Source organism: Tenacibaculum retecalamus, from assembly GCF_027941755.1.
GTDB classification, from domain to species: domain Bacteria; phylum Bacteroidota; class Bacteroidia; order Flavobacteriales; family Flavobacteriaceae; genus Polaribacter; species Polaribacter haliotis_B.
In genome coordinates, this window is record NZ_CP115916.1 from 1,593,359 (window position 1) to 1,651,029 (window position 57,671).

The window sequence follows — 57,671 nt, forward strand, 5'->3', positions numbered from 1 at the left end:
AAATTAACTAGTTTTCATTTATGGGGACATTCATGGGGTGGATTATATGCGCAGATATATGCGCAAAAATATCCAGGTAATTTATTAAGTTTATTTTTATGTTCTACTGCTTCTGGAACAAACATTCACTGGAAACAGACCGAAAAAGAGGTTATGGATTTTAATAAATCTTCTACTAGTTTTTTACAATGGTTAAAAATGGGATGGTATAGTTTATCTGGTTACATGGGAAATAACAAATCGTATCAAAAACTATTTCAACAAGTTATAATAAATTATAATAAAAAATTTCAACCAATAAATACCTCCGTTTTTTCTTTCTCACTTAGTAATGTAAAAGCAAAACCAATTAATAAAACTAGGCTCGAAATTATTAAATATCCTTTATTATTAAAAAATTCAAAACCTAACTATAAAATTTCAATTGTCTATGGAGAGTTTGACATTTATAAAGTAAGCAAAAAATTTGTTATTGATCGATATCCTTCTGCAAGTGTAAAGAATATTAAAGATAGTGGTCATTTACCTTGGCTACATAATCCTTTTGAATTTAAAAAAGTAGTGAGTCATTTTTATAATTTAAAAAGAAACCATCAATTATAATTATATATTAGATGAGTAACTAAACTTTTACTACCTTATAAATAGGAATTGGTAATGCTACACCTTCAGCCAAAAAACGCTTATGAACAGCTTCTTTTAAAGCACATTTTGTTTTAAATTCTTTAAATGGCTCATTTAACCAAACGTAGACTCGCATATGTATATGATCTGTATCTACATCGATTACACGAACATCTACTTGTTGGGTATCAGCCATAACTTGTTCTGGTGTTCTAAAATCGATTACCGAAGGAAGTTTAATTGCTTCTTCTTGTATAATTTTTCGCGCTAAATCAATATCCGCCTTTAGGCCTAGTTTAAAATTATTAAAACTTAATACATGCGAATCTTCTATAGTATGATTTAAAACAGAATCAGTACTTATTACAGAGTTAGGTATAATTAATCGTTTGTTTTCAAAATTATTTATTACGGTATGTCGTAACGTAATATCTTCAACAATACCAACTCGAATATCGTCTAACCTAATATAATCTCCTATACGAAACGGTCGAAAAATAACAATAAAGGCTCCGGCTATTAAATTAGACAACGCTGCTTGCGCTGCAAAACCAATAATAGCTGCCAAAATACCAGCTCCAGAAAAGATTAACGCTGCTTGACTTCTAAAAGCCGGTACTGTCATAATAATATATACAATACCAAATAATCCTAGAAAAAATTTTACTGAGTTTCGTAAAAATAAAATACTTGTTTTACCATAACGATCCGTTTTTCTTCGTTTAATAATTTGAACAATAATGTACCTTATAATTCTAGAAAGTACCCATGCTGTAAATACAACTACTAGTACGTATATTAAAACACCTAAAATTGAATCTAAATTAAATTGATATTTCAATAATTCTTTCATCTAAAATAAACTTTCTTGACTATCATCTTCTTTAGCCTTTTTCTTTTGAAGCGCACGTTCTAATGCCTTTTTTGCTTTGTCGTCTTTAGTGTTTGTAAACTCTTTTGGCGACACTTCTTCCACATCTAAAGGTAAGCTATTTTCTATTATTTCTTCCTCTTCATTTACCTCTATATTCTCTACTTTCTCTTCTTCTGGCTCTTCATAAGGTAATGCTTCTAATAAGTTAACAGTACGTATTTTATCTGTTGTTAATTGATTACCTTGTGCTTTAATACCTTTTACAGAAATAAATGTCTCGAAATTCACTTCTATTTTATCTAAGCTTCTTTTTGAAAAAATAACCTCAGCCATTGGTCGAAAATCAGTCGCTATAACTTCTAATTTCGATTTTTCACTTTCAGAAATAAATACTTCTTCTTTATCAATTGTATCAATTAAAAAACGTTTTACATAGTAACGTTCTTTTTCTCCATCGAAATAAACGGCAGAAATAGGCTTGTTAGGTTTCCATTTTTCTAACACAATCATGTCATTTTCAAAATGCATTGATAAATCTGGTGATACTGCTTTAATCTTCCCTGATTGTGTTGCTATTAAAATTTTATCTTCTGCTCTAAATTCTCCTAATAACTCCCCTCTTTCATCAACATTTAAACGCTGTACAGCATCATCAAACCATATTTTACGAGGTTTTAAAGTTGATACACCTGCTGATTTAAAATCAATCTTTCTAATAGCAAATTTTGTTATTTGATTCCCACGAACTGCTCTTCCTTTTATCGCTAAGTCAGAGAAATCGATATCCCACTTTAACTTTTTAATACTACCAACAGCACGAAGATTAATCGTTACAACCTCAGCTTCTCCATTCGGATTTGCTGTAAAGTATAACATTTTTGAACCTTTATTTCCTGTGGTTAAATCGTACTCTTTATCGCGGGTTACACTTGTTACGTTAAAACGTTTCATATAACTCGATCCTTTTGCACCGTCTTTATACATCATATTATACACGGTACGCTTATCTTTCTTTTTAAAGATTGCAATGTGAATAATATCTTTACCTACAAAGGTTTTAGACGCTACTTTGGTAACAATCATTTTACCATCACCTTTAAAAATGATGATATCATCAATATCAGCACATTCTGTAACGTATTCATCTTTTTTAAGAGAAGTACCTACAAAACCTTCTTCTCTATTTACATACAATTTGGTGTTTCGCATTACTACTTTCGTAGCTACGATGTCATCAAAAATTCTGATTTCCGTTTTACGCTCGCGTCCTTTACCATACTTTGTTTTTAAGTTTTTAAAGTAATCAATAGCAAAATCAATTAAATTATCTAAGTGATGTTTTACCTCTGCTATTTTTTCTTCTAAACTATCTATATATTGTTTGGCTTTGTCAATATCGAATTTAGAAATTTTCTTAATTCTAATTTCTGTTAAACGAACAATATCTTCTTCGGTTATTGCTCTTTTTAAATGTTTTATATGCGGTTGTAAACCTTTATCAATTGCTTCTATTACACCTTGCCAAGTTTCTACTTCTTCAATATCTCGGTAGATTCTATTTTCAATAAAAATTCGCTCTAACGATGCGAAATGCCATTGTTCTTGCAATTCATTTAATTGAATTTCTAATTCGCGTTTAAGCAAATTAACCGTTAAATCTGTAGAATGCTTTAACATTTCTGAAACTCCAACAAATACCGGTTTATTATCTTCAATAGTACAAGATAGTGGTGAAATTGAATTTTCGCAATTGGTAAATGCGTATAAAGCATCTATGGTTTTATCTGGTGATATTCCCGCAGGTAAATGCACTAAAATTTCTACATTGGCAGCAGTATTATCTTCTATTTTTTTAATCTTTATTTTACCCTTATCATTTGCTTTTAAAATACTATCGATTAAAGTTGTAGTAGTCGTTGCAAACGGAATTTCAGTAATTACTAAAGTCTTTTTATCTAGTTGAGAAATTTTTGCTCGCACACGAACCTTTCCTCCTCTTATACCATCATTATAATTGGTGAAATCTGCAATTCCGCCTGTTAAAAAATCAGGCACAATTGTAAAACTTCTTCCTTTTAAATATTTAATAGAAGCATCTATCAATTCATTAAAATTGTGTGGTAATATTTTGGTAGACAAACCTACTGCAATCCCTTCTGCTCCTTGTGCTAATAATAAAGGAAACTTTACCGGTAAATCTATCGGTTCTTTTCTTCTCCCATCATACGACATTTTCCATTCTGTCGTCTTAGGATTAAAAACAACATCTAAAGCGAATTTAGATAAACGGGCTTCAATATATCTTGATGCTGCGGCTCTATCTCCTGTTAAGATATTACCCCAGTTACCTTGCATATCAATCAGTAATTCTTTCTGACCAATTTGCACCATAGCATCTGCAATTGACGCATCACCGTGTGGGTGATACTGCATGGTATGCCCAACAATGTTGGCTACTTTATTGTAACGACCATCATCTAAATCTTTCATAGAATGCATTATTCTACGCTGTACAGGTTTTAATCCGTCTTCTAACGACGGAACAGCTCTTTCTAAAATTACATACGAAGCATAATCTAAAAACCATTCCTTATACATTCCGGTAACTTTCGTTATCGTTTCTGCATTTTCTATTGGTTGATTCAGCTCTTCGTCGTGCTCGTAATTATTATTTTCTTCACTCATTGAATAATGGGTATTCTTTTAAGAGTTATTGTTTTTTTTATTTAGGATAAAAATGATAGCAAAAACTAATACAGCTATTAGCATATTTACATAATGCTTGCTATTAATTACCCAACTTAAATTATCAAAATCAACATTTAATAGATTTATAAAAAAGATGGTAAAAGCTATTATTAAGTATATTCTTGCTCTTCTTTCTTTATTCATTTTTACTTAAATCTTTTTTTTAAACTTCTTCTTCAACAACATCTAATTCAACTTTTAAATTCTCGATGATAAATTTTTGTCTGTCTGGAGTGTTCTTCCCCATATAAAATTCTAACATTTGCTCTATCGACATTTCTTTATCTAACATAACAGGGTCTAAACGAATATCATCACCAATAAAATGTACAAATTCGTTTGGTGAAATTTCCCCTAATCCTTTAAATCGAGTTATTTCTGGTTTTCCTCTTAACTTCTCAATCGCTTCTCGCTTCTCCTCTTCTGAATAGCAGTAATAAGTATCTTTCTTGTTACGAACTCTAAACAACGGAGTTTCTAAAATATATAAATGCCCTTCTTTAATTACTTCTGGGAAGAATTGTAAAAAGAACGTAATTAATAATAATCGAATGTGCATACCATCAACATCAGCATCGGTTGCAATTACAATATTGTTATAACGTAAATCTTGTAAACCGTCTTCTATATTTAAAGCTGCTTGCAATAAATTAAACTCCTCATTCTCGTATACAATCTTCTTACTTAATCCGTATGAATTTAAAGGTTTCCCTTTTAAACTAAAAACGGCTTGCGTGTTTACATTTCTCGATTTTGTAATAGATCCAGATGCTGAATCTCCCTCGGTAATAAACAACGTAGAATCTAAATAAGTTTCTTTTTTTGTATCGCCTAAATGCACTCTACAATCTCGTAGTTTCTTATTGTGTAAACTTGCTTTCTTTGCTCTGTCTTTTGCTAATTTTCGTATTCCTGATAATTCTTTACGTTCCTTTTCTGCTTGTATAATTTTACGTTGCAGCTTATCAGCCGTATCTACATTTTTATGTAAATAATTATCAAGCTTCGTTTTTAAAAAATCGTTGATATACGTTCTTACCGTTGGTAACTCTCCTCCCATATCTGTAGAACCTAATTTTGTTTTTGTTTGACTTTCAAAAACAGGTTCCATCACTTTAATTGCAATGGCTGATATAATTGATTTACGAATATCCGAAGCTTCAAAATTCTTACCATAAAACTCACGAATGGTTTTAACAATAGCTTCTCTAAATGCTGCTTGATGTGTACCACCCTGTGTAGTATGTTGTCCGTTTACAAACGAATGATATTCTTCTGAGTATTGTGTTTTACTGTGTGTGATAGCAACTTCAATATCATCTCCTTTTAAATGGATAATTGGATACAACATATCATCTTGACTGTTGTTATCTTCCAATAAATCTTTTAATCCGTTTTCAGACACATATTTTTCGCCGTTAAAAACAATCGTTAAACCTGTGTTTAAATACACATAGTTTTTAAGCATTTTAGCAACGTACTCGTTTCTGAATTTATAATTTTTAAAAATAGCTTCATCAGGTATAAAAGATACTTTTGTTCCTTTTCTGCGTGAAGTTTCTTCTAAAAACTCTTGATCGGTTAAATTTCCTTGTGAAAATTCTGCTGCTGCAGATTTACCATCTCTTGACGATTCTACTCTAAAAAACGAAGACAGTGCATTTACGGCTTTCGTACCTACACCATTTAATCCTACCGATTTTTTAAATGCTTTAGAATCGTACTTTCCTCCCGTATTCATTTTAGAAACTACATCTACTACTTTTCCTAAAGGAATACCACGACCGTAATCTCTTACAATAACTTTATTCCCTTGAATAGAAATTTCGATGGTTTTACCCGCTCCCATCACGTATTCATCAATAGAATTATCTAAAACCTCTTTTACCAAAATATAAATTCCGTCATCGGCAGACGAACCGTCACCTAGTTTACCAATGTACATTCCCGGTCGCATACGGATGTGTTCTTTCCAATCGAGCGAGCGTATATTATCTTCGGTATATTTTGTTTCTTGAGTCATAAAAATTGAGGAAATTGAAGTCTCTGCTAAAGTAGTATTTACTCTTTAAAAACAAAAAACTCTGTTGAATTAGTTTTCAACAGAGTTTGATATTTATGAACTTTTACTAAAATTACCTTCTACTATAATTTGGTGCTTCTTTTGTAATTGCTACATCATGCGGGTGACTTTCATTAATTCCACTTGCTGTAATACGTACAAATTTACCCGTCTTTTTTAGTGTTTCTATATCTTTAGATCCACAATATCCCATACCTGCACGTAAACCACCTACAAATTGATGAATACTTTCTTCTAATTCACCTTTATATGGTACACGACCAACAATACCTTCTGGTACTAGTTTTTTAATGTCATCTTCTACATCCTGAAAATAACGATCTTTAGAACCTTGTTTCATTGCTTCAACAGATCCCATTCCTCTATATGATTTAAACTTACGTCCTTCATAAATAATCGTTTCTCCTGGTGATTCTTTTGTTCCTGCTAATAACGATCCTAACATTACACAATCTGCACCTGCTGCAATTGCTTTAGGAATATCCCCTGTATAACGAATACCTCCATCTGCAATTACTGGCACTCCACTTCCTTTTATAGCTGCTGCAACTTCTAATACTGCAGAAAACTGAGGAAAACCTACCCCTGCAACTACACGAGTTGTACAAATTGATCCTGATCCAATACCTACTTTTACTGCATCAGCGCCAGCTTCAACTAAATATTTAGCTGCTTCAGGTGTTGCAATATTACCTACAATAACATCTAATTCTGGAAATTTTTCTTTTACGTTTTTTAAAACAGCCACCACACCTTTTGTATGTCCGTGAGCTGTATCAATAATAACCGCATCTACGCCTGCTTTTACTAAAGCCTCTGCTCTATCAACAGCATCTGCTGTAACGCCTAATGCAGCTGCAACTCGTAAACGCCCATAAGTATCTTTATTTGCTATTGGTTTTTGGGTAACCTTTGTAATGTCTCTAAAGGTAATTAACCCCGAAAGTTTATAATTATCATCTACAATTAATAATTTTTCGATTTTATTTTCTTGTAAAATACTTTCTGCGGATTTTAATGATGTTCCTACCGATGCAGTAACCAAATTTTCTTTGGTCATCACTTCAACAATAGCTCTATCATTTTTATGCTCAAAACGTAAATCACGATTGGTAACAATTCCTTTTAAAATTCCGTTATCATCAACTACAGGAATTCCACCAATACTATGTTCTTTCATTAACATTTTAGCATCTAAAACAACTGCCGTTAATGGTAACGTAACTGGATCGATAATCATTCCGCTTTCTGCACGTTTTACTTTACGAACTTCTTGAGCCTGTTGCTCGATAGTCATATTTTTATGTAAAACACCTATACCTCCTTCTCTTGCCATAGCGATTGCCATTGCCGATTCGGTAACTGTATCCATAGCTGCTGAAACTATAGGAACATTGATTGTTATATTTTTAGTGAATTTTGTTTGAATAGATACCTCTCTTGGAAGTACTTCTGAATAAGCTGGTACTAATAAAACGTCGTCATACGTTAAACCTTCGCCTACTATTTTTGATTGATGAGCTTGCATGTGCAATTAATTTAGTGTGTTGTTAATTAATTACGTGCAAATATACTACAAATAACGGCAACTCAATTTTAAATTAAGGTTAACAAAATAATTTTCCTTTAGTACCCATTTTATACTTTAATTTAAAGTATGTACTTATAAAAACTAAAGTAGTATGTTTTGTTTAGCATACATGCCTTACTTTTGTTTATTATATGGATTCACTTACTCAAATAATATTAGGAGCCGCTGTTGGCGAAGCTGTTTTAGGTAAAAAAATAGGAAACAAAGCCATGTTTTATGGCGCAATTGCAGGAACAATTCCTGATTTAGATGTGCTTGCTTCTCATTTTACGGATACAGTTACAGCTCTTAATATTCATCGTGGATTTACACATTCCATACTCTTTTCTATACTCTTCGCTCCTGTTTTTGGTTGGTTGGTTTCTCGTTATGAGAAATACAAGAATTTTAAAAATTGGTCTTGGTTATTTTTCTGGACTTTTATAACACATCCTATTTTAGATGCTCATACCACTTGGGGAACGCAGTTTTTTTGGCCTTTTGATATTCGGTTAACATTTAAAACAATTTTTGTTATCGATCCGCTTTACACAATCCCTTTTTTAGTTTTTCTATTATTGGCTATGAGGCAAAAACGAACCTCTAGGAAACGACAGCTTTATAATAAAATTGGCTTAATAGCTAGCTCTACTTACTTAATACTTACATTTTTTTTTAAATGGATGGCTTTCAATCAATTTGAAGCTGCTTTAAAAACACAAAACATATCATATTTACAATTAAATACCAGACCTTCTCCAATGAATACCGTTCTATGGAGCGCTAATATAGAAACAGAAAACACATATCTATTAGCCAATTATTCATTTTTTGACACACAACCTATTACTTTTAATTCTTATAAAAAAAATCATCATTTATTAGGAAACCTAGCTGATAATAAAAAAATAAAAGAAATGATTGCTATTTCAGAAGGTTGGTATACTATTACAAAAAAGAATGATATCCTTTATTATAATGATTTACGGTTTGGACTTTTAAGTTTGGCACCAAACTCTCAAAACTTTGTTTTTAAATATAAAATCACTGAAGATGATTTAGGTAATATTCAATTTACTGAAGAACCTAAAGATAAACGCGATGGAAAAAAATTACTTTCCCAATTATGGACACGTATAAAAGGAAATTAAGGATAGTAGTTTGAAACTCTCTTACTCTATAATTTAATTTTTATTATAAAAATTATTTTTTCTGGAGTATCACAAACAACTCCATACCTTTTCTATTGTGATAAGAATTATAGCAAGATTCCATTTTAGTAATATTTAAATAAGGTTTAAAATAAGTACTATACTCTTCTTTACTGCCTCCAAAAGGCGGATGATCTTCATTTAGTTTTGCATCAAATAACAAACCTACTAATTTTCCGTTTTCACTAAGCAAATCATTCATTTTTGAAGCATATTTTACACGTAAAATCGGATCAATTGCGCAAAAAAAAGTTTGTTCGATTATTAAATCAAAAGTAGAATCTATATCAAAAAAATTAGCATTAATTAATTGTACTGAAGGAAAATTTGGAACTCTTTTTTTAAGTTACTTAAAGGTTTATTAGAGATATCTACTACATAAACATTTTTAAATCCTGTCTTAAAAAGATATTCTGCTTCGTAAGAATTTCCTCCTCCAGGAATTAAAATTTTTAGCTCTTTATTTTCTAATTGATCAAAATAAGCTTTTAAAGGTGGAGAAACTATTCCTAAATCCCATCCAATTTTATTAGATGTATATTTCTTTCCCCAAAAATTTGCAGATAAATCCATTTATTAAATATTTAGTTTTAAAAATGAAAATTGTTTGTGTACACTTTATTCTAAAGTTAACTTCTTTTTAAAAATCAATTGATTAAAAATCATTAAAACAGTCATTCCGAATGAAAGAGTCATAAATAACCCCGAAATCATAATAATATATTTCATCCAGGTAATTCCTGTCCACATTAAATAAATTCCACCAAAGGTGCTAATTATTGACACAAAAGGTTCAATCATTAAAAACAACTTTAGCTTTTTATTAATGCTTGTTGTAGCTAAAATAATTGCCAACAAAAAGAAAATTACAGAGAGTGATAAAATATGATTATGCACCATTGTTTTGATTTCTCCTGCCGATTTTTTAAACTTCATTGTAGTGGCCTCTTCTACATCTTCGTTTCCTAAATAACGCTCTTCTATTCCTGTTGGGCTCGAATTTGTTGTATCTCTAACAAATGATATTCCGCCAAAAAAACCAATACTTAAGGTACAAACAAAAGCGAGTATTAATAATTTTATTTCTTTCGGAAATTGATGAATTACACCGTGAACTTGCATTTACAATACTTTATTTTTATGTAGGATTTCTAAATTTTGTAGAAAAGTATTCACTGCAATTGTCATTGAAGAAGCTGAAATTGTTGCTCCTGATATTGCCATAATATCTTTTTCGTATTTTAAAGTATCTTTTGATGTTTTGCCTATAAATTGCTTTAACCAACGCTTACTACCAATTTCGCCGCCATAATCTTCGCGGTATATTAATACCTTGGTTTTTATCACAATTAATTGTTTATCTAATAAAACTAAGTAATCAAATTCATCTGTTTTACTTGGTGCTTTATCGATAAAAACATACCCTAAAACGTTATCTTCAATTGTTATTTTAAATAAATTTTCTTCAGAAATTTTACTCTTTAATTTATTGTTTATCGCTTTTGGAACAATTACTTTACTTAACGAAAAGTCTTCAACATTAAATGTTTTTTTAATTTCCTTATCAACTTTTTTCTTCAGCTTTTTAGGAATACTAAAAGATAGCAATCCTAAGGAAGTAACAATAAATAAGAAAAGTAATAAAATACGAGTTTTCATATTGCAAAAATATTAGAATTAGTCTAAATAAAAAACAAAAACCGAACCAAATTATAAAAACTTGATTCGATTATTGCAAAAAATAACAAACTTCTAATACAAATTAGAACCAAACACCAAACCCTAAGTTTAATTGCTTGATTGTTTGACTACCGTCTATTGCATTGTTTTTAAATTGATAATCTGCTTTAAATGCAGCACCTGGTGCAACTTTATAAGTTAAACCAAACGTTAATTCATTACGATCGTATGCTAAATTTTTAGCCAATCCACCATCAGTTGAAGCATGTGTATTGTAATCTTCGTAACGTGCAAAAGCAAATAATTGTTGTTTTTTATCTTGTGGTAATAAATTATATGCAGTTTCTACATACCATCCTTGTAAAGCGCTTCCTAAATCTACAGTACTTCCTGAAACAGTACTATAATATTCGTTATATTCCTTACTATCAGAAATACTTGCGTGAATAAACTGACCACGAGCTGTAAAACGTTGGTATGCATAACGAGCATCAAAACCTACCATTGCAATACCTACATCAGAACCATCAATATTCTCTATAGACTGTTCCGATTGAGTTCTTCCAAAATATCCTGATAATCCTAAACGTAAACCTGGTACTCCGTAATAATCTACCTTTCCAGAGAAGTTTACATTATTCATCATAGATTCCGCTCCTTTTTGACGACCGTTTCTAAAACCATTTTTACCGCCTAAAAACTTACCATTATTATCAGATACAAAACCATTAAACATATATGCTTGGTAACGTAAAGATGCTTCATCCCATCTACCAGAAATACCTAAACCAATTTCTCTCCAAGTAGAAGGCACAATAGATTTATCCATACTAGGTCTTTCAACACCGTTAAAAGTAGTTGGTTCATGATATTCATTTACAATACCCATTGGTACTAACATTAAACCTGCTCTTAAGTTTAAATTATCTGTTAATGTATACTGTAAAAAAGCTTGTTCTATGTATACTTCTTTTACGTGTTCAAATTCAATTTCAGTAATAAATTGTGTGCGTTCGTTAAATTTATATCCTAATAACATAACCATTCTATGCACATCTAACATGGCATTTTGTCCTGTCGCTCTATTGTAATGAACCTCTGCATAACCACCAACAGTTAAACCTTTTTGGGTTAAATTAGAAGATAAGATACGTTGTGCTGCATTTTGCTGACTTTGTGGATTCGTAGGAATACTATCTTGCGGAGCCGATTGCGCTGTTACAAATAATGATGCAGTTAATAGTACTGCAAAAAACACTTTTTTCATCTTTATTTAGATTAATTTTAAATAATTAATTGTTTTACGGGTGCAAATGTAAAAGAGTTAATTAATTTAACAAAGTTTATTAAGATTTATTTTAAATAAACTTTAACACTTTATCTAAAATAAATCTTAATAACTTAAAAATCAAAAAGTTATTGTTTTACAGTTTTAAGATAGCTTATCACAGCTTTTCTAATATCAGCACTTAATTCGGTTGGTTTTGGTTTGTAAACCGAAATAACATCAGGGTTTTTATCTGATAGACCAGGTATATCTAATCCACGTAATAAATAATCAGAAAATGCTACTGTATAGGTTTTATCAACAATAATGGCTTCTTTTCCTATCAACCATTTACCCGCTACTTTATTTGCGTTATAACGTTGTAAATAAGCACCAGTACCTGCTGCCTTAAAACCATATTCTAAAACTTCCTTTAATAGACTTCCTTTAATATCTACTTTTAAAATAGCACCTCCATAAGGCAAAACTCTAAAGATATCAACTACATTTATAGCACCATCTAACGCATCGTCAATACGAACAGAACCTCCATTTACCAATGCACAATCTACTTTGTCATCATAAGCAAAACTCATCGCTTTTGTAATAATTTCTCCCATATTAGTTTGAATACTTCTAATTGGTGTTTCTCTAGCATCTAATGGCTCCTTTGCATTAAAGATCACTTCATATGGGTTCGCTACAATATCTTGAATTTTTGTTTTTAGTACTTTTTGCCATTTCGTAACAATAGCACCTACTTTTTCATCTGTAGGTATTTGAGCATTAATTTCTTTTAATTCTGATTTTAACTGAATTTTCTTTGTTGCTAAATCATATTCAAAGCGATGAATATAAACTGTTTTTGCGTTTGCATCTGCTTTTGCTATGATTACTTTCCCAACATTTTCATAGGTATTAGTATGCTCGTGACCTCCCATAATTAATGGAATATTAGGAAACATTTCTGCTACTTTTTTATCCTGTTCAAGTGTTAAATGCGTTAACCCGATAACAACATCTACTTTATCTTTTATATTATTATAAGCTCTTTGTATTTCTTTATAGATTTCTCCGTAATACACATACCCTTTCGGATTTGAAGGAATACATGCACTTATAAAACCTACTTTTAATTTAGTGCCATCTTCGTTTTCAAATTCTCTGATATAAGAATCTTTTAAATATTCTTTTTCTCCATTGATTGTTTTATGAAAGTATTCCTGTTTTCCGTCTTTATTGTGTAATACATTTGCAGAAATCCAATCGAATTTACTTTCATTTAATCTTTCTTGTAAATTTGTATAACTTAAATCGAATTCGTGATTACCAAAAGCAACCAAATCAAAATTCATGGCATTCATTACTTCTACCATTTGCTTACCTCTTACACGAGATCCATTAACTTTCATGGTACCTATTAATGATGGATTTAAAAAATCGCCTGCTAAAACAAGCATGCCATTTTTATTTTCTTTTAATACGTTTTGGTGCACAGTTTCTACTCTAGCCATCCCCCCAAACTCATCGTTTTGAATGGGTGCTATTTCATAAACATCGTTTAATTGAAGTATGTTAAAATATGTTTTTCCTGCTTCTTTTTTAAATTGATGTGAAGTAATAGCAGTTTTTTTATTGTTTTTTTTAGAATCACAACCAACAATAGTAATTGTTAGTATAATTATAAATAAAATTTTAATTTGTTTCATTGATTTTTTTTTAATGCAACAAATTTACATATTCTAATGAAGATATTTACGAGTATTTTGCCTGATCATTTTTCGATATGCTACCAACTCTGGAAATTGATAGAAGAAATTTATTTTTTTATGCGCAATCGTTCTTGGTTTTCTAATTTTAGAGCGTAAAACAAAGGCTGTCCAACTTTCAACAATATCTTCTTCTGGGCTAATAGCAGCATAATCTGTTAAAAATTCAGAGGAATTATTTTGATATAAATCATATAATTTCTCAACACAATTCGCTTCTGTATAACAGTAATTTTTTTGAATAACATCCCAATTATCTAATAAAGCACCTTTCCAAAAAAGGTTAACAAATTTATTAATATAACTGTTTTTATAAGCTTCTCCTTCTATGGTCAAATACAATTCGCCTTCCTGTTGTTTCTCTTTTCTTGTTGGCCTAATTTGCGTTTTATTCAACGTTAATAAATGGCCAAACTCATGAGTCATCGTATAAACAGATTCGTATAATCTTCTTTTATCTCTAGATTTTAAATTAACATCTTTAACATCAATTTCTAGTTGCCATTTATCATTTCTAGAATTTAACGACACTAACGCACCTACTTTTTCGTCAGGACCATCAGTCATTAAAATAATTCGCTTCACATATTTACTAGTTAATTCTTTAGGAAAAATCCTATAAAACTCTTTCCAGTAATCATTAGCCAAATCATTTATATTAGACCTGTTTTTTATTAAATTCCCCTTTTGAATTTGCCATACTCCTATCCTTTCATCAATCTGAGCCTGAGATTGACAAAAAATAGTTGTAAATAAAAAGAGTATAATAAATTTAAGCTGCATATCTATTTAAAATACTTCGAGTGCTTTATTGTAAGCGCTTTCGAAACTCATTGGTTTTATATTTGTTGTTACTTTATTGGCTGTAAAATACGATAACAATTTTTCTGTTGGCATATTACCCGTTAACTCATCTTTTGCCATTGGACAACCTCCATAACCTTTAATAGCAACATCAAAACGACGACAACCTGCCTTAAATGCACTGTCTACCTTTTCGTGCCATTTTGTTGGAGTGGTGTGTAAATGTGCTCCAAACTCTATTTGCGGATAACTCGGTATTAAATTCGAATACAAATAATCAATATCTTCTGGAGTTGATGTACCAACGGTATCTGATAAAGATAAGATTTTTACACCTAATTTTGATAATTTCTCTGTCCAATCTCCAACAATATCAACATTCCATGGATCACCATACGGATTCCCAAATCCCATTGATAAGTATGCAACAACTTCTTTATTAGTTCTGCTTGCAATAGCCAACACCTCTTTTAAAGTATCTATTGATTGCTCTATTGTTTTATGTGTATTTCGCATTTGAAAATTCTCGGATATCGAAAAAGGATATCCTAAATAATCAATTTCTTCAAACTGAGAAGCATCATTTGCGCCTCTAACATTTGCTACAATTGCTAATAATTTACTTTTCGTTGTTGATAAATCTAACTTTGATAAAACCTCGGCAGTATCTCTCATTTGAGGAATTGCTTTTGGTGATACAAAACTTCCAAAATCTATCGTATCAAATCCTACTTTTAACAGTGAATTGATATACTTTGCCTTTGCTTCTGTAGGAATAAAATGATTTTTAATTCCTTGCATGGCATCCCTTGGGCATTCAATAATTTTTATACTGTCAATCATTATGCCAAATATACGTATTTTGATTCGTTTTATGAACCTCACTTTTTCTTTCTATTAAAAAAAACATCAAAAACATAGTTCACTCAATTATAGAATATTACACTATTTTTAGCTGCATTTTAGAATAAAATTTTACTTTTATAAAATAATTTTGTCACAATTCGAAAACTGAATTGTCTCTAGTATAGAATGATTTATTTGGAGTCTAAAAAAACACATATCAACCAACTAATAGCGCGCTGTAAAAAAAATGATAGTGCTGCGCAAATGCAAGTATACAATAGCTATTGTAAAGCTATGTATAATACTGCATATCGTATTTTAAAAGATGAGTTTGAAGCTGAAGACATAATTCAAGAAGCATTTTTAACTGCTTTTACTAAACTGAATACCTTTAAAGGAGAAGTTGCTTTTGGAGCTTGGTTAAAAAAAATTGTGGTAAATAAAAGTCTTACACAATTAAAGAAAAACAATCGTTACGAAGAAGTAAAAATGGATGTTATTCCTAATCATGAAATAGAAGAAACTGTTATTGATTATAATTCTTTAGATGTAAAACAAGTAATAAAGAGTATAGAGAATTTAAAAGACAATTACCGAATTGCGTTAACTTTAAATTTAATAGAAGGCTACGATTATGAAGAAATTTCTCAAATATTAAACTATACGAACGAAAATGTACGTACAACAATATCTAGAGCCAAAAAAAAACTAAAGCAATTATTGCTTTGCAACACTAATAAAACACCTATATATGGATGATAAATTACATCAGTTTTTTGATGAAAATGATTTTGACATATTCGAGCCACATTCTGGACATTCAGATCGTTTTCAAAGAAAACTTCAGTCACATAAAAAACAACAAAAGCCAACCTTATTTTGGATGAGTATTGCAGCATCAATTATATTGGTTTTAGGTTTTTATATTGGTAGTTATCAACAAAATAAAAGTTATGAACTGGCGGATGTTTCTCCGAAAATGGCAGAAACGCAAAGTTTTTTTGTAACAACAATAAATCAAGAATTAAAAGAAGTTGAACAATATAGAACTATCGAAACAGAAACTATTATTGAAGGTTCTTTAGATGAAATTGAAGAGTTAGAAGATCACCATAAATCATTAATTAATGAATTGGCTAAAAACGAAAATAAGCGCTTAGTTATTCAAAAAATAATTGATAATTATCAACAACGACTAATAGTTTTAGAAAGACTTTTAGTACAATTAGAACAGCAAAAAACAACAAAACTAGCACACTTAAATGATGAAATTATATAAATTGATATTCCTTTTTATACTCTTACCAACCGTTTTGGTTGCAAACGATAAAAAAAAGCACGAAAAAAGTAAAACAATTAGTAAAAATTTTACTGTTAATAAAAACGCAACCTTATATATTAATAATAAATATGGTAATGTAAACGTAACTACTTGGAATGAAAACCGTATTGAAATTGATGTTAAAATAACCGTAAAAGGGAATGATTTAAAAAATGTTGATAAAAAATTAAATGCTATTAACATACTCTTTGAAGCTTCTAATAACTTGGTTGAAGCTCGTACTAAAATAGAAAGTATAAAATCTAACTGGTCGTTGTGGGGTTCGAACGACATTAACTACAAAATTAACTATTTTGTAAAAATGCCAATAACCAACAATGCCGATTTAAACAACAAATATGGTGCTATTGAAATAGATAAGCTTGAAGGAAAAGCAAATTTAAATTGCGATTATGGAAACATAAACGTTGATGAGTTATTGAATGATTCAAATACTATAAATTTAGATTATTGTGGTGGATCAGAAATCAACTTTATGAAATCTGGTAATATCAATATTGATTATTCTAAATTACAGATAGAAAAATCAGAATCTTTGAATATTAATGCTGATTATTCAACTGTAAAAATAGGACGTTCTAATAACGTAAAATTTAATAGTGATTATGGTAGCATTGCCGTAGCTGATGTAGCTAATATTACTGGAAGTTCAGATTATGCTAGTATAAAAATAGGAAACTTAAGAAAAAATCTTAAAATAAATACTGATTACGGAAGCATTAAGGTTAGTAATATTATAAAAGGTTTTGACAATATTACAATAGACGGAAGCTACGCAAGTATTAAATTAGGTACAAGTAGTAACAATAACTTCAATTTCATGATAGATTTAAGATATGCTGGTTTTAACTATCCTGAAAATAATGTAAACCTCTTTAAAAGCATTAAAAAAAATACCAAAAAATATTACGAAGGTACTTTTGGGAATGGTAACTCTAAATCAACAATTAATATAAAATCAAGATACGGAGGGGTTTCTTTAAAAGTTAAAGATTAATAGCGCTTTTCCTCAATTATAGAAATACAAATTAAATAACGAGCTATATAATACATTACTGTATATATAATTACCATAATTATACTATACTCTAAATACCTGTTAAAAGCTAGAAAAAAGTCTGCTATACCTATAAGAAAAACTCCTAAAAAGAATTGTATGTTTTGTCTATCCTTTTTTTGTATAAGATGAAAAAAAGCTACACCTATCAAACCTAAATTTAAAAAACATATTATAAAAAAAGCAATTAGCATATTTTCTACATACGGCGACAATAAATAGGAACTCATAATAAAAACAAATACTCCTGGAATAACATATTTTTTTTACAGAACCCATTTCTATTTTAGAAAGTGTTTTTCTTAAAATTACAAAGTATAAAACTCTTTCAACAATAACTAAAACTAGTCCTTCTCTAAGAAAATCAGGATCAAAAATAAAAAAAGAATCAGAACCTATCGAGCACATTAAAATTAAGATGTACCAATAGTTTATTTTTTTTGATACACTAATATATAAAAAAGCTAAAAAAACAAGTGAAGTTAATTTAACAACCATTTCTTCCAAAGAAGCTCCTACATCAATAAAAAACAATGAAATAAAACAGGCTATGAAATAAACTGTACTATATATTTTAAATTTTAAATCCATAATAGTAAATATAACCCATTCAAATAAATAAATAAATAAAATGAACAAACAACTTTTTACAATTGTCATCGTATTATTATCTGTAACTACTAACGCACAAAGTTGGTGGAATTCGAAAAAAATTAAAGGTAACGGGAATACTATTACCAAAACGAGAACTATTAATACTTTTGATAAAGTAAGTATTGGCGGCTCTTTTGATGTTAATTTAATTGCCGGAACTGAAGGAACTATAACTCTTGAAGGGGAAGAAAACATCTTACCTTATATTGAAACAACAGTTAAAAACGGAAAATTAAAAGTTCAATTTAAAGAAAACACCAATATTAAAACAACAAAACAGTTAACAGTTACAATTCCTTTTAAGAACATTGAAGCAGTTTCATTAGGTGGTTCTGGTAAAGTAACCGTAAAGAAACACATAAAAGCAGATAATGTATCATTTAATATTGGAGGTTCAGGAAGTATTACCGCAAATGTTACTGCGAATACTATAAAAACTTCTATAGGTGGTTCTGGAAACATCAAATTAAAAGGTAAATCTGAAAATCTTAAATGTTCAATTGCAGGTTCTGGTAGCGTAAAAGCCTACGATTTAAACACCAATACTTTAAAAGCAAGTATTGCTGGATCTGGAAATGTACGAACAACAGTAACATCTAAAATAAAAGCAAGTATTGTAGGTTCTGGAAGTGTTTATTATAAAGGGAAACCAAATAACATCGATACTAATTCAGTAGGCTCTGGTGATATAATTGATAAAAATTAATAGTTATATAAGCTATAAAAAGCCCGCTAAATAACATATTTAGCGGGTTTTAATTTATGAGAATTATTTTACTTTAAACTAGTTAAACTAGATTTAATCGTTGCTATTTTGGCTAAAGTATCTGATTCTTTCTTGCGCTCTACAACAATTACCTGCTCTGGCGCATTGCTTACAAAACGTTCGTTAGATAACTTCTTTTGAATACCAAATAAGAAACCTTCAGCTCTTTTTAATTCTACTTCTAACTTTTTAGTTTCTGCTGCTACATCTATATTTTCGACCGCAATCGGAATAAAATATTCGTTAGATTTTACTCTAAATGAAGCCCCTTCAACTTTATCAGAAACGTAATTAATTACCGATGCATTTGTTAGTTTTTGAATAATAACATCAAAACTCTTTGTAAAATCTTCTTTATTTACTACTGATAATTCCACAGCATCTTTAAATGAAATGTTTTTATCTTTTCTTATCGTTCTAATTCCTGAAACAACATTAGTAGCAAACTCAAATTCACTAATAATAGTTGTGTCTACTTTCTTAACCTCAGGATATTTTGCTATAATCAATGCTTCTTCTGGAGTTCTCTCAGCAATATATTGCCAAATATCTTCCGATAAAAACGGCATAAACGGATGCAATACTTTTAAATTATCTTCAAAAATAGCGATTACTGCATCAAATGTTTTTTTATCTATTGGTTGTTGATATGCTGGCTTAACCGTTTCTAATAACCATGAAGAAAAATCATCCATAATTAGTTTATAAATTGCCATTAAAGCATCCGATAAACGATATTTAGAAAAATGATCTTCAATTTCTGCTAATACTGTTTGAAACTTCGCATTATACCATTCTAAACCTATTTTGGCAGCTTCTGGTTGCGCTAATGTTGCGTCTACTTCCCAACCTTTAACCAAACGAAAGGCATTCCATATTTTATTAGAAAATCCTTTTCCTTGCTGACATAAATCTTCATCAAACATTAAATCATTTCCTGCCGCAGAACTTAGTAACAATCCTACTCTTACTCCGTCTGCTCCGTAATCTTCAATTAATTTTAAAGCATCAGGTGAATTCCCTAATGATTTAGACATTTTACGACGTTGTTTATCACGTACTAAACCTGTTAAATAAACATTCTGAAAAGGTTTTTCACCTTTATATTCATAACCAGCAACAATCATTCTTGCTACCCAGAAAAATAAAATATCTGGTCCGGTAACTAAATCGTTTGTTGGATAATAATATTTAATTTCTTCGTTCTCTGGATTGTTTATTCCGTCAAAAACACTCATTGGCCATAACCAAGAAGAAAACCACGTATCTAATGCATCTTCATCTTGTCTTAAGTCAGATGCCGACAGCGAATCGTTATTTGTTTTTTCTTGAGCTAATTTAACTGCCTCTTCAATAGTTGTTGCAACAACGAAATCTTCTTTTCCGTCTCCGTAGAAATACGCAGGAATCTGTTGTCCCCACCAAAGTTGACGAGAAATATTCCAATCACAAACATTTTCCATCCAATGACGATACGTGTTTTCGAATTTCTTTGGATACAGATTAATTTCAGCATCTTCACCTAAAACAGCTTTAATAGCTGGTTTTGCTAAATCTTCCATCTTTAAAAACCATTGATCTGATAATCTTGGTTCAATAACAGCTTTGGTTCTTTCTGAGGTTCCTACTTTATTTGTGTGAACTTCAGTTTTAACTAAAATTCCTTTTTCTTCTAACTCTTTTGCTATTTCTTTTCTAGCTACAAATCTATCTTTTCCTTGATAATGTAAACCAAAAGAATTTAATGAAGCATTATCATTAAAAATATCAATTACTTCTAATTTGTGCTTATCTCCTAAAACCTTGTCATTTTCATCGTGAGCAGGAGTTACTTTTAAACATCCTGTTCCGAATTCAACATCTACATATTCATCTTCAATAATCGGAATTACTCTTCCACAAAGAGGCACAATTGCTTTTTTACCTTTTAAATGCGTAAAACGTTCATCATTCGGATTGATACAAATAGCGGTATCCCCAAAAATAGTTTCTGGACGCGTTGTTGCAATCGTTAATTTATCTTCAGATCCTTCAATTTTATATTCTAAATAATAAAGATTCCCTTGTTTTTCAATATGAATAACTTCTTCGTCAGAAAGTGTTGTTTTCGCTTCAGGATCCCAATTTACCATTCTATATCCGCGGTAAATCAATCCTTTATTATATAAATCAACGAAAACTTTAATAACAGATTCAGACAACGCTGGATCCATAGTAAAAGCTGTACGTTCCCAATCACAAGAAGCACCAAGCTTTTTTAATTGCTCTAAAATTTTACCTCCATACTCATGTTTCCATTCCCAAGCATGCGCTAAAAATTCTTCACGCGTTAAATCGTTTTTATCAATTCCTTGTTCTTTTAACTTGGCAACAACTTTTGCTTCGGTAGCAATAGAGGCGTGATCGGTACCAGGAACCCAACAAGCATTTTTACCTTGTAAACGTGCACGACGAATTAATACATCTTGAATTGTATTGTTCAACATATGTCCCATATGCAACACTCCTGTAACGTTTGGCGGCGGAATTACAATCGTATATGGTTCTCTATCATCTACTTCAGAATGAAAGTAATTATGCTTCATCCAGTAATCGTACCACTTCCCTTCTACTTCTTTAGAATTATATTTTGATGGAATATTCATCTGTTTTTTATATCTTTATAACCAAATGATTAAGCTCTGTGCTTTTTGGCATTATTTTTGAAATTCAATTAAGCAAAAATACAACTATCTCTGAGGTACAGAAAATAAGATGTCGATTTTTTTAAAACTAAAAAAATAACCCTAAATTTGTGGTGGTTTAAGCCCCTAAATTAAATTTATCTATTATGAAAACAATTTTATCTATTATTGCTGTTTGTTTTATTACGTTAACAGTAAGCGCTCAAGAATTTAAATTTGAAACTGAAACTATTAACTATGGAAAAATAGCTGTAGGTTCAGAAGGAACACGTGTATTTGAATTTACAAACGTAGGTGATGCTCCTTTAATTATTGAAGATATAAAGTCTACTTGTGGATGTACCGTACCTAAAAAACCTGAAGCACCAATTATGCCAGGACAAAAAGGTGAAATTTCAGTTTCTTATGACACTAAAAAACTAGGAGGTTTCTCTAAAGCTATTACTGTAATTTCTAATGCTAAAAAGAAAAGAACAATGCTTAAAATTAAAGGTTTTATTACTAAAGATGCAGCTCCTGCAAAAGCAAAGGATGCAGTAAGTGATAGTGAGTAATTACTACAACAAATCAATAAAAAAAAGCGTCAATTTTAAAATTGACGCGTTTTTTATATTGATTTTTCTAATCGAAATTCAAACTTTAAATCAGTTACTCCTCTTCTAACGTTCATTTTAATCTTCTTGTTTGGCTTTGTTTGAAACAAAGTCATTATTTTTTCTAAAGTATATTCATAAGCTTGTTTTCCGTTAATTGATTTTATAATATCATCTTTTAAAAATCCTGCTTTATAAGCAGGAGAACCCTCAACAACTCTATCTATTTTATATTTCGGTTTAAACTTATAGTGGTAAGTACTAACAAATGAAATAACATTGTTTTTATTAGTGGATTTTCTCCCGTAACCAATATTAGCAGTATTTACAGCCCTTTCTTTAACCAATTCTTGTCCATCATAAATAATATGTAAACCACTCATATTATAGTAAAAACCGTCTTTTAGAGAGGCATTCTTTTTTAAAGTGATTTTTTTATTCGGATAATCAATCCATATTTTAAATCGTTTTAAAATATTACCACCAATACTACCATTTCTCCCTTTAAACTTTCTTGCATTAAATGTTGTTGCTGCATCTAAAAAAGAAACCGTTGGTTCTTTAATTAAAAACTTACCTAATGCCACGTAGGGGATTCTACTTCTGTTTCCATAAATAGTTCCGCTAAGTCCTTCTCCTAAAATATCTTTAAAATGTTTTATAGGCGTTTTTATAATTTCTTTGCTATCTTCAAACAACCACATTGCATCACTTCCTCCTGTATCTATTAACAATTTCATTGGAGTTTTCACATTGTTTATAGTGTCAATCCTAGCTTCAACATTTATATATGGCTTATTACGATAGAACTGCAATGGAAAAATTTCACATTTTCTACATTTTGATTCTTTATATGTTTTAGGGTTATAAAAAACAATTTTTTTAGTACTGTAATTTACTTTAACAACAACATCCTTCAATAAATCATAGCCTATAATACCATGAATAGTGGTTCCCATTTTTGCAGATAAACTAAAAGCATCATTTAAAATAACATATAAATCTTGATTAGCACTTAATATGTTTTTAACCCTAAAGTTATTCCCTTTTGATAATAAAGCTTCAATTGGTTCTCCATCACCTAACCCCCTTATAAATACTTTTTTAACATTATTTAAACCTAGGCTATCGTTTTCTGTTAAATTAAATAAAATCGTTTTATTAACTCCAGTATCCATTATAAAAGACAATTTATGTCCGTTAATTTCTAAAGGAATCACTATTAAATTATTTATTAATTTAAATGATACTTCTTGCTTTTCTTTATTTTTTCCATAAAATTTAAATTTCTTTTGAGAATAAACTGACAAACAAGTAAGGAAGGCTATAATATAAAGTATCTCTTTTTTCAAATAGTAAAGTGTTAATGGTTAATGTTAATGTTAATGTTAAAGATACAATCTTCATTTGAATTTTCAATAATTTTATGATTTTTTTAACCTCTATTTTAATAAACAACAGGTTTATTTTATCAAAAAAAAATCGCAAATTTGCTTTTCAAACTACTAATACTATTTACAATGCCAAACATTTCTATAAAAGGAAATTCTATGCCTCAATCACCAATACGTAAATTGGTGCCTTTTGCTGAGGCTGCTAAAAAAAACGGAACTAAAGTTTTTCATTTAAACATTGGTCAACCAGATATAAAAACACCACAAGTAGCGCTTGATGCTGTTAAAAATAATACCATTGAAGTATTATCATATGCACGTTCTGAAGGTTCTGAAGAATATCGAACCAAATTAGCGAACTATTATGCTAAAAACGACATTCATGTTAATGCAAATAATATTGTAGCTACCACTGGTGGCTCTGAAGCATTATTATTTACCATTGGTAGTATTACCGATCCGGGTGATGAAATTATTATTCCTGAACCTTTTTATGCGAATTACAACGGATTTTCAACTGCTTCTGGAGTAAAAGTGGTTCCTGTTATTTCAAAAATTGAAAATAACTTTGCGTTACCTGCTATTGAAGACTTCGAAAAGCTAATTACCTCGAAAACCAAAGCAATTTTAATCTGTAATCCTGGAAACCCAACCGGATATTTATACAGTGCTGACGAAATTGAAAAATTAAAGCAAATTGTTTTAAAACACGATTTATTTTTAATTGCTGATGAAGTATATCGTGAGTTTACGTATGATGGTGAAAAGCACAATTCAATAATGACTTTAAACGGTTTAGAGCAACATGCTATTATGATAGATTCTGTTTCTAAACGTTATAGTATGTGTGGTGCAAGAATTGGTTGTATTGTTTCTAAAAATGAAGAATTTGTTAATACTGCTATTAAATTTGCACAAGCACGTTTAAGTCCGCCAACTTATGCTTTATTAGCCAGTGAAGCTGCTTTAGATACGCCTCAAAGTTATTTTGATGACGTTATTGAAGAATATGAAGGTCGCAGAAATACGTTAGTTACTGAACTACAAAAAATTGATGGTGTAAAAGTGGCAAACCCGAAAGGAGCCTTTTATTGTGTTGTTCAACTTCCTGTTGCTGATGCTGATCATTTTGCACAATGGATTTTAGAAGAATTCAACGATAATAACGAAACAATTATGGTTGCACCTGCAAGTGGATTTTACTCTACCGAAGGAGAAGGTAAAAATCAAGTTCGTATCGCTTATGTTTTAAATAAAACTGATTTAAAACGCGCTGTAGAAATTTTAAAAATCGCTTTAACACAATACAATAAGTAATTCTTTGAATATTAAAGAAAACATATCATTAAAAAAATACAACACGTTTGGCATTCATGTAAATGCCAAGCGTTTTGTTACTATAGATTCACTTTACGATTTACAACAGCTTTTAAAAAAAGAAAAAGACATCTTTTTAATTTCTGGAGGAAGTAATATGTTGCTTACTAAAGATATTGAAAAATTGGTGGTACATATTAATATGAAAGGAATTTCTATTGATAGAGAAAATAATAACAATGTACATTTAACGGTAAATGCAGGTGAAAATTGGCATGAATTTGTACTTTGGTGTGTTTCTGAAAATTATGGAGGTATTGAAAACTTATCACTCATTCCTGGAAATGTAGGTACTTGCCCTATTCAAAACATTGGTGCTTATGGTATTGAAGTTAAAGACACCATTACTCGTGTAGAAGCTGTTGATATTAAAACAGGCAAATTAGTAACCTTTTCTAATGCTGAATGTGAATTTGGTTATCGAAATTCTATTTTTAAAAATGTTGCTAAAGGAAAATATATTATTACAGCTGTTAGTTTTAAACTTACCAAAAATGAACACAAGCTTAATTCTTCTTATGGTACTATTGAAACAGAATTAGTTTCTAAAAACATTATAAATCCTACAATAAAAAATATTTCTGAGGCAGTAATTGCTATACGTCAAAGTAAATTACCCGATCCTAAAAAAATTGGAAATAGCGGAAGTTTTTTTAAAAATCCAGTAATTTCTAAAGCCGATTTTGATAAACTTCAAAAAGAATTTTCAACAATACCTAGTTACGTTATTTCAGAATCTGAAATAAAAGTACCCGCAGGTTGGTTAATTGAACAATGTGGTTTTAAAGGTAAAAATTATGGTGATTATGGCGTACATGAAAAACAAGCTTTAGTACTTGTTAATTATGGAAATGCTACAGGTATCGAAATTTACGAACTAGCGCAAAACATTCAAAAAACAATTAAAGATACTTTTTCTATTGATTTAGAAATTGAAGTTAATATTATTTAATCTTCTTTTTTCAAAATTTCAACATGTCGTATTAACCTCTTAGTTTCTAACCCTAAAGTGCCATTATAAACACCTCGTATTCTTCCTTTTTTATCGACTAAAACAAAATTTTCTGAATGTATAAAAGCAGCTGTATTTTGTGTTTTCTCGAAATCTTCATCTGCAAAATACCCTTTTCTTGCTAAGTTATAAATATGTTTTTTATCTCCTGTTACTAAATTCCATTTACCAGATACAATCTCATTATCTAAAGCATATTTTTTTAAAACTGAAACGGAGTCTTTAACAGGCATAACAGTATGCGACAATAATAAAACAGAAGAATCATTCTTATATTTTTCTTGAATTTTACTCATGTTTTTTTCAAGAACAGGGCAAATTCCAGGGCAAGTAACAAAGAAAAAATCTGCAACATAAATTTTTCCTTCATAGGTCTTATTTGTTATAATTTTTCCTTCTTGATTTATTAAATTAAAATCAGGAATTGTATGTATATTATTATATTCTGACAAACTTTCTGCTATCCATTCTGGTGTAAATTCTGCCGAATTAAAAAAAGGCAATACTGTTTCTTTATCTATTTTTACTTCATTTTCAATTTTGGTTTTACATGCCGTAAAACTTATCATCAAAAAAAATAATACGAATATGTTCTTTTTCAATTTATGTTTTTTTAAAATATTATTTAATTTTTTCATTTTCAATAGCTACCGAGTAACATTTTTTTAATCCTATCAATCCAAAACGTTCTCCATTTTTAGTTACAAAATTTGCTTTTATTTTTCCGTTAGGTTGCCATGTTTTTTGACTACCTTCTTCTCTTCCTTCTTTAAAATTAAACTTATTTAACAATGCTCCGTTCATGTACCAATCTGTAATACTACCATTATATACACCGTTAGTATTAAAATGATATTTAAACATTGGTTTGCCATTATCAAACCAACCAATATGAATTCCTGTTTTTAATCCGTTTGTATAAAAACGTTGAAACCATTTATTCCCGCTAATATACCAACCATTATAAATTCCGTGTTTTTTTCCTTGAAAATATACAGAAGTTGATTTTAACTTTTCTTTTGAATAATAATCTTCTACAATTCCTGAATATGGTGTTTCATTTAATAACAAAACACCATTTTTAAGATTAAAACTCTTATCGTTTTTATTCTTTTTTATATTCGGAATAATAATTTTATTGATTGATAAATCTTTTATTTCTTTCTCTTTAAAATTACATGAAATAAAAATCAGTATAATCACGATATAAATTTTCATGCTATTTAATTATCTTGTTACAACTCCAGCAGTACCGAAAAAACCATTTCCATTTAAATAAGGGTCTTCATTTGTAATGTGGTAATGATAAATTCCATCAGGAAAATCAGCAGTTACAGAAGTATGACCATGATAATCGTCTAAATCATCATTTGTAATTGTTTTTCCATCTTCTAAAGAACCATATACCGGAAATCCATCAGATAATAATCCTAAAAAAGCATCTTCACCAAAAGTATCTGTTAAAAACTTTGGCTTAATATGATAATGATATGTTGTCATTGCAGGATGTCCTAAATATTGATCAAAAGAATTAATTTCACCTGTTAAAGGTGCACCTCCTGCGGCGTATTGATTAAAAAATACTACTCCATTTCTTGATATTCCTATTGGTCCCATTGGTGTTGCTGTTTTATTTACAGCTTCGCTTGGATTTAAAGACATGGTAAAAGTAATCTCCTGCTCTCCGATAGAACCTGGATTCTGATTCCAACTAGTATTTGTACCGTTATAAGCTTCGTACATTGCGTTATCTGTTCCCCAATACGGGCTTTTATGATTTGGTAAATCGGTAGTTGTAAAAGTTACTGTATTACCTGATATGGCATAAGAAACTGATGCTACATCATCAAATTTTGATAAAATACTTGTAATATCATAGTTTGTTACTTCAGGTGTATTTCCTCCTTCTTCTGTAGTATCATCAGATGAGCAAGCATAAAATAAACCTGCTATCATTATTAATACTGCTACTTTTTTAATTAATTGATTTTTTTTCATGTGTATCATTTTTAATTATTAGTTAAAATTACTCTCTAAGACTATTTACTTTCGCTATTAATTCATCTTTAATAACAGTATCACTAGCACTTAAAGGCAATTGATTTGTGCTTAATAAATTGGGGGTTTCTAAAGGGTTTTCAATTAAATTATATAAAGCTTCACTTCCATCTGAAAACTGTATATATTTATGAGTTGAATTTCGAATAGTATAATTTACTGTTCCGTTGTCTTCGCCGATTTCGGTATATGTATAATCTCTAAAACTAGTATTTGAAGTTGTAAATAATTCTTTAAAACTTTTACTATCATTTATTTCTGTAGTACCTGTACCAGCTATATCTGAAATTGTTGCAAATAAATCAGTTGTATTTAATAAAGCATCTTCTGACTCACTAAATCGATTTATATTTTTACCTGATATAATCATTGGTACATTAACACCTCCTTGATATACGCTTCCTTTTGCTCGCTGACTAGCATACTCTTGAACAACTTGATTCGGCGTACCATTATCTCCTATAAAAATGATAACAGTATTATCTTTTTCTTCTTGTGACATTGAAGCTAAAAGTCTTCCTACTTCGGTATCTAAAGCTTCTAACATAGCCATATAATACGGTTGTGGATTTGCATCAATACTTGCTTGATCTGAAGATAATGATTGTGTATGTAAATTTGCAGGAGGTAAATGAAAAGGTGTGTGCGGAGCATTATAAGCCAACCATAAAAACCAAGGTTCTTTTTGTAAAGCTACCCAATCGATTGCTAAATCAGTAAATTTAGTGGTTGTATATTCTGTTGAATTTGTTGTTTGCTGATTTTCTGTAAAATTCCAATTAGTGTACGATTGTACACCTCCGCTTAACAAACCTGAGTAATATCCTACACCCATTTGTGTTGGATGTGAAGCATCTTTTGATAAATGCCATTTACCTATTACAGCATGATTATAACCCGAATTATTGTTATCTAAATGTTTTTGAAGTGATATTTCTGATGTTGATAACGCATCATTAACCTTCATTACATTTGTTCTAAAACCATATTTACCAGTTAAAATACTTGATCTTGTTGGTGTACACGTTGGGTATGACCATAAACTATTAAATTTAACCCCGTTATTAATCATACTTTGAAGGTTTGGCATTGTAGGTTTTTCAGCACCTACATTATACCCAGGAGTTGCATCTAACCCCATATCATCGGCTATAATTAATAAAATATTTGGTTTGTTATTTGTTGAACCATCAGGATCATCTATTTCGTTAACGACATCTTTATCGCATGAAATAAATAAAATTATAATGATAAAAATAAGATTAGCAGTAGGTAGCTTCATGAATTTCACGTTTATTTTAAGACCTAAGTTTCATAAAAAGGTTTAAAATAAAAGCAATAAAAAAACAGGCTCAATAAATATTGAGCCTGTTTTTTTCTAGTATATAAATATTTTATTCCTTATAAAACAACGCTTTATGAATAAATCCGGCTACAATTGCTCCAGCTATTGGTGCAACCCAAAACAACCAAGACTGTGTTAAATAATCACCGCCTGCAAATAATGCCTGACTCATAGAACGTGCAGGATTTACCGAAGTATTTGTAATTGGAATACTTATTAAGTGTATTAATGTTAACCCTAAACCAATAGCTATTGGAGCAAAACCTTTAGGCGCTCTTTCATTGGTACTTCCTAAAATAATTAATAAAAAGAACATCGTTAATAAAAATTCTGTAACAAAAGCTGATGTCATGTTATAACCTCCTGGCGATAATTCTCCGTAGCCATTTGCAGCAAAACCACCAATAGTTTCAAAATCTGATTTTCCAGAAACGATTAAAAACAAAGCAGCGGCAGCTAAAATTGCTCCTACTAATTGAGAAATAATATATGGTATTAATTCTTTAGCAGAAAACTTTCCTCCCGCCCACAAACCTAACGAAACAGCAGGATTAAAATGCCCTCCAGAAATATGCCCAACAGCATATGCCATTGTTAAAACTGTTAAACCAAAGGCTAATGCTACCCCTACAAAACCTATTCCTAAATCAGGGAACCCTGCTGCAAAAATTGCGCTACCACAACCTCCAAAAACTAACCAAAATGTTCCGAATGATTCTGCTAAATATTTTTTCATATATTGAATTTTTAAATAATTTATTTTTATTTATGACCCCTAAAAAAAAGAAAAGTCACATCTATAAATTCATAAATAATCAATCCCTTAAAACAGGAAGTTTGTATCTTTGTACTACTAAAATTTAAAAAAATGAAATTAGTTTTTCTTACCATCGGTTTATTAGCATTAGCTTTTGCAGGAATTGCTATAAAAATCTGGGCAAAAAAAGACGGAGAATTTGCGGGTACTTGTGCTAGTCAGAATCCTGTTTTAAATGAAAGTGGAGAAGCCTGTGGTTTTTGTGGTAAAACACCTGATCAATTTGATTCATGTGCAGAACCTGAACACGATAATTAACCATCTTTTTAATAACCATAATTTATACAAACTTGTATAAATTATGGTTATTAAAAACTTTACTTCTATAAATTCACCTACTTATCTCTTACCAACTATTTCATATTTGTTTAGTATCATTGCAAATCATTATATTTATCAAATACAATTTCTAAACCTATACATTGGAAATAAACAAAGAAAAAGTACAAAACCATATTCAGTTAGCTAAAAAAGGAAATCAGGTTTCTTTTAATTTCTTGCTTGATACTTTTTGGGCTAGTGTATATCATTATCAATTATCAAAAATTAAAAATGATAATGAAGCTGAAGACATAACAATTCGTACCTTTTCTAAAGCTTTTGATAAAATTGATACTTTTAATGATGAATATCAATTTAAAACATGGTTAATTACCATTTCTAAAAATGTATATATTGATTTTCTGCGAAAGAAAAAATCATCAATATTAACAGAAACTACCAAAGAACAAGAGGAAGCTGCTTTTAGAGTTATCGACAATTCTCCGTCTCCTGAAGACAAAATTATTACTGAACAAAACTTAGCAAAGCTTTTAAAAGATATTAAAAAGTTAAAGCCAAAATATCAAGAAGTTATCAATTTGCGTTTTTTTCAAGAATTGAGTTATAAAGAGATTTCTGAAAAATTAGAAGAACCTATTAATAATGTTAAGGTTAAATTACTGAGGGCTAAAAAATTATTAGCTGAAATAATAAAGAAGTCTTAACTTACACATATTTTAATTCTTAGATTTTCAAAACATTATGAAACGCTAAAATAAAATAGCTTTATTTTAATACGATCCCCTTTATGAAAAAACCTCTTTTTAATATACTTGATCCTGGGCTATTATTTGCTGGTGCTGCCATAGGAGTTTCTCATTTAGTACAATCAACTAGAGCTGGTGCCGACTTTGGCTTTGGGTTACTTTGGGCGTTATTAATTGTTAATATTTTTAAATATCCATTTTTTCAGTTCGATCCTCGTTATGCTGCTGCAACAGGAGAAACTCTATTAGATGGTTATAAAAAATTAGGCAAAGGTGTTTTGATGAGCTATTACATCTTAAATTTTATGATGATGTTCATATTTCAAGCTACATTAACAATTGTAACTGCTAGTTTGGCTTCAACTATTTTTGGTTTCACTAACGATCTCGTAACTTGGTCTTTAATTATCCTACTACTTAGTGTTGGAATTTTAGGAATTGGTAAATACAAATTATTAGACAACCTAATGAAGTATATTATTGCAATACTAACCATAAGTACCGTTATTGCCGTAAGTATTGCATTATTTAGCACTCAAAAGGGATTTAGTTTTCAGCAAATTATACCAAGCGGAACGGCTCAGATTACTTTTTTAATTGCTTTTTTAGGATGGATGCCTGCTCCTTTAGACATTTCTATTTGGCACTCTATTTGGTCTGTTGAAAAAAGTAAAACTACGTTTGAAAAAATTAAACCCAAGTACGCTATATTCGATTTTAATGTAGGTTATATTGGTACACTTTTTTTAGGAGTTTGTTTTGTAATACTTGGAGCATTGGTTATGTTTCAATCTGGAGAATCTTTTTCATCTAAAGGAACTATTTTTGCTTCACAGTTAATCCATTTATACACAAAAAACCTAGGTGACTTCTCCTATTTATTTATAGGTATTGCTGCTTTTACAACCATGTTTAGTACTACTTTAACTACTTTAGATGCTTCACCGAGAGCCATGTCAATAACCTCGAATTTATTATTCAATAAAAAAACAAAATTAAATTATTGGTTTTGGATGTTCTTATTAACCATTGGTACTTCTGTTGTTTTAAAATACTTTTTAGCTGATATGGGATTCTTAGTTAAAATTGCTACTGTAGTTTCTTTTTTAACAGCTCCTTTTTACGCTATTTTAAACTATATACTCATTACTAGTAAGCACACTCCCAAAAAAAATCAACCAAAATTACCTCTGCGTATTTTAAGTATTAGTGGTATCGTTTTTTTAATCGTATTTAGTCTTTGGTTTTTAATCAATTTATAATACTTTTCTTCGTAAATTTGCTATTCAATTTTTCATTAAAATGGCAAACGAATCTGTAGTATTACCAGAAAGAGTAAAAAAACCAAAATGGTTACGTGTAAAATTACCTGTAGGTAAAAAATATACCGACTTAAGAGGTTTAGTAGATAAATACAAATTGAATACTATTTGTACCAGTGGTAGCTGTCCTAATATGGGAGAATGTTGGGGAGAAGGTACTGCAACATTTATGATTTTAGGTAATGTATGTACCCGTTCTTGCGGATTTTGTGGTGTAAAAACCGGTAGACCAGAAACGGTAGAATGGGATGAACCTGAAAAAGTTGCGCGCTCTATTAAGTTAATGAGTATTAAACATGCGGTTTTAACCTCTGTAGATAGAGACGATTTAAAAGATGGTGGTTCTATTATTTGGGCAGAAACTGTAAATGCCGTTCGTAGAGCAAATCCAAACACTACCTTAGAAACATTAATTCCTGATTTTCAAGGAGATGAAAAATTGATTGATCGAATTATTGAAGTTGCTCCAGAAGTAGTTTCTCATAATGTAGAAACTGTTCGTAGGTTAACGCGTGAAGTTCGTATTCAAGCAAAATATGATCGTAGTTTAGGGGTTTTAAAATACCTAAAAGAAAACGGAATGCGTACTAAATCTGGAATTATGTTAGGTTTAGGTGAAACTGAAGAAGAAGTTATTCAAACCATGAAAGATTTACGTGGTGTTGGTTTAGATGTTATTACTATTGGGCAGTACTTACAGCCTAGTAAAAAACATTTACCACTGAAAGAATTTATTACTCCCGAACAATTCAAAAAATATGAAACATTAGGCTTAGAAATGGGCTTTATGTATGTAGAAAGTGGTCCTTTAGTACGTTCTTCATACAAAGCACACAAACATGCGAGTTAATTTTAATGATTCCTTAACGTTTTAACTGTTTAGTGTTAAAAAAATGTCAAATGCTTAAAATTTAATTATTATACACGTTTTTATTTTTACTTTTGCAGAGTACTTATTTAACAAGTATATGAAAAGAGCCTTGTAAACTGTTTTCATTGTGTAAATTATTTGAATTAATTGATATACAAAAACCCGCTCTTTGAGTGGGTTTTTTGAATTTTATAAATGATCAATAATTTTTAAAATATCATTTTCACATTACTTTTTAGTAAAATTGACTGTTTTTTACAACTATTTACCCTCACATCTTTAACACGACTTATTAAATACTTAATGACTACTTTATTTTATTAACAGCTAAACAATAAAATCCCTATTTATTATATATTTCACAAACAAAACACACAATACTGTTAATAAATAATAAAAAACACTATTTTAACTCACAAAAATTATGAAAAACACTTTTTGGCATAATACTTGCAAATGAGAATAATGAAAACAACTTTGTAAACTGTTTTCATTGTGTAAACTATTTGAATTAGTTAATAAACAAAAGCCCACTCATACGAGTGGGCTTTTTGTGTTTTATAAAAAAACATTTTTTCGTTTCATTATGCCACTTTAAATAGCACTAATAATATCGTATTTGGTAATTATATGATGTTTTTCATTACCTAAATCAACCAATACAGCTTGATTATCTTTTGTTATCAATTTAGAAACCTCATCAATAGAAGCTGTTAATTTTACCACCGGATACATAGCGCCCATTACTTCTTTAATTGGTTTATCTGCTATATTTTTATCTGCTATATAACTTCTTAATAAAGCAGATTCATCTACAGAACCTACAAAACCATTAACATCTCTTACCGGAATTTGTGAAATTTTAAACTCACGCATTCTTTCAATTGCATGCGACACCAACTCTTCTGTTTGCACGGTTACTAATGATTTATCAACATGAGCTTTTATTAAATCTTCAGCCGTTGTTACTGCTTCTTCTAAGAAACCACGCTCACGCATCCAATCATCATTAAACATTTTTCCTACATACCTACTTCCATGATCATGAAATAATACAACCACAACATCATCCTTTGTAAAATGTTCTTTTAACTGTAATATTCCTTTTACTGCAGATCCTGCTGAATTACCAACAAAAATACCTTCTTCTTTTGCTATTTTACGCGTATAAACCGCTGCATCTTTATCGGTTACTTTCGTAAATCCATCAATTAAAGAAAAATCAACATTTTTAGGTAAAATATCTTCACCAATTCCTTCTGTGATATATGGATAAATTTCATTCTCATCAAAAATACCAGTTTCGTGATATTTTTTAAATACAGAACCATAAGTATCAATTCCCCAAATTTTAATATTCGGGTTCTTCTCTTTTAAAAATTTTGCTGTTCCCGAAATTGTTCCTCCAGTACCTACTCCTACTACAAAATGCGTAATTTTACCAGCTGTTTGTTCCCAAATTTCTGGTCCCGTTTGCTCATAATGTGTTAATGCATTACTAGGATTATCATATTGATTCACATACCACGAGTTTGGTGTTTCTGCTCCTAAACGCTTAGAAACCGAGTAATATGAACGAGGATCATCTGGTTCTACATTTGTAGGACATACAATAACCTCTGCTCCTACAGCACGTAAAATATCCATCTTTTCTTTAGATTGCTTGTCTGAAATCACAAAAATACATTTGTAGCCTTTTATAATTGCTGCCAAAGCCAATCCCATACCAGTATTTCCAGAAGTTCCTTCAATAATGGTTCCTCCTGGCTGTAAACGACCATCTGCTTCTGCATCTTCAATCATTTTTAACGCCATTCTATCTTTTATTGAGTTTCCTGGATTAAAGGTTTCTACCTTCGCCAAAACCAAGGCATCAATTTCTTTGGTTACTGAGTTTAACTGAACTAATGGTGTATTACCAATGGTTTCTAATATGTTTTTTGCGTATTTCATTTCTTAATTTTACAGCTGCAAAGGTAATTTCTTTTTGGACGTTCCACAAGTGTCGTGCTTTCATTACTCGCTTTTTTTAGTTTTGTTCTCGATACAAATTTGTTCATTCTTCACAAATTAACTCGAACTAAAAATAAAAAAGAGCTCAAACACACCATTCAATCACTAACGCAGCTAATTTATTAAGGCTAGTTTATAAATAACAAATAGTACTCGATATTTTTTTATTTCGCTATGCTGCACAAAAAACACTCGAACTGACTCGATTTATTAAAAACTACCACTAATCAAAATAAAAAAAATCATTTTTATAATTACATTATATTTTTATCTGTTGTCACTTCGAGTGATTTCGATGTAAGAGAAATTGTATCGAGAAGTAATTACCGTTAAAATAGTTCTCGATATTTTTTTATTTCACTTTGCTGCATAAAAAACACTCGAACTGACATGATTTATTAAAAGCTACTACTAATCAAAATAAAAAATCTCATTTTTATAATTACATTATATTTTATCTGTTGTCACTTCGAGTGATTTCGATGTAAGAGAAATTGTATCGAGAAGTAATTGTCGTTAAAATAGTTCTCGATACATTTTTTATTTCGCTATGCTGCACAAAAAACACTCGAACTGATATCGTTTGTCTATAATCGCTATTTAGTATCAATACGAGATAAAATAATCTCTTTTTTGTAATTACATTTTATCTATTCTGTCACTTCGAGTGATTTTGATATAAGAGAAATTGTATCTAGAAATAGTTCTCGATATATTTTTAATTTCACTGTGCTGCACAAAAAACACTCGAACTGACAGTTAAATAATCTATAACTTAATACATAAGTTTAGCCCTGATTGTAGCATTTGTTTGAGCTCCTCGCAGAGAGCGAGTGCGGAAAGCGGGAAATAGCTTCTAAAAAAAATGTTAGAAATAAATACGACGTTTTAAAAATTGTACTTAGGCAAACTTTATCGATTTTGAAGGCTGTATTTTTGTGATAATATAAGATGGAATTATCAGCATTAAAAAACACAATAACAGCGTACCTATATTTAATAAAACTACCGCTAAAGAATTAATGTGAACTGGTACTGTTGCTACTGAATATGTTGCTGGATTTAAGCTTATAACTTCAAAATACTGCTGAATTAACAGGATTGAAATCCCTATTAAATTTCCCCAAAACAATCCTTTTAAAATTAAATAAGAGGCATTGTATAAGAATATTTTTTGAATACTCCAATTAACACTTCCCAATGCTTTTAAAACACCTACCATTTGCACTCTCTCAAGTATTAAAACCAACAAGGCTGTGATCATATTAATACCTGCTATTAAAATCATGATACCGATAATAAACCATACATTATTGTCAAAAAGTTTTATCCATTCGAAAATTAGCGGATAATTTTCAATAATTGTATTACTATTTAACGTTGCTCCAATGGTGCTATAAATTTCGTTTCCTTTTTCAGTTAATTGCTCAAAATCATCAATTAAAACTTCAAATCCGCCAATTTGATCTTCATTCCATCTATTAATTTGACGTACTTCTCTAATATCACCAATTAACATTGTTTTATCAAACTGCTCAAAACCGGTATTATAAATACCTACAATAATCGGTTTTCGCATTTTATATTTCAATCTACTTTTTTCTGCGCTAAATAAAGTTTGAATCGTATCATTTAATTTAAAATGTAATCGGTTTGCAATAGATTCTGATATTAATATTTCTTTATTTCTATTTCGGTTAAAGTCTGGTAATCGCCCTTGGGTTAAATATTCTTTAAAAAATGAAAAATTATAATCTGAAGAAACGCCTTTAAAAACAATGGCTTCAAAATCGGTTGGTGTTCTGATAATTCCACCAACGTTTGCAAAAACCTGTACGTTTTTAATACCTGTAATATTTTTAAATTCTGGATAAAAATCTTGATTTTTACTTATAGGAACCGTAGAAATATCTGAATTATTAGTGTCGTAATTCACGATTTGAATATGACCTTTAAAACCTGTCATTTTATCGCTAATTTTTTTTGAAAACCAGCTGCTATCGATACTGCTATTAGCATAATAGCAATACCTAAAGTAATAGCAATCGTAGCAATTTTAATAATTGGCGATGAAATATTACTTTGATACTCTTTACCTGTAATAATTCGTTTGGCTATAAATAATTCGAAATTCAAAAGTTATCATTTTTACAAATTCAAAAGTAATTAATTATAACTTAACTGATATTATGAAACACCTGATTTTAAATTATCTCCTCTTTTTCTTATAATAAGATTTTTAATGTTAATTTTATATTTTAATATTCTTTTAGATGAAAAACAATTTTAGTTACCTTATTTTATTTTTATGCGCTGTTAATTTTTTATTTGTAGCATGTGCTAAACAACAAAAACATACTATTAAAAAAACAGCTACAGTTAATGAAGTAGTTAAAAATTTAAAAATTAGTGCTGATAGAACTGGTTTATACCTCTCTAAATTAAAAGGCAAAAATGCTGCTATTGTAGCTAATCAAACTTCAGTATTAAGTATTTTACAAAGAGCAGAAGTGGCACCGAATGTGATGGGAAGTAAATTAGTACAACATCATTTGGTAGATTATTTACATACCTATAATAACATCAACATAAAAAAAGTATTTGCTCCAGAACATGGATTTCGTGGTAAAGCTGATGCAGGAGAAACTGTGGTAGATGGTATTGATAAAAAAACACAATTACCAATTATTTCGCTCTACGGAAAGAACAAAAAACCTTCGTCAGAGCAATTAAAAAATATTGATGTAGTAGTTTTTGATATTCAAGATGTTGGTGCTCGTTTTTACACGTATATATCTTCGCTACATTACGTTATGGAAGCTTGTGCTGAACAAGGCATTGAAGTTATTTTACTCGACAGACCAAACCCGAATGGACACTATATAGACGGCTCTGTATTAGAAACTGCTCATAAAAGTTTTGTAGGAATGCATCCTGTTCCTGTTGTATATGGAATGACTATTGGCGAATACGGGCAAATGATTAATGGTGAGAAATGGTTAAAAAACGGAATTCAATGTGATTTGACTGTTATTCCTTTAGAAAATTACACTCATAGTACGCAATATAACTTACCTATAAAACCATCACCAAATTTACCGAACGATAAAAGTATAAACTTATACCCGAGTTTATGTTTTTTTGAAGGAACAAATGTTTCTGTAGGTCGTGGTACTGAAAAGCAGTTTCAAATTGTTGGTTCGCCTTTATTCTCTTTAAAAAATGATTTTTCATTTACTCCAAATCCAAATTTTGGAAGCAAATATCCGAAGCATAAAAACAAGGCTTGTTTTGGTTATAATCTAACAGAAAACGAACATTTAAATGCACTAAACTTAAATTGGCTGCTTACTTTTTATAAAGACTATAGTAGTTTTAAAAATGCACAAGGATATCCGTATAAAGAGTCTTTTTTTAATGCTTTTTTCACAAAATTAGCGGGAACAGAAAAATTACAACAGCAAATTAAACAAGGATTTACCGAAGAAGAAATTAAAGCGACTTGGAAAAATGATTTAGATAATTTTAAAGTAATTAGAGCAAAATATTTAATTTACAAATAAGTATTAGTCTTTAAAAAACTTGATAAAGTGTTGTTACAATAATTCCTTTACCATCGTTTAAACTAGTAACTACTAATTGTTTTTCGCTTTTTACTTTAAAATTGAAAGGTGATGCTAAGAGGTTTAATCCGCTTTGTTTTTTTAATCGAATTCCTTGTCCTGAAATTATATCTTTATTAGGTATAAAATCTCCAACTGGTAAATGTTCTGTTAAAATAACATATTTAAAATGGACTAATTTACTCATTATACTTGCTACTTCTGCATTTGATAAATGTTGTAGTACCTGTCTTATTAAAACACAATCTGCCTCGGGCAAATCGTCTTCAGCAATATCTAAACAATGAAATGCTAAATTAGTTGCCGTAAACTTTTCTTTATTATGCTCTATAAGAGCTGCTACAATATCTACACCTATATATTTTTGGGCATGCATTACCAATTGTGAACCAATATTAAAATCACCACAACCTAAATCACAGACTGATAACGAGCTTTTAAATGATGTTAAAAATGAAGTTACAGCGGCTATGTAGGGATTTACAATTTCCGGTTGATGAGATCCCAAGCCTGAATAAAAATCAGCATTATTATCGCCCCAAAGTTTCATAGCATATACTTGTTCCATAGCATCTTTTGTAGGCCAAGGTGTTTTTTGTACTTTTTCTAATTTCATTTTAAAACCTAACTAATATTACTCCAAAGTCCGCTTGTTTTTTGTATTTGACTATATACTTTTAATAAACTAGCATTTTGGGGTTTAGTAATCGTTGCATCTTCTTCTAAAACACGAATAGCTGTTTGTCGTGCTTTGTGCAAAATAGCTCCGTCTTTTACAACATCTGCAATTTTAAGGTTTAATACACCGCTTTGTTGTGTACCCATAATATTACCGGAATCACGGAGTTTTAAATCTACCTCTGCAATTTTAAACCCGTCGGTAGTTTCAACCATCGTTTGCAAACGCGTTTTACTATCAGAAGATAATTTAAAACTCGATAATAAAATACAATAACTCTGCTCTGCACCACGTCCTACTCTACCTCGTAACTGATGTAATTGACTTAACCCAAAACGTTCGGCGCTTTCAATAACCATTACAGACGCATTTGGTACATTTACTCCAACTTCAATTACCGTAGTTGCAACCATTATTTGAGTTTCTCCTTTTACAAAACGATTCATTTCATATTCTTTATCCGCAGGCTTCATTTGCCCATGCACAATACTAATTTGATATTTTGGAGACGGAAAATCACGAACAATACTCTCATAACCATCCATTAAATCTTTGTAATCCATTGCTTCAGATTCTTGAATTAAAGGATATACAACATACGCCTGACGCCCTTTATTTATTTCATCCTTTAAAAACTTAAAAACACTTAAACGGTTGCTATCATAACGGTGTACTGTTTTAATTTCTTTACGACCAGGAGGCAATTCATCAATTACCGAAATATCTAAATCTCCATAAACCGACATTGCCAATGTTCTCGGAATTGGTGTTGCGGTCATTACCAATACATGCGGTGGCACAGATTTATCAACTCTTACCGAAGGAAGATTTTTTAAACCAGTTTCTAGTTTTGATATAACGCTTTCTAAATTTTCTGTAATTTCTTTTTCACTTAATCGAATAATTTGATATCCAAAATCATTTAAAATTTTGGTTCTTAAGTTAGCTGCTGCTATCTGTTCGGGTGTAACATGGTATTTTCCATCAACCTCTACAATTAATTTCTTCTCTAAACAGATAAAATCGACCATAAACTCATCAATAATATAATATCTTCTGAATTTAAAAGTGGTTTTTTTAGTGCTTAAAACTTCCCACAAAGCTCTTTCTTCTTTGGTTGTTTTATTTTTACGTTTTAACGCTATTTCTTTTAGTAATTTATATTCCGATGGATGTGTTTCTAGATATTTTTCACGAACAGCCTTCCCTTTTTCTTCAGAAATTGCAGTTACCGGGTTTTTCTCCCATAATTTTGATCGTTGTGCTACTCCAAAACGATGCTGTTCATCAATAATTGAAATTCCTAAATTCTTAAACTGCACTTTATCTTCTAAAATAGCGTGTGTTCCTATTAAAATATGCACAGATCCGTTTTCTAGACCAGTGTGAATTTCACGACGTTTTTTTATTTTACTAGACCCTGTAAGTAATTCAACTTTTATCGTTGTTCCTTCTAAAAGCTCTACGATTCCGTGATAGTGTTGGGTTGCCAAAATTTCGGTCGGTGCCATTATTGTTGCTTGATAGCCGTTATCAATTGCAATTAACATAGTTAATAAAGCTACAATTGTTTTACCAGAGCCAACATCACCTTGCAATAAACGATTCATGTGCGCACCAGAACCAACGTCTTTTCTTATTTCTTTTAAAACTCTTTTCTGAGCATTGGTTAATTCAAAAGGTAAATTATTTTTATAAAAATTAGTAAATTCCTCTCCTACTTTCTCAAAAACATAGCCTTTAATTTTTGATTTTCGGATGAGTTTTTTTTGAAGTAATTGTAATTGAATAAAAAATAATTCTTCAAACTTTAAGCGATATTGAGCCTTTGCCAATAATTCTTGACTTTTAGGAAAGTGGATATTTAACAAAGAGTCTTTTTTTCCTAACAACTGATTTTCATCAATTAAATACGTTGGTAACGACTCTTCTATTTGTCCGAATGCTTGCTGAAATAAATTCTGAATAAAACCTCTTAAAATTTTATTACTAATTCCCTTATTACTTAATTTTTCTGTGGATGGATATACAGGCTGCATAGACGTTTGCAACTTACTTTTATACTCTTTTACCGTTTCCATTTCTGGATGCGGCATGTTTGCAACATTATTATACCAATTTAATTTTCCGTAAATCACATACGGAACATCCGTTTTTAAACTATCCTTTATCCATTTTGCGCCTTTAAACCAAACTAAATCTAACGAACCCGTAGCGTCAGAAAATGTTGCCACTAACCTACTGCCTCTTTTTTGCTGCACTTCTTTAACGCTCGTTATCTTACCAACCACCTGAACCTCAGCAGTATTTTGCGACAATTCTTTTATGGTATAAAACTGAGTTTTATCAATATAACGAAACGGAAAAAGGTACAATAAGTCATTGCAAGTTCTTACACCTAACTCGGTAAACAACAATTCTGCTCGAGCTACACTAACGCCTTTTATGTATGTTACTGGATGATTTAAATTCATTAAATACGAAAATACAAAAAGACATTAAAATCAACTATCTTTGCACTCTTAAATTCACCAAATGAGATTACATAGAAATTTAGTTTACGCAGTAATAGATAGTTTACGTGACGTTTTTAACGACGACGTATATGCTGACAAAGCTGTTGAAAAGGCATTAAAAAGAGATAAAAGATGGGGCGCACGAGATAGAAAATTTGTTGCTGAAACTATTTATGATATCGTACGTTGGAAACGTTTATACGGTGAAATTGCCGATGTAAAAACTCCATATTCTAGACCCGATTTATGGCGTTTACTAGTGGTTTGGTGTGTGTTAAGAGGTATTAAATTACCAGATTGGAATCAGATTGAAGAAACTCCAACCAGAAGAATTAAAGGTCGTTTTGATGAGCTTTCACAAACTAGAAAATACCGAGAATCTATTCCTGATTGGATAGACGAATTAGGTGTTAAAGAATTAGGTGAAGATATTTGGACAAAAGAAATGGCTGCTTTAAATAAACGAGCAGATGTTATTTTACGTACAAATACTTTAAATGTTACAAAAGAGCACTTACAAAAGGATTTAAAACAAGAGGGTATTGAAACCGAATTTATTAATGGCTGTGATGATGCTTTACGTTTAGTAGAACGTGCCAATGTTTTTAAAACAGAAGCTTTTCATAAAGGTTTCTTTGAAGTACAAGATGCTTCATCTCAATTAGTAGCTGCTTATTTAGATGTTGAACCAGGTATGAAAGTAATTGATACTTGTGCTGGTGCCGGTGGTAAAACTTTACATTTAGCTGCTTTAATGAAAAATAAAGGGCAAATTGTTGCCATGGATATTTACGAAAGTAAATTGAAAAAATTAAAAGTTAGAGCGCGTAGAAATAGTATTAGTAATATCGATTTAAAAGTAATCGATTCTACCAAAGTCATTAAAAAACTATATGGTAAAGCTGATAGAGTTTTAATTGATGCTCCTTGTTCTGGTTTAGGTGTACTACGCAGAAACCCTGATAGTAAATGGAAATTACAACCTGAATTTATAGATAATATCAAAGAAATTCAGCAAGATGTTTTGCAACGATATTCTAGAATGGTAAAACCTGGCGGTAAATTAGTATATGCCACTTGTTCTGTATTACCATCTGAAAACCAAGATCAAGTAAAAATATTTTTAGCTTCTGAAGATGGTAAAGATTTTACCCTTGTAAAAGACAATAAAGTGTTGGCTCATAAATTTGGTTTCGACGGATTTTACATGGCTCAATTAGTTAGAAAATAATATTTCAACATCATTTCTATTTTATTTAGAATGATATTTTTTATAAAATTCAAAAGGCTCGTGATTTTTAAATCACGAGCCTTTTTCAATCAACTATTAAAAACTAACGTAATACAAAACCAATAGTTATGTAATTACACTTATATGACGGTACAGTTCTTACATCGTTACACAGAAACTTTACTTTAACACTTTTTTAAGATTACTTGTTTTAGCTTATAGCAACACTCACTACTTTTATAAATTTTTATATACAATCGTTTATACTTATTTTAGAGGCAACTAACTAAAATTTTAAACTTATGACAAATTCAAAAAAACCGAATACCTTATTTTGGGTTATTGGTGTTATTTCATTGTTATGGAATGCAATGGGAGTTAATCAATACCTACAACAAGCTTACAATACCGCTACTTTTAAAGCAATGTATCCTGATGAAAAAGTATTAGAAATGGCACAAAACACTCCGTCTTGGGTTATGGCTGCTTTTGCTATTGCTGTTTTTGGAGGTTTTCTTGGAAGTATCTTTTTATTACTACGTAAAAAAATTGCAAAACCGGTATTCTTAATTTCTCTAATAGCTATTGTTATACAAATGACATACAACGTATTTATGAGTGGCGCTTTAGAAGTATATGGTGCTGGAGTTTTAATAATGCCTTTTATGGTTATCGGATTTGCCTTTTTTATACTATGGCATACTAAAAAATGTGAAGCCAAAGGTTGGCTTTCTTAATATTAAAAAAAATTAAAGCTGTCTTTTTAGACAGCTTTTTTATTCTATTAAGACAAAAATAAATTCAGCAACACAAGCTGGTTTTTCTTGCCCTTTTATTTCTATCAAGCAATTGAACGTTAATTTTTTTCCGTTAGGAAAATCTTCAATTTGTTTTAAAGAGCTTATCAATCGTAATTGACTATTTACTGGGACTGAATTCGGAAAACGGACTTTATTTAATCCGTAATTCAAGCCCATTTTAACGCTTTTAATTACTATTAAATCTGATATTAACTCAGACAACATGGCAACAGACATAAATCCGTGAGCCATTGTAGTTTTGGTCGGTGAGTATTTAGCCGCTTTTTCTTCATCAACATGAATCCATTGTTTATCTAAAGTGGCATTAGCAAAATCATTAATCATTTGTTGTGTTACCGTAAACCATTTTCCTTTTGGCAAAGCTTTACCCTCTAAAACATGTAACGCTGCTAAGTTTTCAAAAATTACTTTATTCATTTTTAGGCATTAATTATTTACCATATAAATCATCTTTTACCTTCGGCAACTCTAATTTATATTTTACAGCAATTGTTCTTATTATAAAAATAACCGTTGCTGCTATTACAAAATGTAAATCTTCATTTATAGTAAATTTTGCTAAAATAAGATATACCACTCCACCTGCTAAACAAGCAGAAGCATATACTTCTTTTTTAAAAATTAAGGGTACTTTTCTGGTAAGCACATCTCTAATTACACCTCCAAAAACAGCTGAAACCATTCCCATTACCAATGCTATAAATGGGTGTAAATCGTACGCCAAACCTTTTTGCAAACCTAATAAGGTAAATACACTTATACCAATGGTATCAAATAAAAACATGGTTTTTCGTAGTGGAGCAATTTTGCTTCTAAATAAAAAAGTTATTCCAACTGCTATTAAAATTATCCAGATATAATTAATATCGTTAATCCAATTTATTGGGTGTGCATTAATTAAAACATCTCGCATCATACCACCACCTACTGCTGTTACAAAAGCAATAATGATAACTCCAAATAGATCAAAGTTTTTTTTCATTGCAACCAATGCACCACTAATTGCAAAAGCAAATGTACCTACATAATCTGCTGTGGTAGTTAAACTATCAAGGTCTAAAAGGGTTTCAAACATATTGTGATATTAAAAGCTTTTTGAAATACTATTAAAACAATAACAAATCTAACTAATAAAGTTGTTTTAACTTTATTAGTTTCAAAAGTAGTTACCTCATACATCATTAACGAATGTACCTACAATGTCAAGAGCGTAAATAATATCCACTTATATATTTATTTCAGAAATTCGTATTTGTAAAGTTCTTTCTACTTCTTTTATATTATTTCTTTCATTGTTAAGAATCAACACTAAAGAAACTCCTTTTTTACCTGCTCTTGCAGTTCTACCACTTCTGTGTGTGTAATATTCAATTTGTTCTGGTAATTGATGGTGTACAACAAATCCTAAATTATGTACATCAATTCCTCTTGCAGCAACATCTGTTGACACTAAAATTTGAAGATTCTCATTTTTAAAAGCACGCATTACTTTTTCACGATCTCTTTGTTGCATATCTCCCTCTAATGCCTCTACAGAAAAACCTTCTTCTTTTAACTCTTTCGTTAATTTTTGAGCTCCTGCTTTTGTTCTAGCAAAAATAATTCCTCTTTCAGTATTTCTTTTTTCTAAAAACTTAACAATTACATCTACTTTTTCTGGAATTGTAGTTTGTACAAACTGATGAGTTATGTTTGCGTTTACCAATGAATTTTTATTCACTTCAACCTGTTTTGCTGAAGCATCCATATATTTTTTAATAATATTTCTTATTTCATCTGGCATTGTTGCCGAGAACAACCATGTTTTTCTTGTACCTGAAGTATATTTTAAAATACGGTTGATATCTAATTTAAAACCCATACTCAACATTTCATCAGCTTCATCTAGCACTAAGGTGTTAATATCTTTTAAATCAACTTCACCTCTTTCTATCAAATCAATCAAACGACCTGGAGTTGCTACTACTACATGTGTAGTTCTTTTTAGATTATTAATCTGACGGTCAATTTTTTCTCCACCATAAACAGCTTCTATAAAAATCTTACCATCTACATATTTTGTAAACTTAAATAATTGTTTTTTTATTTGTTGCACCAACTCTCTTGTAGGCGATAATATTAACGCCTGAATTGTGTCTTTTGATGTATCTATCTTATGTAAAGCAGGCAAACCATACGCAGCTGTTTTACCCGTACCTGTTTGTGCCAACCCTATAAAATCAGCATTATTTTGTAATAAATAAGGTATTGCTTGTTCTTGTACTTCAGTAGGCGTTGTTATTCCTAACTCCTTTAATCCCTGAACATATTCTTTTCGTATTCCTAATGCTGTAAATGTTGTCATTCTCTTTATTTATAAATGCAAAGATATTGCTTTATTTTTTTCCTAAAAGTAAGTTTGTTATTTCTTTAGTGACTCTTTTTGGCTTTTGTGTTTTTGCGTCTAACAGGCAAAATGTGGTTTGCGATTTTACTAAAAGAGTTACTCCTCTACGTATTTCGAAATGACGAACAGATTTTATTCCTGCTGTTTCACCCACCCATGTTTTAACAATAATTTCATCGCCTAAAATACCTTGTTGTTTGTAATCTATTTCATGGCGAATTACAAACCAAACATAATCTGGTTTTGGTACATCTTTTATTAACAACGACCAATGGTCTGCAGATACTTCTTGCATCCACTTTACATACACCACATTATTAACATGGTTATACTCATCTATTTCATTTGCAGTAGCAATGTATTTTTTTTCGTAAAAATTCATTCTACAAAACTACACCAATGATGTTAATTATTACTTAAATATATCCTCCATTTTGTTTCTGTACCATTTTATTGTTGATCTTCGAGGATTGAAAATTAAACATGAATAAAACAACAAGTAATTTTGGTACCGAGAAGGTTAGTAAACTTCTTTTAAAGCAAGCAATACCTGCTTCTATAGGAATTTTAGTAATGTCGTTAAACATGATTGTCGACACTATTTTCGTTGGTCGTTGGATTAGTGTTATGGCAATTGCTGCCATTACGGTTGTTTTACCAATTGCATTTTTAATTTCATCTATAGGAATGGGTATTGGTATTGGTGGTAGTTCTATTATTTCAAGAGCTTTAGGGAAAGGTAATACCAATAAAGCTTTTAAAGTATTCGGAAATCAAATTAGTTTAACCGTTTTCTTATCTGTATTATTTGTTGCTATAGGAACTTTTTTTGTTTTCCTATTTTACAATTATTTGGAGCTAAAGGTGCTATTTTAACTCCTGCTACCGACTACTTTCATGTAATTCTTTGGGGAGTACCTTTTTTAGCTTTTGCAATGATGGGAAATCCGGTAGCAAGAGCTGTTGGAAAACCTAATTATGCAATGTTTACGCTAATAGTTCCTGCGTTTGCTAATATTATTTTAGACGTTATTTTTATAAAATTTATGGATATGGGAATGTATGGTGCTGGATTAGCAACTTCTATTTCATACGCCGTTAGTGGTTTATTTATATTATGGTTCTTCTTATCTAAAAACACAGAGTTAAAAATTATTCCGAAGTATTTTAGTATTGATTTTTCAATTTTAAAAGAAATTATTGCTCTAGGTGGAATTACCATTATTAGACAAGGAACAATTAGTCTTTTAATTATTATTTTAAACTATACCTTATTTAAATATGGTGGAGAAATATCAATTGCAGTATATGGAATTATCAACCGAGTAATGCTATTTTCTCTCTTTCCTGTATTAGGAGTAACACAAGGTTTTTTACCTATTGCTGGTTTTAATTATGGTGCGAACAATACCGAAAGAGTTAAAGAGTCTATAAAAATTGCGATAACTTTTGGTTCGGCAATAGCAACACTTATTTTCATAGTAATAATGATTTTTCCTACCGAACTCGTAAGCCTTTTTACTGATAATAATAATTTAATTAACCTTACTTCTAGCGCTTTAATTATAACATTTTTAGCTACCCCTGTAATTACAATTCAACTCATAGGTTCGGCTTATTTTCAAGCAGCAGGAAAAGCTTTACCTGCTTTATTGTTAACACTATTAAAACAAGGTTTTTTCTTAATTCCGTTAGTATATATTCTACCTAAATTTTTTGGTATAAATGGTGTGTGGATGTCTTTTCCAATTGCTGATGTATTAGCTACATTGGTTACTTACTTATATTTAAACAGAGAAATTAAACGCAGTTTAAATTAAACTTTCTCCGTTTAAATTTGTAGTTAACACATCGCTCATTAAGTTAAAAAACGGGCGTAAAGCTTTAAAGGATGTATTTACTTCGGATAAAAAATCTTCTGATAACACTTCTTGGTCGGTAAAATTACGAACCGCAATAAATCCTTTTTTTCGCAATAAATCGATATCTGGATGGTTTTTATCAAAACCTCTTGGTGCTGATTTTAATTCTTCTCCTTCAAATTTACTTCCAAAAAGCTTTACAAATTCAGGATCTTTTAAAATATCTCTAAAATCAGCAGCATCCATTTCTATTTCCTTTCGAATACGTAATAAATCTTCTTTATTTGGCTCCCAAAATCCGCCAGCTAAAAAACTTTCTCCCGGACGAATACGTAAATAATATCCGCCTCTTAAATGTTTTCCTGCTCTAGAAAAAGAACCTGCAAAATGTGGTTGATATGGTGTTTTATCTTTCGAAAAACGAACATCACGGTAAATTCTGAATAGTTTAAACTTGTCTATTTCGTCGTGTTTTTCTAAACCTGTTCTTATTGCAGAATAAAAGTCTTTTGCATGATTTTGAACTTCTTTAAAAGCATCTTTTTGCTCAGTAAACCAATCGCGATTATTGTTTTCTTTTAATTCTTTTAAAAATTGAAGTGTTGATTTTTCTAATTGCATTACGATTGTTTTTGTTACTTGAAAGGTACAAAAAAACGCTGTAGAAAAAATCGACAGCGTTTAAGTATTTTGCGTTAGGGATTGAACGGTTTGTTTGAGCTCTTTTTTATTGTTAATTCGAGTGAATTTGCTTTTTTGCAAATTATTATCGAGAATACAATAAAAAAAGCGAGTAGTGAAAGCCCGCTCGAACGCCCTAATAATTATTTTAAACGTTGAATCTGAAATTCATAATATCACCGTCTTGTACAATGTATTCTTTTCCTTCAATACCTAACTTACCTGCTTCTTTAACTTTTTGCTCACCACCTAAAGTAGTATAATCATCATATTTTGTTACTTCGGCACGGATAAATCCTTTTTCGAAATCGGTATGGATAACTCCAGCCGCTTGTGGTGCTGTATCACCAATATTAATGGTCCAAGCTCTTACTTCTTTTACACCAACGGTAAAATAAGTTTGTAAGTTTAATAACTTATAAGCTGCTCTAATTAAAACAGAAGCTCCTGCTTCTTTTAAGCCCATATCTGCTAAAAACATTTCGCGCTCTTCGTAATCGTCTAACTCAGTAATATCTGCTTCTGTACCAACTGCTAAAACAATTACTTCAGCATTTTCATCTTTTACAGCTTCTCTTACTTTAGTTACATAATCATTACCATTTACAGCAGCTCCTTCATCAACATTACATACATATAATACTGGCTTTGCTGTAATAAATTGTAGTGACTGAACAATTTCTTGGTCTTTTTCTGAAAACTCAATGGCTCTTACTGAAACTCCTTTTAATAAAGTTTCTTCAACTTTTAATAGAATTTCTAATTCTATTTGAGCTTCTTTATTACCAGTTTTAGCGGTTCTTTTTACACGCTCTAAACGTTTTTGAACAGTTTCTAAATCTTTTAATTGCAATTCAATGTCAATCGTTTCTTTATCTCTAATAGGATCTACAGAAGCGTCAACATGAATAATATTTTCGTTATCGAAACAACGTAAAACATGAATAATTGCATCTGTTTCACGAATATTTGCTAAGAATTGGTTTCCTAATCCTTCTCCTTTACTTGCTCCTTTTACCAAACCAGCAATATCTACAATCTCTACAGTTGCAGGCATTACTCTTTCTGGGTTTACCATACCTTCTAAAACCTGAATTCTAGGATCTGGTACATTTACAACACCTACATTAGGCTCGATAGTACAAAAAGGAAAGTTGGCACTTTGCGCTTTTGCATTAGATAAACAGTTAAATAAAGTTGATTTTCCTACGTTTGGTAATCCTACAATTCCGGCTTTCATTCTATTCTTTTATTGAAAATTTTCGTTTGCAAATATACTATTTTGGTTTCAAAAAACATTTTATACTTTTATTAGTAATTCGACCAAATAACGACACAATATTTACTTTTTTAACATTTTTAAAACACTTTGTATTTCTTTTTACTATTTTTAAAGAATATTAATCAAAATACTTTTACACATGAAAAAACAGCATTTTTTTTTAATTTGTTTTTTATTCTTAGGAATACAACTAATCAGTGCCCAAGTACAAATTAAAGGAACCATAAAAGATAGTAATAATGAACCTTTACCTGGTGCTAATATCCTTGAAAAAGGAACAAATAATGGAGCCTCAACAGAATTCGATGGAACTTTTTCTTTATCTGTAAATCCTAATAGCACTTTATTCATTAGTTTTTCAGGCTTTGAAACTCAAGAAATTCCTGTGAACGGACAAATTACTTTTAACATTACTTTAAACGAAGGCTTACAATTAGATGAAGTTGTTATTGTGGGTTCTAGAAACGCAAGAAGAACAGCTGTGGATACACCTGTACCTGTTGATGTTATTGACGTTGGTGATTTAGCTGCTAAAAATGGTAAAGTTGAAATAAATGACATTTTACAATACGCTGCTCCTTCTTTCAATGCAACCAAACAATCTGGTTCTGACGGAGCAGACCATGTAGTACCTGCTTCTTTAAGAGGTTTAGGACCTGATCAAACATTGGTTTTAATCAATGGCAAAAGACGTCATCAATCATCATTAGTAAATATTTTTGGAACTCGTGGTCGCGGTAATTCTGGTACAGACTTAAATGCAATACCTTCTGCTGCAATAAAAAGAATAGAAGTTTTACGTGATGGTGCTTCTGCTCAATATGGTTCTGATGCAATTGCAGGAGTTATTAATATTGTTTTAAAAGATGCTACCGATGGTGTTTCTGGTAGTATAGGTTACGGTGCTTACAATACTTCTGTAGGGAGTGGCTGGGCTGAAAAAACTGGAGAAACATTATATAATGTTAATGGAAAAAACAGACTAGATGGAGAAGACAAAAGTTTTGATGGTGGTACCTTTAAATTAGATTTAAATTATGGAGCCAAATTAAACGATAAAGGCGGATTTATTAATTTTACAACAGAATTATTATCAAAAGAAAATACATTACGTCCTGGTTTTTCTTGGCGTAAAGGATATGGTAGTGCTGGTGTTGATGGCTTTAACTTTATGATAAATGCTAGTTTACCAATTAACGATAACACCGAAGTATACGCTTTTGGCGGAAGAAATTATAGAGATACCGATGCTTACGCTTTTTCTAGAGATAGTTTTGATGATGGTGATAACAGAAGTGTGCCTAGTTTATATCCTAACGGATTTACACCAAGAATAACTTCTAATATTGCAGATATTTCTGTTTCAACAGGTGTAAAACATAAATTAGAAAATGGTTGGGAACTTGATTTTAACAATACTTACGGTGAAAACAAATTCCATTATTTAATAAAAGACACTAATAATGCGTCTTTAAAAGCTGCTTCTCCTACAGAGTTTGATGCAGGTGGGCATAGCTTATCTCAAAATACTACCGGTGTTGATTTTTCTAAATATTTTGAAGATTCAATGAGCGGAATAAATATCGCTTTTGGGTTAGAATACCGAACAGAGAACTTTATTATTTTTGCAGGTGAAGAATCTTCTTATGGATTGTATGATGAAGATGGACTTTTAATAACCAACCCTGGTACACAAGTTATTGCCATGGATTCTAATGGTGATGATTTACCTGGAGGCGCGCAAGGATTCCCTGGTTACAGCCCAGATAATGAAGTAGATAAATCAAGAAGTAATGTTGGTGTATACCTTGATTCTGAGTTTAATTTTACTGATAAATTTTTAGTAGGTGCAGCACTTAGATTTGAAGACTACAGTGATTTTGGTAGTACATTTAACTTCAAATTAGCTTCAAGATTTAAAGCAAATGATAACTTAAGCTTTAGAGGATCTATTTCTTCAGGATTTAGAGCACCTTCTTTAGCGCAATTATATTACAACTTAAAGTTTACTAACATTGTAAACGGAGTGTCATTACCATCGTTATTATCTGCAAATAATAGTACGGTAACTAGAGCTTTTGGTATTGATCAATTAAAAGAAGAAACTGCTTTTAATACAAGTATCGGTTTTACATACAAAGCTGGCGGATTTACTGCAACTGTTGATGCTTATTCTATTTCTGTAGATGATAGAGTTATTTTAACAGATAATTTTGATGCTTCTACCTTAAATTTAGGTGTAGATGCAGCTCAGTTTTTTGCAAATGGAGTAGATACTAAAACTCAAGGTGTTGATATAGTTTTAAATTACAAAAAAAGTTTTAATAATCATAAAATAAATATAGGGCTAGTAGGAAACTTTAATAGCACTGAAATAGAAAATATTAACACGCCATCTACCTTACAAACTAAACTAGGTTTAAGCGCAGAAGAAGCTGAACTAACTTTTTTCAGTCCATTTTCAGAAGCTTATTTAAAAGCAGCTGCACCAGATCATAAATTTGGATTAAATTTAGGTTATGGTTATAAAAAGTTTAACGCAAATTTATCATTTACTAAATTTAGTGAAGTACAAATTTATGATTTTCAATGGGTAGATTCGCCTCCAAAATCACAAGCTGCTGTTGATGCCTTGTTAGATCCTGCTTTAGGCTCAGTAGATACTTATAAAAGTAAAATTACTGCCGATTTAAGTTTAAGTTATGCTTTTACAAAGAAACTTACACTTACTATTGGAGGAAATAATATTTTTAACACCTACCCTACTTCACAATTTGATGGATGGACAGATCAAGGTGGATTAGCCGATTCTGTACAAATGGGTTCTGATGGAGCATATTTCTTTACTCGATTAGGTTTTCAATTATAAATAATTAATAAATTAAGCAATAAAAAACCCCGAGAAATATCTCGGGGTTTTTCTTTATTTTAAAATGATGCGAACTATTCGTTATGCATAAACTTCTGCTTACCTAACAACGCTTCTTCCGTTTCTACATTATCATCATCAGGAACACAACAATCTACCGGGCAAACTGCCGCACATTGAGGCTCTTCATGAAAACCTTTACATTCGGTACACTTGTCTGCAACAATATAGTATATTTCATCAGAAATAGGCTCTTGAGTTTCATCTGCATTTGCTTTTTTACCATTAGGTAAAACTACATTTCCAGTTAAATCTGTTCCGTCTGCATATTTCCAATCATCAGCTCCTTCATAAATTGCTGTATTCGGACATTCTGGTTCACATGCACCACAATTTATACATTCATCTGTTATAATAATTGCCATAATTAATCTGTTTCAGTTTTGTAACTTTGCAATCGCAAAAATAGTTCCAAATTAACTTAGAAACAAAATAAATGGATACAATCCAAAATAGAATTTCAGCTTTTGTAGAATTAGGGAAATTTTTAAGCCAGTTTACCCAAAAAGAAACTGCTCAAAAAAACGATATCCAATTTAATGATTTGTTTTTTGACGGATTTAAACATCAATTAAAAATAGCTGGAGAAAAAAACACTTGGTTTACCAAAGAAAACTTATTGTTTGCTACCGAAAGTTGGTCTAAAGCCTTAACAAACGAAAATATTCAACAGTGGATTACTAACGAAAGTTTAGGTAAAAACGATACCAAGCAAGTTGCCGTTATTATGGCCGGGAATATTCCGTTAGTCGGATTTCATGATTTCTTATCTGTTTTAATTTCTGGGCATTCAGTTTTAGTTAAACAATCTTCTAACGATAAAAACTTATTGCCTTTTTTAGCTAAGTATTTAGAATATGTTCAACCAAAATTAAAAGGAAAAATTACATTTACTGAGCAAAAACTAACTGGTTTTGATGCTGTAATAGCTACAGGAAGTAATAATACGGCGCGTTATTTCGAATATTATTTTAAAAATAAACCTAGTATTATTAGAAAAAGCAGAAATTCGGTTGCTGTTTTAACAGGAAACGAAACCGCACAAGATTTTGAAAATTTAAGTAACGATGTATTTTGTTACTTCGGATTAGGTTGTCGTTCGGTATCTAAACTATATGTTCCTAAAGATTATAATTTCGATCCTTTTTTTACAGGAATGTTTAACAAACAAGAAATTATCAACAATGCAAAATATGCCAATAATTACGATTACAACAAAGCAGTGTATTTAATGAGCGAGTTTGATATTTTAGAAAACGGATTTTTAATGATTAAGGAAGATGAAAGCTACGCCTCACCTATCGCATCTATTTTTTATGAATATTACGACAATACAGATGATTTAAAAACAAAAATAAAAGAGGATAAAGAAAAAATACAGTGCGTGGTTGCCAATAATTTTATGAAAGGAGAAATTGCTTTTGGTGAAACCCAAAATCCGCAGTTATGGGATTATGCTGATGGCGTAAATACCTTAGAATTTTTATCAAAAATCTAATAGAAAAAAACTGTTAATTTTTTCTTAATTAAAACTTTCTGATAGCAATATTATAACAAAATTAAAATTTAATTCTTAATCTTGTAGTATAATATGTTTAGGAGAAAACAATATATAAGTATATTTTTCCTGGTGTTTTTTATTTCTATAAAAGCATCAGGTCTTCACGCATTATCACATTCAGAAAGCGATTTTAATTTTAATGATTGTGATTTATGTGAATTTGTTACTTCTAATGATATTCCTTTAGAAACAAACAACAAAATTGATTTTGAGCCTATTATACTTAAAAATTATAATAGCCAACCACAGTCTTATTATCACTACTTATTTACTGACAAACAAGTAAATAATGCTCTTTTTTGTAGACCTCCTCCTACTTTTTAATTTAACATACTTCACTTTATAATTAATGTTCATTTTGAATTTTTCAAAATCGGATAAACTATATCTATATTTTTATATGCAATTATCATATTAATTGGTCTATATAAATTATAGCTTATTCTCATTAAAGAATTTATTTAAGAGACTTAAGTGAAGTTTTCATTTTTATAATTATACATTTTCAATAAAAATTACAATTTATATTACTATGATAACTACTAAAAACATCACCAAAAAATACGGAGATTTTATCGCTGTAAACAACCTTTCTTTAGAGGTAAAACCAGGTGAAATATTATGTTTATTAGGGGCAAACGGCGCAGGAAAATCAACAACCATTAATATGCTCTTAAATTTTACAGAACCAAGTAATGGAGTCTGTGAAATTAATGGGTTAGATGTATTAAAAAACCCTATTAAAACAAAAGAATTTTTAACATATATACCAGAAAACTTAATGTTATACCCAACATTAACGGCTATTGAAAACTTAAATTACTTCACAAAATTATCAGGAAAAAAGTTTGATACTTTAGAACTAAAACTATACTTAATCGAAGCTGGTTTACAAGAAGAAGCTCATCATAACCGTGTAGAAACATTCTCTAAAGGAATGCGTCAAAAAGTAGGAATTGCACTTGCCATTGCTAAAGAATCTAAAATATTATTATTAGATGAACCAACATCGGGTTTAGATCCAAAGTCAAGCAATGAGTTTATGCAATTACTTACTAAAATGAAAAACGACGGAGTTGCAATTTTAATGGCAACACACGATTTGTTTAGAGCTAAAGAAGTAAGTACCCATATAGGAATTATGCGTGCTGGCGTGTTAGAAAATTATTGTAATACATCAGATTTATCTTTAAAAGAGCTAGAAAACATCTATTTAGATATTATGAATTTTAAAAATATAAGTTAAAATGAAAAACATAATTTTTAAAGAACTCAAAGAATTAAGGCGTGATGGGCGGTTTAAAATAGCCTTACTCATTTCGATTTTATTGTTGATAATCGCTACCATAACCGGAATTAATCAATATCAAAAAAACAATAAACAATATGTGCAATCTGTTGAAAAAGAACGTGGAATTTGGGAAACACAAGATGCAAAAAATCCGCATTCAGCAGCGCATTATGGTACGTACGCTTTTAAGCCTAAATTCGCTTTATCATTATTTGATTATGGCGTTACCAAATACACGGGAAATTCTATCTTTTTAGAAGCTCATAATAGAAATGAAGCTTCTTTTAGTGAAGCTGCAGACCAAACTAGTTTAGCACGTTTCGGAACCTTATCAATTAATTTTGTTTTGATATATTTATTTCCGTTGATTATTATTTTAATTGGCTATAACTCGTACACTAAAGAAGTAGAAAGTAATACGCTTACGCTATTAAAAAGCCAAGGTGTACATCCTATAAAATTAGCTTTAGGTAAATGGTTTTCCACATATATTCTTGTTTTTATACTTACAGCAATTGTGTTTTTAAGTGTCGGAGTTGTTTTATCCAATTTAAACAATTTAGCCTTTTTTAGTTGGAGTAGCTTACTTGTACTTTTTGCTTCTTATTCTTTTTATTATCTAATAATTACAACCATAGCTATCTTAATTTCTATGTGGAGTAAATCTTCAGGAATTTCTTTGGTAAACAGTTTAGTAATTTGGATTTTATTTAGTTTTATTACACCTAAAATAGCCACTAATATTGCCAATTCAAATTATCCATATCCTTCAAAATCAGAATTTACAGCCAACGTAAATGAAGACAAAAAAAATGGTTTAGACGGCCATAATCCTTGGAACAAAGCTGCAAAAAATTTAGAACAAGAAACCCTTAAAAAATATGGCGTTGATAGTATTCATAAACTACCATTTAATTACGCTGGTTATAGAATGCAAAAAGGGGAAGAACATGAAGCAAAAGTTTATGAAAAACATTACAATCTTTTAAATAAAATTGCT

51 protein-coding genes and 2 pseudogenes (2 of these 53 running past the window's edge) are annotated in these 57,671 nt (G+C 30.3%); 22 read left to right on the forward strand and 31 right to left on the reverse strand.

Features of this window, described 5'->3' with window-relative positions:
* Nucleotides 1-603, forward strand: partial view of an alpha/beta hydrolase gene (locus PG912_RS07595; RefSeq protein ID WP_275687049.1) — the 3' portion only. The gene continues 258 nt to the left of window position 1, outside the view; only the last 603 of its 861 coding nucleotides appear in the window; the start codon falls outside the window, past its left edge; the stop codon is at nucleotides 601-603.
* Between the two features lie 19 nt (nucleotides 604-622).
* Here the strand turns inward: PG912_RS07595 and PG912_RS07600 are convergent, their stop codons facing one another.
* From PG912_RS07600 to guaB, 5 genes are all read right to left on the reverse strand, one after another.
* A complete protein-coding gene (locus PG912_RS07600; RefSeq protein WP_275687050.1) occupies nucleotides 623-1,477 on the reverse strand; it encodes a mechanosensitive ion channel family protein in 855 nt (284 codons plus the stop codon).
* Complete coding sequence (locus PG912_RS07605; RefSeq protein ID WP_275687051.1) at nucleotides 1,478-4,183, reverse strand: DNA gyrase/topoisomerase IV subunit A; 2,706 nt, start codon at nucleotides 4,181-4,183, stop codon at nucleotides 1,478-1,480. It lies immediately after the preceding gene.
* Between the two features lie 18 nt (nucleotides 4,184-4,201).
* Nucleotides 4,202-4,390 carry an FUSC family protein gene (locus PG912_RS07610; protein ID WP_260586115.1) on the reverse strand — a complete coding sequence of 63 codons (189 nt, stop codon included), beginning with the start codon at nucleotides 4,388-4,390 and terminating at the stop codon, nucleotides 4,202-4,204.
* A 19-nt stretch (nucleotides 4,391-4,409) separates the two neighbouring features.
* Nucleotides 4,410-6,269 (reverse strand): DNA topoisomerase IV subunit B, encoded by a 1,860-nt coding sequence (locus tag PG912_RS07615; RefSeq protein WP_275687052.1) that lies wholly within the window; start codon nucleotides 6,267-6,269, stop codon nucleotides 4,410-4,412.
* 112 nt (nucleotides 6,270-6,381) lie between these two features.
* Nucleotides 6,382-7,857 (reverse strand): IMP dehydrogenase, encoded by a 1,476-nt coding sequence (guaB, locus tag PG912_RS07620; protein ID WP_275687053.1) that lies wholly within the window; start codon nucleotides 7,855-7,857, stop codon nucleotides 6,382-6,384.
* Nucleotides 7,858-8,051: 194 nt separating this feature from the next.
* Between guaB and PG912_RS07625 the strand changes: the two genes are divergently transcribed.
* Entirely contained in the window at nucleotides 8,052-9,050 is a 999-nt protein-coding gene (locus tag PG912_RS07625; protein WP_275687054.1) for a metal-dependent hydrolase, read from the forward strand.
* A 52-nt stretch (nucleotides 9,051-9,102) separates the two neighbouring features.
* Here the strand turns inward: PG912_RS07625 and PG912_RS13800 are convergent, their stop codons facing one another.
* The 8 genes from PG912_RS13800 to PG912_RS07660 all read right to left on the reverse strand — a co-directional run bounded on the left by PG912_RS13800 (nucleotide 9,103) and on the right by PG912_RS07660 (nucleotide 15,473).
* Nucleotides 9,103-9,417, reverse strand: a complete 315-nt coding sequence (locus PG912_RS13800) for a class I SAM-dependent methyltransferase (protein WP_408648414.1) — start codon at nucleotides 9,415-9,417, stop codon at nucleotides 9,103-9,105.
* Nucleotides 9,417-9,683: a class I SAM-dependent methyltransferase gene (locus tag PG912_RS13805; RefSeq protein WP_408648384.1), complete on the reverse strand. Its 267-nt coding sequence runs from the start codon at nucleotides 9,681-9,683 to the stop codon at nucleotides 9,417-9,419. The genes PG912_RS13800 and PG912_RS13805 overlap by 1 nt, the downstream gene beginning before the upstream one ends.
* Before the next feature lie 45 nt (nucleotides 9,684-9,728).
* Entirely contained in the window at nucleotides 9,729-10,232 is a 504-nt protein-coding gene (locus PG912_RS07635) for a hypothetical protein (protein WP_275687055.1), read from the reverse strand.
* Nucleotides 10,233-10,769 carry an FMN-binding protein gene (locus tag PG912_RS07640; RefSeq protein WP_275687056.1) on the reverse strand — a complete coding sequence of 179 codons (537 nt, stop codon included), beginning with the start codon at nucleotides 10,767-10,769 and terminating at the stop codon, nucleotides 10,233-10,235. It lies immediately after the preceding gene.
* A 103-nt stretch (nucleotides 10,770-10,872) separates the two neighbouring features.
* Nucleotides 10,873-12,057, reverse strand: coding sequence for a porin (locus PG912_RS07645; RefSeq protein WP_275687057.1), 1,185 nt, complete (start codon nucleotides 12,055-12,057; stop codon nucleotides 10,873-10,875).
* Nucleotides 12,058-12,206: 149 nt separating this feature from the next.
* Nucleotides 12,207-13,766, reverse strand: coding sequence for a bifunctional metallophosphatase/5'-nucleotidase (locus PG912_RS07650; RefSeq protein WP_275687058.1), 1,560 nt, complete (start codon nucleotides 13,764-13,766; stop codon nucleotides 12,207-12,209).
* A gap of 33 nt (nucleotides 13,767-13,799) precedes the next feature.
* Complete coding sequence (locus PG912_RS07655; RefSeq protein WP_275687059.1) at nucleotides 13,800-14,609, reverse strand: hypothetical protein; 810 nt, start codon at nucleotides 14,607-14,609, stop codon at nucleotides 13,800-13,802.
* A gap of 6 nt (nucleotides 14,610-14,615) precedes the next feature.
* Nucleotides 14,616-15,473 carry a hydroxymethylglutaryl-CoA lyase gene (locus PG912_RS07660; RefSeq protein WP_275687060.1) on the reverse strand — a complete coding sequence of 286 codons (858 nt, stop codon included), beginning with the start codon at nucleotides 15,471-15,473 and terminating at the stop codon, nucleotides 14,616-14,618.
* 189 nt (nucleotides 15,474-15,662) lie between these two features.
* On the opposite strand from PG912_RS07660, the gene PG912_RS07665 reads away from it, so the two are divergent.
* The 4 genes from PG912_RS07665 to PG912_RS07680 all read left to right on the forward strand — a co-directional run bounded on the left by PG912_RS07665 (nucleotide 15,663) and on the right by PG912_RS07680 (nucleotide 19,235).
* A complete protein-coding gene (locus tag PG912_RS07665) occupies nucleotides 15,663-16,235 on the forward strand; it encodes an RNA polymerase sigma factor (protein ID WP_408648385.1) in 573 nt (190 codons plus the stop codon).
* A complete protein-coding gene (locus tag PG912_RS07670) occupies nucleotides 16,228-16,755 on the forward strand; it encodes a hypothetical protein (protein ID WP_275687062.1) in 528 nt (175 codons plus the stop codon). The genes PG912_RS07665 and PG912_RS07670 overlap by 8 nt, the downstream gene beginning before the upstream one ends.
* Nucleotides 16,742-17,815 carry a hypothetical protein gene (locus PG912_RS07675; protein WP_275687063.1) on the forward strand — a complete coding sequence of 358 codons (1,074 nt, stop codon included), beginning with the start codon at nucleotides 16,742-16,744 and terminating at the stop codon, nucleotides 17,813-17,815. Before PG912_RS07670 ends, PG912_RS07675 begins: the two co-directional genes overlap by 14 nt.
* Before the next feature lie 691 nt (nucleotides 17,816-18,506).
* Nucleotides 18,507-19,235, forward strand: coding sequence for a head GIN domain-containing protein (locus PG912_RS07680; RefSeq protein WP_275687064.1), 729 nt, complete (start codon nucleotides 18,507-18,509; stop codon nucleotides 19,233-19,235).
* A gap of 68 nt (nucleotides 19,236-19,303) precedes the next feature.
* Here the strand turns inward: PG912_RS07680 and PG912_RS07685 are convergent, their stop codons facing one another.
* A complete protein-coding gene (locus tag PG912_RS07685; protein WP_275687065.1) occupies nucleotides 19,304-21,940 on the reverse strand; it encodes a valine--tRNA ligase in 2,637 nt (878 codons plus the stop codon).
* A 185-nt stretch (nucleotides 21,941-22,125) separates the two neighbouring features.
* Between PG912_RS07685 and PG912_RS07690 the strand changes: the two genes are divergently transcribed.
* Complete coding sequence (locus PG912_RS07690; RefSeq protein WP_275687066.1) at nucleotides 22,126-22,533, forward strand: DUF1573 domain-containing protein; 408 nt, start codon at nucleotides 22,126-22,128, stop codon at nucleotides 22,531-22,533.
* 53 nt (nucleotides 22,534-22,586) lie between these two features.
* On the opposite strand, the gene PG912_RS07695 is transcribed toward PG912_RS07690, so the two are convergent.
* The gene (locus PG912_RS07695) at nucleotides 22,587-23,924 is read right to left on the reverse strand and encodes an aspartyl protease family protein (RefSeq protein WP_275687067.1); all 1,338 of its coding nucleotides are present in this window, start codon (nucleotides 23,922-23,924) and stop codon (nucleotides 22,587-22,589) included.
* A 168-nt stretch (nucleotides 23,925-24,092) separates the two neighbouring features.
* On the opposite strand from PG912_RS07695, the gene PG912_RS07700 reads away from it, so the two are divergent.
* The gene (locus tag PG912_RS07700) at nucleotides 24,093-25,283 is read left to right on the forward strand and encodes a pyridoxal phosphate-dependent aminotransferase (RefSeq protein ID WP_275687068.1); all 1,191 of its coding nucleotides are present in this window, start codon (nucleotides 24,093-24,095) and stop codon (nucleotides 25,281-25,283) included.
* Between the two features lie 4 nt (nucleotides 25,284-25,287).
* Nucleotides 25,288-26,295 (forward strand): UDP-N-acetylmuramate dehydrogenase, encoded by a 1,008-nt coding sequence (murB, locus tag PG912_RS07705; RefSeq protein WP_275687069.1) that lies wholly within the window; start codon nucleotides 25,288-25,290, stop codon nucleotides 26,293-26,295.
* Here the strand turns inward: murB and PG912_RS07710 are convergent.
* From PG912_RS07710 to aqpZ, 5 genes are all read right to left on the reverse strand, one after another.
* The gene (locus PG912_RS07710) at nucleotides 26,292-26,957 is read right to left on the reverse strand and encodes an SCO family protein (protein ID WP_275687070.1); all 666 of its coding nucleotides are present in this window, start codon (nucleotides 26,955-26,957) and stop codon (nucleotides 26,292-26,294) included. The genes murB and PG912_RS07710 overlap by 4 nt on opposite strands.
* A 19-nt stretch (nucleotides 26,958-26,976) precedes the next feature.
* Nucleotides 26,977-27,573: a toxin-antitoxin system YwqK family antitoxin gene (locus PG912_RS07715; RefSeq protein WP_275687071.1), complete on the reverse strand. Its 597-nt coding sequence runs from the start codon at nucleotides 27,571-27,573 to the stop codon at nucleotides 26,977-26,979.
* Nucleotides 27,574-27,582: 9 nt separating this feature from the next.
* Nucleotides 27,583-28,353, reverse strand: coding sequence for a YHYH protein (locus PG912_RS07720; RefSeq protein ID WP_275687072.1), 771 nt, complete (start codon nucleotides 28,351-28,353; stop codon nucleotides 27,583-27,585).
* A gap of 28 nt (nucleotides 28,354-28,381) precedes the next feature.
* Nucleotides 28,382-29,695, reverse strand: a complete 1,314-nt coding sequence (locus tag PG912_RS07725; protein WP_275687073.1) for a sulfatase-like hydrolase/transferase — start codon at nucleotides 29,693-29,695, stop codon at nucleotides 28,382-28,384.
* Between the two features lie 112 nt (nucleotides 29,696-29,807).
* Entirely contained in the window at nucleotides 29,808-30,494 is a 687-nt protein-coding gene (aqpZ, locus tag PG912_RS07730; RefSeq protein WP_275687074.1) for an aquaporin Z, read from the reverse strand.
* A gap of 132 nt (nucleotides 30,495-30,626) precedes the next feature.
* Between aqpZ and PG912_RS07735 the strand changes: the two genes are divergently transcribed.
* From PG912_RS07735 to lipA, 4 genes are all read left to right on the forward strand, one after another.
* Nucleotides 30,627-30,833, forward strand: coding sequence for a membrane or secreted protein (locus PG912_RS07735; RefSeq protein ID WP_260586141.1), 207 nt, complete (start codon nucleotides 30,627-30,629; stop codon nucleotides 30,831-30,833).
* A gap of 164 nt (nucleotides 30,834-30,997) precedes the next feature.
* Nucleotides 30,998-31,561: an RNA polymerase sigma factor gene (locus PG912_RS07740; protein ID WP_275687075.1), complete on the forward strand. Its 564-nt coding sequence runs from the start codon at nucleotides 30,998-31,000 to the stop codon at nucleotides 31,559-31,561.
* A gap of 83 nt (nucleotides 31,562-31,644) precedes the next feature.
* Nucleotides 31,645-32,865: an NRAMP family divalent metal transporter gene (locus PG912_RS07745; protein WP_275687076.1), complete on the forward strand. Its 1,221-nt coding sequence runs from the start codon at nucleotides 31,645-31,647 to the stop codon at nucleotides 32,863-32,865.
* A gap of 40 nt (nucleotides 32,866-32,905) precedes the next feature.
* Complete coding sequence (gene lipA, locus PG912_RS07750; RefSeq protein WP_260586144.1) at nucleotides 32,906-33,775, forward strand: lipoyl synthase; 870 nt, start codon at nucleotides 32,906-32,908, stop codon at nucleotides 33,773-33,775.
* A 615-nt stretch (nucleotides 33,776-34,390) separates the two neighbouring features.
* Here lipA and PG912_RS07755 read toward each other — a convergent pair.
* Nucleotides 34,391-35,749 carry a pyridoxal-phosphate dependent enzyme gene (locus PG912_RS07755; protein ID WP_275687077.1) on the reverse strand — a complete coding sequence of 453 codons (1,359 nt, stop codon included), beginning with the start codon at nucleotides 35,747-35,749 and terminating at the stop codon, nucleotides 34,391-34,393.
* A 961-nt stretch (nucleotides 35,750-36,710) separates the two neighbouring features.
* Nucleotides 36,711-37,945 (reverse strand): annotated as a pseudogene (locus PG912_RS07760) (ABC transporter permease).
* Between the two features lie 137 nt (nucleotides 37,946-38,082).
* On the opposite strand from PG912_RS07760, the gene PG912_RS07765 reads away from it, so the two are divergent.
* The gene (locus PG912_RS07765; protein ID WP_275687078.1) at nucleotides 38,083-39,372 is read left to right on the forward strand and encodes an exo-beta-N-acetylmuramidase NamZ family protein; all 1,290 of its coding nucleotides are present in this window, start codon (nucleotides 38,083-38,085) and stop codon (nucleotides 39,370-39,372) included.
* A 10-nt stretch (nucleotides 39,373-39,382) separates the two neighbouring features.
* Here PG912_RS07765 and PG912_RS07770 read toward each other — a convergent pair whose 3' ends face one another.
* Together PG912_RS07770 and PG912_RS07775 are read right to left on the reverse strand one after the other, a co-directional pair.
* Nucleotides 39,383-40,048, reverse strand: a complete 666-nt coding sequence (locus PG912_RS07770) for a class I SAM-dependent methyltransferase (protein ID WP_275687079.1) — start codon at nucleotides 40,046-40,048, stop codon at nucleotides 39,383-39,385.
* Between the two features lie 8 nt (nucleotides 40,049-40,056).
* Nucleotides 40,057-42,585 (reverse strand): DEAD/DEAH box helicase, encoded by a 2,529-nt coding sequence (locus tag PG912_RS07775; protein WP_275687080.1) that lies wholly within the window; start codon nucleotides 42,583-42,585, stop codon nucleotides 40,057-40,059.
* 61 nt (nucleotides 42,586-42,646) lie between these two features.
* Here PG912_RS07775 and PG912_RS07780 point away from each other — a divergent pair, with 61 nt between their 5' ends.
* On the forward strand, nucleotides 42,647-43,858 hold the full coding sequence (locus tag PG912_RS07780; protein ID WP_275687081.1) for an RsmB/NOP family class I SAM-dependent RNA methyltransferase: 1,212 nt from the start codon (nucleotides 42,647-42,649) through the stop codon (nucleotides 43,856-43,858).
* A gap of 302 nt (nucleotides 43,859-44,160) precedes the next feature.
* Nucleotides 44,161-44,595: a hypothetical protein gene (locus tag PG912_RS07785; RefSeq protein WP_275687082.1), complete on the forward strand. Its 435-nt coding sequence runs from the start codon at nucleotides 44,161-44,163 to the stop codon at nucleotides 44,593-44,595.
* 39 nt (nucleotides 44,596-44,634) lie between these two features.
* Here the strand turns inward: PG912_RS07785 and PG912_RS07790 are convergent, their stop codons facing one another.
* From PG912_RS07790 to PG912_RS07805, 4 genes are all read right to left on the reverse strand, one after another.
* Nucleotides 44,635-45,096 (reverse strand): MaoC family dehydratase, encoded by a 462-nt coding sequence (locus tag PG912_RS07790; RefSeq protein ID WP_260586152.1) that lies wholly within the window; start codon nucleotides 45,094-45,096, stop codon nucleotides 44,635-44,637.
* A 13-nt stretch (nucleotides 45,097-45,109) separates the two neighbouring features.
* A complete protein-coding gene (locus PG912_RS07795) occupies nucleotides 45,110-45,754 on the reverse strand; it encodes a trimeric intracellular cation channel family protein (protein ID WP_275687083.1) in 645 nt (214 codons plus the stop codon).
* A 150-nt stretch (nucleotides 45,755-45,904) separates the two neighbouring features.
* Entirely contained in the window at nucleotides 45,905-47,023 is a 1,119-nt protein-coding gene (locus PG912_RS07800) for a DEAD/DEAH box helicase (protein WP_275687084.1), read from the reverse strand.
* Nucleotides 47,024-47,054: 31 nt separating this feature from the next.
* Nucleotides 47,055-47,447 carry an acyl-CoA thioesterase gene (locus PG912_RS07805; protein ID WP_275687085.1) on the reverse strand — a complete coding sequence of 131 codons (393 nt, stop codon included), beginning with the start codon at nucleotides 47,445-47,447 and terminating at the stop codon, nucleotides 47,055-47,057.
* Nucleotides 47,448-47,650: 203 nt separating this feature from the next.
* Here PG912_RS07805 and PG912_RS07810 point away from each other — a divergent pair.
* A pseudogene (locus PG912_RS07810) lies at nucleotides 47,651-48,885 on the forward strand (MATE family efflux transporter).
* On the opposite strand, the gene PG912_RS07815 reads toward PG912_RS07810, so the two are convergent.
* Together PG912_RS07815 and ychF are read right to left on the reverse strand one after the other, a co-directional pair.
* Complete coding sequence (locus PG912_RS07815; RefSeq protein ID WP_275687086.1) at nucleotides 48,877-49,548, reverse strand: DUF2461 domain-containing protein; 672 nt, start codon at nucleotides 49,546-49,548, stop codon at nucleotides 48,877-48,879. The pseudogene PG912_RS07810 and the gene PG912_RS07815 overlap by 9 nt on opposite strands.
* Before the next feature lie 208 nt (nucleotides 49,549-49,756).
* A complete protein-coding gene (gene ychF / locus PG912_RS07820; RefSeq protein ID WP_260586158.1) occupies nucleotides 49,757-50,848 on the reverse strand; it encodes a redox-regulated ATPase YchF in 1,092 nt (363 codons plus the stop codon).
* Between the two features lie 181 nt (nucleotides 50,849-51,029).
* Between ychF and PG912_RS07825 the strand changes: the two genes are divergently transcribed.
* Nucleotides 51,030-53,759 carry a TonB-dependent receptor gene (locus PG912_RS07825; RefSeq protein ID WP_275687087.1) on the forward strand — a complete coding sequence of 910 codons (2,730 nt, stop codon included), beginning with the start codon at nucleotides 51,030-51,032 and terminating at the stop codon, nucleotides 53,757-53,759.
* 74 nt (nucleotides 53,760-53,833) lie between these two features.
* On the opposite strand, the gene PG912_RS07830 is transcribed toward PG912_RS07825, so the two are convergent.
* Nucleotides 53,834-54,184, reverse strand: coding sequence for a 4Fe-4S dicluster domain-containing protein (locus PG912_RS07830; RefSeq protein WP_218772346.1), 351 nt, complete (start codon nucleotides 54,182-54,184; stop codon nucleotides 53,834-53,836).
* Between the two features lie 71 nt (nucleotides 54,185-54,255).
* On the opposite strand from PG912_RS07830, the gene PG912_RS07835 reads away from it, so the two are divergent.
* The 4 genes from PG912_RS07835 to PG912_RS07850 all read left to right on the forward strand — a co-directional run.
* Complete coding sequence (locus PG912_RS07835; protein ID WP_275687088.1) at nucleotides 54,256-55,317, forward strand: acyl-CoA reductase; 1,062 nt, start codon at nucleotides 54,256-54,258, stop codon at nucleotides 55,315-55,317.
* A gap of 132 nt (nucleotides 55,318-55,449) precedes the next feature.
* The gene (locus PG912_RS07840; protein ID WP_275687089.1) at nucleotides 55,450-55,704 is read left to right on the forward strand and encodes a hypothetical protein; all 255 of its coding nucleotides are present in this window, start codon (nucleotides 55,450-55,452) and stop codon (nucleotides 55,702-55,704) included.
* Between the two features lie 208 nt (nucleotides 55,705-55,912).
* The gene (locus PG912_RS07845) at nucleotides 55,913-56,626 is read left to right on the forward strand and encodes an ABC transporter ATP-binding protein (protein ID WP_275687090.1); all 714 of its coding nucleotides are present in this window, start codon (nucleotides 55,913-55,915) and stop codon (nucleotides 56,624-56,626) included.
* Nucleotide 56,627: 1 nt separating this feature from the next.
* Nucleotides 56,628-57,671: the 5' portion of an ABC transporter permease gene (locus tag PG912_RS07850; protein WP_275687091.1), read on the forward strand. Its footprint extends 360 nt past the window's final position; 1,044 of the gene's 1,404 nt are visible here — the first part of the coding sequence; it begins with the start codon at nucleotides 56,628-56,630; its stop codon lies beyond the right edge, outside the window.

Excerpts from the sequence above, each read along its gene's own strand:
- PG912_RS07600 (WP_275687050.1), bottom strand. The coding sequence starts at position 1,477 with ATGAAAGAATTATTGAAATATCAATTTAATTTAGATTCAATTTTAGGT.
- PG912_RS07605 (WP_275687051.1), bottom strand. The coding sequence starts at position 4,183 with ATGAGTGAAGAAAATAATAATTACGAGCACGACGAAGAGCTGAATCAA.
- PG912_RS07610 (WP_260586115.1), bottom strand. The coding sequence starts at position 4,390 with ATGAATAAAGAAAGAAGAGCAAGAATATACTTAATAATAGCTTTTACC.
- PG912_RS07615 (WP_275687052.1), bottom strand. The coding sequence starts at position 6,269 with ATGACTCAAGAAACAAAATATACCGAAGATAATATACGCTCGCTCGAT.
- guaB (WP_275687053.1), bottom strand. The coding sequence starts at position 7,857 with ATGCAAGCTCATCAATCAAAAATAGTAGGCGAAGGTTTAACGTATGAC.
- PG912_RS07625 (WP_275687054.1), top strand. The coding sequence starts at position 8,052 with ATGGATTCACTTACTCAAATAATATTAGGAGCCGCTGTTGGCGAAGCT.
- PG912_RS13805 (WP_408648384.1), bottom strand. The coding sequence starts at position 9,683 with ATGGATTTATCTGCAAATTTTTGGGGAAAGAAATATACATCTAATAAA.
- PG912_RS07635 (WP_275687055.1), bottom strand. The coding sequence starts at position 10,232 with ATGCAAGTTCACGGTGTAATTCATCAATTTCCGAAAGAAATAAAATTA.
- PG912_RS07640 (WP_275687056.1), bottom strand. The coding sequence starts at position 10,769 with ATGAAAACTCGTATTTTATTACTTTTCTTATTTATTGTTACTTCCTTA.
- PG912_RS07645 (WP_275687057.1), bottom strand. The coding sequence starts at position 12,057 with ATGAAAAAAGTGTTTTTTGCAGTACTATTAACTGCATCATTATTTGTA.
- PG912_RS07650 (WP_275687058.1), bottom strand. The coding sequence starts at position 13,766 with ATGAAACAAATTAAAATTTTATTTATAATTATACTAACAATTACTATT.
- PG912_RS07655 (WP_275687059.1), bottom strand. The coding sequence starts at position 14,609 with ATGCAGCTTAAATTTATTATACTCTTTTTATTTACAACTATTTTTTGT.
- PG912_RS07660 (WP_275687060.1), bottom strand. The coding sequence starts at position 15,473 with ATGATTGACAGTATAAAAATTATTGAATGCCCAAGGGATGCCATGCAA.
- PG912_RS07665 (WP_408648385.1), top strand. The coding sequence starts at position 15,663 with ATGATTTATTTGGAGTCTAAAAAAACACATATCAACCAACTAATAGCG.
- PG912_RS07670 (WP_275687062.1), top strand. The coding sequence starts at position 16,228 with ATGGATGATAAATTACATCAGTTTTTTGATGAAAATGATTTTGACATA.
- PG912_RS07675 (WP_275687063.1), top strand. The coding sequence starts at position 16,742 with ATGAAATTATATAAATTGATATTCCTTTTTATACTCTTACCAACCGTT.
- PG912_RS07680 (WP_275687064.1), top strand. The coding sequence starts at position 18,507 with ATGAACAAACAACTTTTTACAATTGTCATCGTATTATTATCTGTAACT.
- PG912_RS07685 (WP_275687065.1), bottom strand. The coding sequence starts at position 21,940 with ATGAATATTCCATCAAAATATAATTCTAAAGAAGTAGAAGGGAAGTGG.
- PG912_RS07690 (WP_275687066.1), top strand. The coding sequence starts at position 22,126 with ATGAAAACAATTTTATCTATTATTGCTGTTTGTTTTATTACGTTAACA.
- PG912_RS07700 (WP_275687068.1), top strand. The coding sequence starts at position 24,093 with ATGCCAAACATTTCTATAAAAGGAAATTCTATGCCTCAATCACCAATA.
- PG912_RS07715 (WP_275687071.1), bottom strand. The coding sequence starts at position 27,573 with ATGAAAATTTATATCGTGATTATACTGATTTTTATTTCATGTAATTTT.
- PG912_RS07720 (WP_275687072.1), bottom strand. The coding sequence starts at position 28,353 with ATGAAAAAAAATCAATTAATTAAAAAAGTAGCAGTATTAATAATGATA.
- PG912_RS07725 (WP_275687073.1), bottom strand. The coding sequence starts at position 29,695 with ATGAAGCTACCTACTGCTAATCTTATTTTTATCATTATAATTTTATTT.
- aqpZ (WP_275687074.1), bottom strand. The coding sequence starts at position 30,494 with ATGAAAAAATATTTAGCAGAATCATTCGGAACATTTTGGTTAGTTTTT.
- PG912_RS07735 (WP_260586141.1), top strand. The coding sequence starts at position 30,627 with ATGAAATTAGTTTTTCTTACCATCGGTTTATTAGCATTAGCTTTTGCA.
- PG912_RS07745 (WP_275687076.1), top strand. The coding sequence starts at position 31,645 with ATGAAAAAACCTCTTTTTAATATACTTGATCCTGGGCTATTATTTGCT.
- lipA (WP_260586144.1), top strand. The coding sequence starts at position 32,906 with ATGGCAAACGAATCTGTAGTATTACCAGAAAGAGTAAAAAAACCAAAA.
- PG912_RS07755 (WP_275687077.1), bottom strand. The coding sequence starts at position 35,749 with ATGAAATACGCAAAAAACATATTAGAAACCATTGGTAATACACCATTA.
- PG912_RS07765 (WP_275687078.1), top strand. The coding sequence starts at position 38,083 with ATGAAAAACAATTTTAGTTACCTTATTTTATTTTTATGCGCTGTTAAT.
- PG912_RS07770 (WP_275687079.1), bottom strand. The coding sequence starts at position 40,048 with ATGAAATTAGAAAAAGTACAAAAAACACCTTGGCCTACAAAAGATGCT.
- PG912_RS07775 (WP_275687080.1), bottom strand. The coding sequence starts at position 42,585 with ATGAATTTAAATCATCCAGTAACATACATAAAAGGCGTTAGTGTAGCT.
- PG912_RS07780 (WP_275687081.1), top strand. The coding sequence starts at position 42,647 with ATGAGATTACATAGAAATTTAGTTTACGCAGTAATAGATAGTTTACGT.
- PG912_RS07785 (WP_275687082.1), top strand. The coding sequence starts at position 44,161 with ATGACAAATTCAAAAAAACCGAATACCTTATTTTGGGTTATTGGTGTT.
- PG912_RS07790 (WP_260586152.1), bottom strand. The coding sequence starts at position 45,096 with ATGAATAAAGTAATTTTTGAAAACTTAGCAGCGTTACATGTTTTAGAG.
- PG912_RS07795 (WP_275687083.1), bottom strand. The coding sequence starts at position 45,754 with ATGTTTGAAACCCTTTTAGACCTTGATAGTTTAACTACCACAGCAGAT.
- PG912_RS07800 (WP_275687084.1), bottom strand. The coding sequence starts at position 47,023 with ATGACAACATTTACAGCATTAGGAATACGAAAAGAATATGTTCAGGGA.
- PG912_RS07805 (WP_275687085.1), bottom strand. The coding sequence starts at position 47,447 with ATGAATTTTTACGAAAAAAAATACATTGCTACTGCAAATGAAATAGAT.
- PG912_RS07815 (WP_275687086.1), bottom strand. The coding sequence starts at position 49,548 with ATGCAATTAGAAAAATCAACACTTCAATTTTTAAAAGAATTAAAAGAA.
- ychF (WP_260586158.1), bottom strand. The coding sequence starts at position 50,848 with ATGAAAGCCGGAATTGTAGGATTACCAAACGTAGGAAAATCAACTTTA.
- PG912_RS07825 (WP_275687087.1), top strand. The coding sequence starts at position 51,030 with ATGAAAAAACAGCATTTTTTTTTAATTTGTTTTTTATTCTTAGGAATA.
- PG912_RS07830 (WP_218772346.1), bottom strand. The coding sequence starts at position 54,184 with ATGGCAATTATTATAACAGATGAATGTATAAATTGTGGTGCATGTGAA.
- PG912_RS07835 (WP_275687088.1), top strand. The coding sequence starts at position 54,256 with ATGGATACAATCCAAAATAGAATTTCAGCTTTTGTAGAATTAGGGAAA.
- PG912_RS07845 (WP_275687090.1), top strand. The coding sequence starts at position 55,913 with ATGATAACTACTAAAAACATCACCAAAAAATACGGAGATTTTATCGCT.